Source organism: Bradyrhizobium genosp. P, from assembly GCF_049949265.1.
GTDB lineage: Bacteria > Pseudomonadota > Alphaproteobacteria > Rhizobiales > Xanthobacteraceae > Bradyrhizobium.
Genome location: NZ_CP188195.1, coordinates 8,723,168 through 8,780,428 on the forward strand (window position 1 = coordinate 8,723,168; position 57,261 = coordinate 8,780,428).

The 57,261-nt window shown below is 60.7% G+C and carries 53 protein-coding genes and 4 pseudogenes (2 of these 57 only partly in view); 9 read left to right on the forward strand and 48 right to left on the reverse strand.

Going from position 1 to position 57,261, the window contains the following annotated elements:
- From ACP2YO_RS41845 to ACP2YO_RS41880, 8 genes and pseudogenes are all read right to left on the reverse strand, one after another.
- On the reverse strand, positions 1-627 hold the 5' portion of the coding sequence (locus ACP2YO_RS41845) for a LysR family transcriptional regulator (protein ID WP_309182274.1). The gene continues 333 nt to the left of window position 1, outside the view; the window shows 627 of its 960 coding nt (coding positions 1-627); it begins with the start codon at positions 625-627; the stop codon falls past the left edge of the window.
- 87 nt (positions 628-714) lie between these two features.
- Positions 715-918, reverse strand: coding sequence for a hypothetical protein (locus tag ACP2YO_RS41850; protein ID WP_309182273.1), 204 nt, complete (start codon positions 916-918; stop codon positions 715-717).
- A gap of 88 nt (positions 919-1,006) precedes the next feature.
- On the reverse strand, positions 1,007-1,891 hold the full coding sequence (locus tag ACP2YO_RS41855; RefSeq protein WP_426437031.1) for a pirin family protein: 885 nt from the start codon (positions 1,889-1,891) through the stop codon (positions 1,007-1,009).
- 28 nt (positions 1,892-1,919) lie between these two features.
- Positions 1,920-2,333, reverse strand: a complete 414-nt coding sequence (locus ACP2YO_RS41860) for a DoxX family protein (protein ID WP_426437032.1) — start codon at positions 2,331-2,333, stop codon at positions 1,920-1,922.
- A gap of 765 nt (positions 2,334-3,098) precedes the next feature.
- Complete coding sequence (locus ACP2YO_RS41865) at positions 3,099-4,103, reverse strand: glutathione S-transferase family protein (RefSeq protein WP_426437033.1); 1,005 nt, start codon at positions 4,101-4,103, stop codon at positions 3,099-3,101.
- Positions 4,096-5,145, reverse strand: coding sequence for an LLM class flavin-dependent oxidoreductase (locus ACP2YO_RS41870; protein ID WP_426437034.1), 1,050 nt, complete (start codon positions 5,143-5,145; stop codon positions 4,096-4,098). Before ACP2YO_RS41870 ends, ACP2YO_RS41865 begins: the two co-directional genes overlap by 8 nt.
- Positions 5,146-5,154: 9 nt before the next feature.
- Positions 5,155-5,546: pseudogene (locus ACP2YO_RS41875) on the reverse strand (DoxX family protein).
- 41 nt (positions 5,547-5,587) lie between these two features.
- Positions 5,588-6,199 (reverse strand): FMN-dependent NADH-azoreductase, encoded by a 612-nt coding sequence (locus ACP2YO_RS41880; protein WP_309182265.1) that lies wholly within the window; start codon positions 6,197-6,199, stop codon positions 5,588-5,590.
- Between the two features lie 141 nt (positions 6,200-6,340).
- On the opposite strand from ACP2YO_RS41880, the pseudogene ACP2YO_RS41885 reads away from it, so the two are divergent.
- Together ACP2YO_RS41885 and ACP2YO_RS41890 are read left to right on the forward strand one after the other, a co-directional pair.
- Positions 6,341-6,506 (forward strand): annotated as a pseudogene (locus ACP2YO_RS41885) (helix-turn-helix domain-containing protein); the annotation flags it as partial.
- Between the two features lie 86 nt (positions 6,507-6,592).
- The gene (locus ACP2YO_RS41890) at positions 6,593-7,009 is read left to right on the forward strand and encodes a hypothetical protein (protein ID WP_426437035.1); all 417 of its coding nucleotides are present in this window, start codon (positions 6,593-6,595) and stop codon (positions 7,007-7,009) included.
- Between the two features lie 15 nt (positions 7,010-7,024).
- Here the strand turns inward: ACP2YO_RS41890 and tnpB are convergent, their stop codons facing one another.
- The 20 genes and pseudogenes from tnpB to ACP2YO_RS41990 all read right to left on the reverse strand — a co-directional run bounded on the left by tnpB (position 7,025) and on the right by ACP2YO_RS41990 (position 27,489).
- The gene (gene tnpB, locus ACP2YO_RS41895; protein WP_426437036.1) at positions 7,025-7,216 is read right to left on the reverse strand and encodes an IS66 family insertion sequence element accessory protein TnpB; all 192 of its coding nucleotides are present in this window, start codon (positions 7,214-7,216) and stop codon (positions 7,025-7,027) included.
- Positions 7,213-7,512 (reverse strand): transposase, encoded by a 300-nt coding sequence (locus ACP2YO_RS41900; protein WP_426437037.1) that lies wholly within the window; start codon positions 7,510-7,512, stop codon positions 7,213-7,215. Before ACP2YO_RS41900 ends, tnpB begins: the two co-directional genes overlap by 4 nt.
- Before the next feature lie 1,538 nt (positions 7,513-9,050).
- Positions 9,051-10,073, reverse strand: a complete 1,023-nt coding sequence (locus tag ACP2YO_RS41905; protein ID WP_426437038.1) for an HlyD family secretion protein — start codon at positions 10,071-10,073, stop codon at positions 9,051-9,053.
- Between the two features lie 140 nt (positions 10,074-10,213).
- The gene (locus ACP2YO_RS41910) at positions 10,214-11,821 is read right to left on the reverse strand and encodes an MFS transporter (protein ID WP_426437039.1); all 1,608 of its coding nucleotides are present in this window, start codon (positions 11,819-11,821) and stop codon (positions 10,214-10,216) included.
- Positions 11,822-11,830: 9 nt separating this feature from the next.
- Positions 11,831-12,259, reverse strand: a complete 429-nt coding sequence (locus tag ACP2YO_RS41915; protein ID WP_426437040.1) for a DoxX family protein — start codon at positions 12,257-12,259, stop codon at positions 11,831-11,833.
- 280 nt (positions 12,260-12,539) lie between these two features.
- On the reverse strand, positions 12,540-13,532 hold the full coding sequence (cydB, locus tag ACP2YO_RS41920; protein ID WP_426437041.1) for a cytochrome d ubiquinol oxidase subunit II: 993 nt from the start codon (positions 13,530-13,532) through the stop codon (positions 12,540-12,542).
- A 5-nt stretch (positions 13,533-13,537) separates the two neighbouring features.
- Complete coding sequence (locus ACP2YO_RS41925) at positions 13,538-14,932, reverse strand: cytochrome ubiquinol oxidase subunit I (protein ID WP_426437042.1); 1,395 nt, start codon at positions 14,930-14,932, stop codon at positions 13,538-13,540.
- Positions 14,929-15,150, reverse strand: a complete 222-nt coding sequence (locus ACP2YO_RS41930) for a hypothetical protein (RefSeq protein WP_426437043.1) — start codon at positions 15,148-15,150, stop codon at positions 14,929-14,931. Before ACP2YO_RS41930 ends, ACP2YO_RS41925 begins: the two co-directional genes overlap by 4 nt.
- 16 nt (positions 15,151-15,166) lie before the next feature.
- Complete coding sequence (locus ACP2YO_RS41935) at positions 15,167-17,053, reverse strand: amidohydrolase (RefSeq protein WP_426437044.1); 1,887 nt, start codon at positions 17,051-17,053, stop codon at positions 15,167-15,169.
- Between the two features lie 118 nt (positions 17,054-17,171).
- Positions 17,172-17,321, reverse strand: a pseudogene (locus ACP2YO_RS41940) (DUF1427 family protein); the annotation flags it as partial.
- Between the two features lie 74 nt (positions 17,322-17,395).
- Positions 17,396-18,085, reverse strand: coding sequence for a hydrolase (locus ACP2YO_RS41945; protein ID WP_426443448.1), 690 nt, complete (start codon positions 18,083-18,085; stop codon positions 17,396-17,398).
- Positions 18,086-18,138: 53 nt separating this feature from the next.
- Entirely contained in the window at positions 18,139-18,924 is a 786-nt protein-coding gene (locus tag ACP2YO_RS41950; protein WP_426437045.1) for an enoyl-CoA hydratase/isomerase family protein, read from the reverse strand.
- Between the two features lie 682 nt (positions 18,925-19,606).
- Positions 19,607-19,771, reverse strand: a complete 165-nt coding sequence (locus ACP2YO_RS41955; RefSeq protein WP_426437046.1) for a hypothetical protein — start codon at positions 19,769-19,771, stop codon at positions 19,607-19,609.
- Between the two features lie 357 nt (positions 19,772-20,128).
- On the reverse strand, positions 20,129-20,878 hold the full coding sequence (locus ACP2YO_RS41960; RefSeq protein WP_426437047.1) for an SDR family NAD(P)-dependent oxidoreductase: 750 nt from the start codon (positions 20,876-20,878) through the stop codon (positions 20,129-20,131).
- Positions 20,875-21,744 carry a fumarylacetoacetate hydrolase family protein gene (locus ACP2YO_RS41965; RefSeq protein WP_426437048.1) on the reverse strand — a complete coding sequence of 290 codons (870 nt, stop codon included), beginning with the start codon at positions 21,742-21,744 and terminating at the stop codon, positions 20,875-20,877. Before ACP2YO_RS41965 ends, ACP2YO_RS41960 begins: the two co-directional genes overlap by 4 nt.
- Positions 21,745-21,768: 24 nt before the next feature.
- Entirely contained in the window at positions 21,769-22,551 is a 783-nt protein-coding gene (locus tag ACP2YO_RS41970) for a 2-keto-4-pentenoate hydratase (protein ID WP_426437049.1), read from the reverse strand.
- Positions 22,552-22,562: 11 nt separating this feature from the next.
- Positions 22,563-23,444, reverse strand: a complete 882-nt coding sequence (locus ACP2YO_RS41975) for an alpha/beta fold hydrolase (RefSeq protein WP_426437050.1) — start codon at positions 23,442-23,444, stop codon at positions 22,563-22,565.
- Between the two features lie 24 nt (positions 23,445-23,468).
- Positions 23,469-25,277 (reverse strand): FAD-dependent monooxygenase, encoded by a 1,809-nt coding sequence (locus ACP2YO_RS41980; RefSeq protein WP_426437051.1) that lies wholly within the window; start codon positions 25,275-25,277, stop codon positions 23,469-23,471.
- A gap of 45 nt (positions 25,278-25,322) precedes the next feature.
- On the reverse strand, positions 25,323-26,273 hold the full coding sequence (locus ACP2YO_RS41985) for a 3-carboxyethylcatechol 2,3-dioxygenase (RefSeq protein WP_426437052.1): 951 nt from the start codon (positions 26,271-26,273) through the stop codon (positions 25,323-25,325).
- Between the two features lie 49 nt (positions 26,274-26,322).
- The gene (locus tag ACP2YO_RS41990; RefSeq protein ID WP_426437053.1) at positions 26,323-27,489 is read right to left on the reverse strand and encodes an ABC transporter substrate-binding protein; all 1,167 of its coding nucleotides are present in this window, start codon (positions 27,487-27,489) and stop codon (positions 26,323-26,325) included.
- Positions 27,490-27,657: 168 nt separating this feature from the next.
- On the opposite strand from ACP2YO_RS41990, the gene ACP2YO_RS41995 reads away from it, so the two are divergent.
- The 4 genes from ACP2YO_RS41995 to ACP2YO_RS42010 all read left to right on the forward strand — a co-directional run bounded on the left by ACP2YO_RS41995 (position 27,658) and on the right by ACP2YO_RS42010 (position 29,763).
- Complete coding sequence (locus ACP2YO_RS41995; RefSeq protein WP_426437054.1) at positions 27,658-28,443, forward strand: IclR family transcriptional regulator domain-containing protein; 786 nt, start codon at positions 27,658-27,660, stop codon at positions 28,441-28,443.
- A 62-nt stretch (positions 28,444-28,505) separates the two neighbouring features.
- On the forward strand, positions 28,506-29,252 hold the full coding sequence (locus ACP2YO_RS42000; protein WP_426437055.1) for a hypothetical protein: 747 nt from the start codon (positions 28,506-28,508) through the stop codon (positions 29,250-29,252).
- Positions 29,253-29,290: 38 nt separating this feature from the next.
- The gene (locus ACP2YO_RS42005) at positions 29,291-29,446 is read left to right on the forward strand and encodes a hypothetical protein (RefSeq protein ID WP_426437056.1); all 156 of its coding nucleotides are present in this window, start codon (positions 29,291-29,293) and stop codon (positions 29,444-29,446) included.
- A 71-nt stretch (positions 29,447-29,517) separates the two neighbouring features.
- The gene (locus tag ACP2YO_RS42010; RefSeq protein WP_426437057.1) at positions 29,518-29,763 is read left to right on the forward strand and encodes a hypothetical protein; all 246 of its coding nucleotides are present in this window, start codon (positions 29,518-29,520) and stop codon (positions 29,761-29,763) included.
- Here the strand turns inward: ACP2YO_RS42010 and ACP2YO_RS42015 are convergent.
- From ACP2YO_RS42015 to ACP2YO_RS42065, 11 genes and pseudogenes are all read right to left on the reverse strand, one after another.
- On the reverse strand, positions 29,718-30,251 hold the full coding sequence (locus ACP2YO_RS42015) for an abortive infection family protein (RefSeq protein WP_426437058.1): 534 nt from the start codon (positions 30,249-30,251) through the stop codon (positions 29,718-29,720). The genes ACP2YO_RS42010 and ACP2YO_RS42015 overlap by 46 nt on opposite strands.
- A 309-nt stretch (positions 30,252-30,560) precedes the next feature.
- A complete protein-coding gene (locus tag ACP2YO_RS42020) occupies positions 30,561-31,511 on the reverse strand; it encodes a D-2-hydroxyacid dehydrogenase family protein (RefSeq protein WP_309182254.1) in 951 nt (316 codons plus the stop codon).
- Between the two features lie 12 nt (positions 31,512-31,523).
- On the reverse strand, positions 31,524-32,351 hold the full coding sequence (locus ACP2YO_RS42025) for an alpha/beta fold hydrolase (RefSeq protein WP_426437059.1): 828 nt from the start codon (positions 32,349-32,351) through the stop codon (positions 31,524-31,526).
- Positions 32,348-32,905 (reverse strand): 2,4'-dihydroxyacetophenone dioxygenase family protein, encoded by a 558-nt coding sequence (locus ACP2YO_RS42030; RefSeq protein WP_426443449.1) that lies wholly within the window; start codon positions 32,903-32,905, stop codon positions 32,348-32,350. The genes ACP2YO_RS42025 and ACP2YO_RS42030 overlap by 4 nt, the downstream gene beginning before the upstream one ends.
- Before the next feature lie 47 nt (positions 32,906-32,952).
- Positions 32,953-33,650, reverse strand: a pseudogene (locus ACP2YO_RS42035) (glutathione binding-like protein).
- Between the two features lie 69 nt (positions 33,651-33,719).
- A complete protein-coding gene (locus ACP2YO_RS42040; protein ID WP_309182251.1) occupies positions 33,720-34,295 on the reverse strand; it encodes a carboxymuconolactone decarboxylase family protein in 576 nt (191 codons plus the stop codon).
- Positions 34,296-34,452: 157 nt separating this feature from the next.
- Positions 34,453-36,666 (reverse strand): xanthine dehydrogenase family protein molybdopterin-binding subunit, encoded by a 2,214-nt coding sequence (locus ACP2YO_RS42045; protein WP_426437060.1) that lies wholly within the window; start codon positions 36,664-36,666, stop codon positions 34,453-34,455.
- Positions 36,663-37,658, reverse strand: a complete 996-nt coding sequence (locus ACP2YO_RS42050; protein ID WP_426437061.1) for an FAD binding domain-containing protein — start codon at positions 37,656-37,658, stop codon at positions 36,663-36,665. Before ACP2YO_RS42050 ends, ACP2YO_RS42045 begins: the two co-directional genes overlap by 4 nt.
- Before the next feature lie 3 nt (positions 37,659-37,661).
- Positions 37,662-38,255 (reverse strand): (2Fe-2S)-binding protein, encoded by a 594-nt coding sequence (locus ACP2YO_RS42055; protein ID WP_426437062.1) that lies wholly within the window; start codon positions 38,253-38,255, stop codon positions 37,662-37,664.
- 438 nt (positions 38,256-38,693) lie between these two features.
- Positions 38,694-39,095, reverse strand: a complete 402-nt coding sequence (locus ACP2YO_RS42060) for a nuclear transport factor 2 family protein (RefSeq protein ID WP_426437063.1) — start codon at positions 39,093-39,095, stop codon at positions 38,694-38,696.
- A 72-nt stretch (positions 39,096-39,167) separates the two neighbouring features.
- Positions 39,168-40,277: an alkene reductase gene (locus ACP2YO_RS42065; protein WP_426437064.1), complete on the reverse strand. Its 1,110-nt coding sequence runs from the start codon at positions 40,275-40,277 to the stop codon at positions 39,168-39,170.
- A 307-nt stretch (positions 40,278-40,584) separates the two neighbouring features.
- On the opposite strand from ACP2YO_RS42065, the gene ACP2YO_RS42070 reads away from it, so the two are divergent.
- Positions 40,585-40,917, forward strand: a complete 333-nt coding sequence (locus ACP2YO_RS42070) for a hypothetical protein (protein WP_426437065.1) — start codon at positions 40,585-40,587, stop codon at positions 40,915-40,917.
- Between the two features lie 90 nt (positions 40,918-41,007).
- Here the strand turns inward: ACP2YO_RS42070 and ACP2YO_RS42075 are convergent, their stop codons facing one another.
- Positions 41,008-43,866 carry an ATP-binding protein gene (locus ACP2YO_RS42075; protein WP_426437066.1) on the reverse strand — a complete coding sequence of 953 codons (2,859 nt, stop codon included), beginning with the start codon at positions 43,864-43,866 and terminating at the stop codon, positions 41,008-41,010.
- A gap of 342 nt (positions 43,867-44,208) precedes the next feature.
- Between ACP2YO_RS42075 and ACP2YO_RS42080 the strand changes: the two genes are divergently transcribed.
- Complete coding sequence (locus tag ACP2YO_RS42080) at positions 44,209-45,399, forward strand: thiolase family protein (RefSeq protein WP_426437067.1); 1,191 nt, start codon at positions 44,209-44,211, stop codon at positions 45,397-45,399.
- A 302-nt stretch (positions 45,400-45,701) separates the two neighbouring features.
- On the opposite strand, the gene istB is transcribed toward ACP2YO_RS42080, so the two are convergent.
- Together istB and istA are read right to left on the reverse strand one after the other, a co-directional pair.
- Positions 45,702-46,565, reverse strand: coding sequence for an IS21-like element helper ATPase IstB (istB, locus tag ACP2YO_RS42085; RefSeq protein WP_426435624.1), 864 nt, complete (start codon positions 46,563-46,565; stop codon positions 45,702-45,704).
- Positions 46,565-48,064 carry an IS21 family transposase gene (gene istA, locus ACP2YO_RS42090; RefSeq protein ID WP_426443088.1) on the reverse strand — a complete coding sequence of 500 codons (1,500 nt, stop codon included), beginning with the start codon at positions 48,062-48,064 and terminating at the stop codon, positions 46,565-46,567. The genes istB and istA overlap by 1 nt, the downstream gene beginning before the upstream one ends.
- Before the next feature lie 61 nt (positions 48,065-48,125).
- Between istA and ACP2YO_RS42095 the strand changes: the two genes are divergently transcribed.
- Positions 48,126-48,686, forward strand: a complete 561-nt coding sequence (locus tag ACP2YO_RS42095; RefSeq protein ID WP_426437068.1) for a hypothetical protein — start codon at positions 48,126-48,128, stop codon at positions 48,684-48,686.
- A gap of 182 nt (positions 48,687-48,868) precedes the next feature.
- On the opposite strand, the gene ACP2YO_RS42100 is transcribed toward ACP2YO_RS42095, so the two are convergent.
- The 6 genes in view from ACP2YO_RS42100 to ACP2YO_RS42125 are tightly spaced (at most 55 nt apart) and all read right to left on the reverse strand, a layout consistent with a single transcriptional unit that may run on beyond the window.
- Complete coding sequence (locus ACP2YO_RS42100) at positions 48,869-49,912, reverse strand: Gfo/Idh/MocA family protein (protein ID WP_426437069.1); 1,044 nt, start codon at positions 49,910-49,912, stop codon at positions 48,869-48,871.
- Entirely contained in the window at positions 49,909-51,168 is a 1,260-nt protein-coding gene (locus ACP2YO_RS42105) for an LVIVD repeat-containing protein (RefSeq protein WP_426437070.1), read from the reverse strand. Before ACP2YO_RS42105 ends, ACP2YO_RS42100 begins: the two co-directional genes overlap by 4 nt.
- A 16-nt stretch (positions 51,169-51,184) precedes the next feature.
- Positions 51,185-52,384 carry an FAD binding domain-containing protein gene (locus ACP2YO_RS42110; protein ID WP_426437071.1) on the reverse strand — a complete coding sequence of 400 codons (1,200 nt, stop codon included), beginning with the start codon at positions 52,382-52,384 and terminating at the stop codon, positions 51,185-51,187.
- A 55-nt stretch (positions 52,385-52,439) separates the two neighbouring features.
- Positions 52,440-53,678 (reverse strand): MFS transporter, encoded by a 1,239-nt coding sequence (locus ACP2YO_RS42115; RefSeq protein ID WP_426437072.1) that lies wholly within the window; start codon positions 53,676-53,678, stop codon positions 52,440-52,442.
- 36 nt (positions 53,679-53,714) lie between these two features.
- Positions 53,715-54,677 carry a dihydrodipicolinate synthase family protein gene (locus ACP2YO_RS42120; protein ID WP_426437073.1) on the reverse strand — a complete coding sequence of 321 codons (963 nt, stop codon included), beginning with the start codon at positions 54,675-54,677 and terminating at the stop codon, positions 53,715-53,717.
- Positions 54,674-57,261, reverse strand: partial view of an FAD-binding and (Fe-S)-binding domain-containing protein gene (locus ACP2YO_RS42125; RefSeq protein WP_426437074.1) — the 3' portion only. Its footprint extends 373 nt past the window's final position; only the last 2,588 of its 2,961 coding nucleotides appear in the window; its start codon lies beyond the right edge, outside the window — the gene reads right to left on this strand; it ends in the stop codon at positions 54,674-54,676. The genes ACP2YO_RS42120 and ACP2YO_RS42125 overlap by 4 nt, the downstream gene beginning before the upstream one ends.

Consider the following 57,261-nt stretch of genomic DNA (forward strand, 5'->3'; position numbering starts at 1 on the left):
CCCCAGAGACAGTTCCGACCTATCGGTGAGCACGATCTGAGTATGTTTTCCGAGAGCTTCCTTGGAAATTTTGCCGCGATGGGAAGCCAGTGCATGATCGCGGGCCGCCACCATCAGAAACGCGATGCCCGGCAGCCGCTCATAGGTCAGCGTATCCGGGATCGCCGGGAGTGATCCGATCACGCCGATGCTGCAACGGCCATCAAGCACGGGCGTGATGGCACCGCCGAGGGCCTCGACATAGATGCGCAGCGGCACCGCCGGGTATTTCTGCCGAAACTCCTTGGCCACCTGGGTAATCGCGTCGATCGGATAGAAGACGTCGATCACCACGGACAATTCCGGCTCAAGACCCGCGGACATGCCCTTGGCCCGGGCCTTCAGCAGATCGACCCCTGTGATGATGCTGCGCGCATCGCCCAGCATGGCCAGTCCGGCCGGGGTGAGTTTGGGATAACGGCCGGAGCGGTCGAACAACTGCACGCCGATCTGTTCCTCGAGCTTGCCGATCGTCTCGCTCACAACAGACTGTGCGCGCAACAACTTGCGGGAGGCAGCAGAAAAGCTTCCTTCGTCGACCGCGGCGATGAACGTTCGCAATTGGTCGAGAGAGACAGCGTCGAGCATGGGACCACCCTATCGGCCAAACCGATACTTGGCCGCATGATATACCGCCTGACGGCAGTCATATCAATCATGGAGGTCCTGCTCTGCTCAAAGCGCCCACTGATCTTCCTGGTCGCTTAGATCGCCGCCATTCAGGCGCCGGGCGATCTCTTCGCTCATCACGGCATCGGTTGCGGTCGCGATCACGATGCCGTGCGCGGTGACGATCTCGCGGCCCCTTGCCTCAAGCGGGAAGTGTTCCGGTCGGAGCGGCGAGCTTTTGTCGGACCCGACCCGAGACTGCGGCGCCACGGCGATATGTCGAAATAACCGAACTTCACATAATCCGAACATTGGCTTTCTCCATCTTAAGTGATCAACCAGATTATCTCTCCACCGCTCAACGCCTGGCGCGTACCGGAGCATCCTGCAAGACACCCTGGTTATGCAGCCGGCGGCCGATAGCGGCGATATTGCTCTCGCCGACGCGCAAGGCTTCTGCGTTGGTATGCACGGAGTAGTATCCGGCCACGAGATCGTAGGGGTGCTTGACCGCGGCGCCGAGGATGAAGCCGGCATCGGAGCGCGCTTCAAACGTGATCGCTTGATCGCTTTCCTCAAACACGGCGACTTCGCCCGCCGATACCTGCTCCGGCGTCGCCACGATCCCCTGATGCGATGCGATCCAGGCGACGTCGTGCCCCTTGGGCGGCTGGAAGGTCCAGCGTTCTCCGGCCTTGAGGCGTACGTCGAGATACGTGATGCCTTGAGGCGAGGCGACAACGCTTTTCACACCGTCATATTCGCCTGCGATAACCCTGGCGGGACCGACAAAATGGAAGTCGAAAACGCCAAGGTATTGGCTTTGCGGTTCGGCAAGTTCGAGCTCGGGCGGCATCGCGACCCAGAGCTGAAAGCCCTTGATCCGCTCGGTGCCGAACATTTCGCCGCTATGCCAAACGCCACTGCTGGCGCGCATCCATTCAACACCGCCGGTCTCGATGACGCCTTCGCGGCCGGTGGTCTCCTTGTAGGAGGCCTGTCCGGCCAGAATGACGGTCAGCGTCGCAATTCCCGAATGGGGATGAAAGCCGAATTTAGGTGCGGTCGCCGGATCGGCGTCGAAGTAGTCAAGAAACACGAACGGCTTGATCAGCTCACCAACGTCGCCCGGACTGACCAGCCGGGTAACGCGCCCATGCGAGTGTCCACGCGTACGCAGAGCAATCTGCCGGGACGTCTTCTCAGCGCGATTCTGACGCGTGAACACTGCATCGGTCTTCATTTTCATTCTCCAGAAGCTTTGGTTGTCTCTAGGCTTCAAAGCTCAACCCTTGAACCCGGTGAAGCAAGGCAACGAGTTCGTCGCGGCGCAGATAGACAACCAGCGCGTTGAGGACTCCCAGGACGATCGCCGGGACCGGACTGGTGTGCAGGATGAGCACGTGGGTTGCCACGGCGCCGATCATGGTGCCGCCGAGCCATAGGGCGCCGAGCGAAGCCAGGCCGGGAACGAGCAGCGCGACGGCGCCGACCACTTCCACGACGCCGGTCACGACACGAAACCACTGACCGAGTCCGATTTGCGCGAACAAGTCGACCATGAAGGGAACGCCGGCCAGTTTGGCAACGCCGGCCGCAAGGAAAGCCACCGCGATGATGCCCTGCAACGTCCAGGTGCCGATACGACGGGAAGGACGGGCTGATTGGATAGAAACTGCGCTCATATTGGTCTCCATTGGGTGTGAGGTTGAAAGGTGAGGAGAACCTAAGAGGCGGACTGTCCTGGCAACACTCGATTTATTTAGATAATATCCATCGGTTTATCCGATATGTCACCGGGTCACGCGCGATCGATGTCCGGCGTCGGTAAATTCCTGCGGGATGGCGATGGCGGCAATCCCCGGAATCTCCTCCAGTGCGAGCGCGCGCGGCATCGAGAACGGGACTTCACCTTGGCTCGTATACGCATATCTGGTGATCAACTAAGAGCACCGCTGTGCGTACCGAGAACTCAAACACGGGTGTAGTGGTGATGAAGTCCGCCGAGGACGGGGCGTGAACTGATGATGCCGGTTCGCTGAACCGGTCGAGAAATCGGCGGATCCTTGTTCAAGGATCGATGCGTTCGGACGCTATTGTAATAGTTGGCGTAGGATTTTACGATCCGGCGCAACTGTCTCTCGCCCAGGACAATGATGTGGTCCGCACATTCAGATGTCGGATGTGTTCGCGGCTTTATCCGACGACTTAGCCCGCTAACGAGCGCTGAAAGGCAATACGTGCCACGTAGAAAGGTTTCCGTTGTCTCCTGATCCGGAGCCGAGACTGATCGCCGAATCCGGCATTTGCAACGAACTCAGTGCACCCCGCATCGCCTTCAGTTAACCATCGGGTAAAATGCATCCGTCCCGCTCTCCACTATCTAGCTGCAGCGATCCCTGACCAATGGGCATGACGGTCTCCCGACCTCAAGATCGACAGTCGACCTTTTAGGTCGAGATGATATCCACGCCATCGCTCCGATCAGAGCCAGCTTGAAAGGTGTCCCGTCCCGACGGAGCGTCGAAATCCCGAAGAGGCCCGGACGGCACAATCCCACTTGGGTTCAGGGTCGGGTGGCTGCCATAATAATGACCCTTGATATGCGCGAAGTTCACGGTCGGGCCGATCGCTTGATGCTGGTAGAGATAGCGGGTGTAATCCCACAGCGCCGGATATTCGATCAGCGTTCCGCGGTTACATTTGAAGTGACCGTGATAGACCGCGTCGAACCGCACCAGCGTCGTGAATAGCCTCACGTCCGCTTCGGTCAGCTTGTCCCCGACCAGATAACGCTGACGCCGCAATCGCTGTTCGAGCCAAGACAGCGTTTCGAAGACTTCGTGGAACGCTGCCTCGTAAGCCCTCTGACTCGTGGCGACGCCCGCACGATACACGCCGTTGTTGAGTGTCGCGTAAATGCGGGCGTTGACTTCGTCGATCTCGTTTCGGTGCGAGGCGGGATAATAATCTCCCTCTGCTGCGCCTAGGCCGTCGAAGGCGCTGTTGAACATCCTGATGATCTCGGCCGATTCATTCGACACAATGGTGCGCGTGACCTTGTCCCAGAGGACGGGCACGGTGACCCGAGAGGTGCAGTGCGGGTCCGCGAGCGTGTAGATCTCGTGCATTTGCCTGACGCCATTGATGCCGTCCGGTATGACACCTGGACCCGGATCGAAGGTCCACCCCTGTTCGAGCATGAGCCAATGCACGACCGACACGCCGATCATGTGCTCGAGGCCCTTCAGCGCGCGCATGATCAGCGTGCGGTGGGCCCAAGGACAGGCCAGCGAGACATAGAGATGATAGCGGCCGATTTCCGGTTTGAAACGCGCATCCGCGTCGTCCTCGATCCAGTGGCGAAAGACAGAGGGCGGGCGCTGCAGGGCGCCATCCCGGATCATCACTTCGATACCGCTGCGATGCCAGACGCCGTCGATGAGTTCACCCATGGGATTCACTCCTGCGCTCGGTATTGACCAGCGGAGCCACCCCGGTCCCGATCAGTTCGATGGAACGCTGCATCGCGTCGGTCTCCAGCATTGCCGAACTCATTTGGAACGTGACGCGGGAAACACCGCCTAGCGCCTTGCTTGCCGCGAGAATCTTTTCGGCGACGGTCTCCGGGTCGCCGATCAGGAACGCGCCTTCAGGCGAGCACATGGCTTCGAACTGATCACGGGTCGCGGGTGGCCAACCGCGCTCCCGCCCAAGCTCGGTGAACCAATGCGCCCAACCTGGAAAGAAGGCGTCCTTCGCCGCTCGCACGGTGCCTCCGACAAACCCGACGGCATGTACGCCAACTTTGAGCGCATCGGACGAGTGGCCGGCTTTGTGGCCGGCTTGTCTGTAGAGGTCGACGAGGGGACGGAAACGCTCGAAGCTTCCCCCGATGATAGCGATCATCAGGGGCAGACCGAGCGCGCCCGCCCGCATGAACGATTGCGGCGTACCGCCGACACCAAGCCAGATCGGCAATTTCTCTTGCTGCGGTCGAGGAAAAACGCCCTGGCCGCTGAGCGGTGCGCGGAAACGGCCGCGCCACGTCACGTGAGTCTCTTCGCGCAACCTAACCAGCAGGTCGAGCTTCTCCGCAAACAGCGCGTCATAATCGTTCATCGAGAAACCAAAGAGCGGATAAGCTTCGACGGACGATCCTCGCCCAACGACGATTTCGGCACGCCCTTTGGAGATAAGGTCGAGGGTCGCAAAGTCCTGGAACACGCGTACCGGATCGTCCGCGCTTAATACTGTAACGGCACTCGTCAAGCGGATGCGCTTTGTGCGAGCGGCCGCGGCAGCTAGGATTACCGCTGGCGCCGAATCGAGGAATTCCTTTCGGTGATGTTCGCCGATACCGAATACATCGAGTCCGACCTGATCCGCCGTCTCGATCTCGGCCAGCAGATCTTCCATCCGCCGCTCGGGCGGCGTTGTTCTGCCGGTCAGCGGGTCAGCTATGGTCGCGACAAAGCTGTCGATGCCGATTTCCATCGCGCTGCGTCAGCCTTTCGCGTGTCGGGCGTCGATGCTGAAAGATCCCCCGCCGAACGCCGTGATCTGCAACAAGCCGCCGATCATCGCGATGTTCTTGAGGAAATGGATCATTTGGTTCTGATCCGCGAAGTTGTTGTGGAAGAACAATGCCGTGGCCAGGTAAACGCCGCGACTACCAAGCTGACGATGCGGGCTTGATAGCCGACGAGCAGCAGGACACCGCCGCCCACTTCGACAACAATCGCGATCACGTAGCCGAGCAATGGTGCGGGAAGACCCACGGACGCGATATAGCCCTGTGTCACGGTAGGGGCCGCGATCTTGCTTAGCCCACTGAGAATAAATACGGCTGCGATCAGCAACCGGCCGATGGCGGAAAAGGCTGTCGTTTGGGTCACGTCTGTAGGTCCCGTTGCTCCAGCGATATTTCATTGATGTCTTATGCAGCGAGCGTTTCGATCTGCGCTTTTGCCTGCGCGACCGAGGCGGCTTTTGCTTCTTCGCCTAGATTGAGGCCCTCAGCGCGAATGATCGTGACGTCCGTAAGGCCGATAAAGCCCAGAACGCCGAGCAAGTAGCTCTCCTGATGCTCGAGAACGGCGGCCGGGCTTTCGCCGGTATAGATGCCGCCCCGCGTGGACGCGACGAAGACCTTCTTTCCCTTTAGCAGGCCCTCGGGCCCGTTTGCGCCGTACTGAAACGTGCGGCCGGCGACGCACACTCGGTCGATCCAGCCTTTCAGTTGGGAGGGGACGGAAAAGTTGTACATGGGAGAGCCGATCACGATGATATCGGCGGCGAAGAGATCGTCGACGTACGCGCCTCCAACTGCCAAGTCCTGGCCGAGGGCCGGATTGCTGACCTCACCACCTTGAAACACTGCCAGATGCGCATCCGAGAGGTGCAGGCTCGCGTCGACTACCAGGTCGCGACGGATAATGCGTGCGTCAGGGTGAAGCGCCTGTTGCTTCGCCACGATGGCGGCAGTGAGAGCGCGGCTGACCGAATAACCGCCGAGAATGCTGGAATCTATGTGAAGGATTGTCGACATGAGAAAATTCTCCAAGTTGTGCGGCGTGTGAAAGCCCTTTGAGCCGCTGGCATGCCTGGCTAACTGACACGATTGCCTAATCGGCAAAACTGGGTATATTCCGATGCAATCCATCGCCACGACCGATGGAAGGTGACTTCTATGCTCGATGGGGTATCGCTCGATCAACTACGAATCTTCATTGCGGCCACCGATGAACGCAGCTTTTCGGCGGCGGCTGCGGCGGGCTCAATCTGTCATTAGCAAAACGGTGAGCGGACTGGAGACGCAGCTCGGAGTCACCCTGTTCGATCGCTCAGGTCCTCGGCTTGACGACAAACATCTCCGCAACAGCGCGAAGCAGTCGAAAAACTCGGCAAACTCGTTGTCCTGATGGGGGACCAATGCGAGCAATTGGTCGGCAAGACCAACGACGCCATCGACGATTCGGTGGAGGAGCGAGAACAATTCGTCCATCTCGCCGGTATCGGCCTTACGACCGAGTTCATTTTCCACGAACTCGATCGCGCGGTCGGACATACGATCGAACTGCTTGCAGATCTCGATGGCCGATCTCAGAAGTCCGCTCTTGAGGCTCTTGAGGTCCAACTACACACCCTTCAGAAGCGAGTGGCGGCCTTCGACGAACTTGCCGGCGAGAAGCGGCAGACGAAATCGACCTTCGATCTGGGCGACGCGGTTCGCCTCGTCCTGGAGAACCACGAAAATCAATTCAGGCGCCACTCGATCAAGGTGCACTTCGATTTCGACGGTAGCCGCCCTTCTCCATCGCGCGAACGGCGGCGCGATTGCAATCGAAGGCCCCGTTGACGTTAACATCGAAGACTATCCAATTCCATCGTGCCACAGGGCCTTGATCAGCGAACCGCTGCGGCCACGGAACACGAAGACATCTCCAGCGAACGGATCACGACCAAGGCTTTCCTGCACCAATAATGACAAGCCCTGCATGCCCTTGCGCATGTCGGTGCGGCCGGTCGCAATCCAGATCCGTGCGCTCGAAGAGATCGGGATCATCGACGCTCCAGAACCTGCAGCACCCGCGCCAGGGCCGCCGCATCGACGCCGGCATCGACAATCACCCGACGATCCCTGCCAACAATGATCACCATCTGCCCGATCGGCGGGCTGGCAGCAACCGACGCCTCGACCTCAGCCGCAAGAACGACCCGCGCAAAGCTGGATTGCTCGCTTTGAGCGCTGATCGGCTCGCGACTGAACGCGCGCCGCCATGTCATCAGCAACGAACGGGATATGCCATGGCGTCGTGCTGTCGACGATATCGCGCGCGGAGCTTCAAAGCTCTCGGCCACAATCCGCAGCTTCTCCTCATCCGACCAGCGCCGTCGCCGACCAGTCTCGACCACCTCAAGCCGTTCAAGCCGAGTACTGCGCTTATGGCTGTCCATAAGGACTGTTACGCAACAATTGCGCTAATCCAACAAGGCGGTCCTCGCCGGAGGCAGACGATACAAAACGCGACATTTGCCACCAATATGACCACGGCTCGGTCCTGATTGCGGTGACCAGCACGTTGCCGTCCTTTTATTGCGGCGAGCGCGATCATCACAAACCGCGACGATTAACATTCTCGTCTTCGATACGATTTACCTTCGTTATCTGGACTTTGAAGTGTCACGTACACGGTTTCAGCGATCACCTTTCTCCGCGCAACGGACTGCCGAAGCCCGCAGAGGACTCCATATACGAAGTTCACGGTGGCGTCGTCGGCGTAGAGCGCTCGCCACGCCGAGAAGTCCGCCAGCAGGACTTCCGTGCGTCATTGCCTGTTCTTTCGATATGGGCGTCGTTCAGGCCGCGCCAAACCACGACAAATGCGTGCGATATGGGAACCCAATTCTTCCTATGCGATGGAATGTCCGACAATCCCTCGCACCTATCTTTCCCAAAGAGTATCCGACCGATTGGTGTAGATTGCAGAACGCTTGCAGGCCTATCAATGGGAACTGACTCATCAGTATCCTTACGTTAGCTAGGATAAAAGCTCACCGTTCAGGCCCGAACTTCAAAGCGGGACTTTGGATTGATTGTGCGAAATCAAACGACCATCGAGTCGTAGTTGACCAGAATCGAGAAGGTCAGCGCGAGCTGTTTCCACGACCTCGCGCAATTGCGCGCTAGTCGCAACAAAGCTGAATAGCCTAGCCACGGCTTTGGTTAGTGACGTCTGCCCTGCACTATAGTTCTCTGCTGCCACCGGACTGATAGCCACCTTAATTTCATCTAGCGGTAGATATTCTGGCCCGCAAGGAGATCGAGCGTCGGTGGTCTGCTGCCGAAATCATCCCTCGCACACCAAGCACGTTGGTCGGCAGCGAGCGTCTGTTTGCAAGTCTCTTCGCCTGCGCGCACATTGCCGCCGTGAGGCCTTAATCTCCAACGGCTCATTTGCGTTGTCGAAAAACTCGACCGGCTTGCACCATTGGTACAGACGGCCGTGATGTTCGCGGCATCACCAGCGCCGATCGGGATATTCTTGACCAACGCGCCCGCCGTGGGGCCAGGACAGCGTAGTCGGCGATTTGGTCCAAAATGCTGTGGCTAGGTAGTCAATTCACCTGGGCGGAACGCCGCGTGGCCGTGTGGTCTCAACTGGTCTGTGGGTTCGTGGAGCCGCACTTGTCGTGATGATCGATGGAGTTTGTCGATTTGCGCGATATGCCGAGCGCCTTCACGCTGTTGATGAACTCCGCCGGGCTCTGGGTCTGCACACCATTCGCGACTCCGGCCTGGTGATCAACGAAGAGCACCATCGCTTCGCTTGCAGTGAGTCGGCCGTATGTTCATGTAGTCCTGTCTACTCATGGTAGCACTGCGAAATAGCATTCTGTTAGTCAAGGACTCTCGCCCAGCGGGGCGGCTCAGCCGTGTAAATCTTCGCCTCCACCGACATGCCGGGAGATATCCAGCGGAGCGCTTCCCCCGGATCGTCAAAGGTGATTTTAACCGGTACGCGCTGAACGACCTTAACGAAATTCCCGGTCGCGTTCTCGGGTGGGAGCAGTGCAAACTGCGATCCCGTGCCGCGCTGAAGGCTGTCGACGCGTCCCTCGAGTCGAAGGCCGGGGAAGGCGTCAACCCGGATCGTTGCGCGCTGGCCCGGACGAACGTCGGCCAGCTGCGTTTCCTTGAAATTCGCGGTGATATAGAGCGTATCCGGAACGATTGAGAACAACGTCTGCCCAGGCTGCACGTAGTTGCCCGCTTCCACCGTCTTGTTCGCAACACTGCCACCCTCCGTGGCACGGATTTGGGTGTAGGACAGGCTGAGCCGCGCCTGCGCCAAAGCTGCATGCTGGCGTTCGATTGTGGCCTTTGCCTGAACCAGCTGGGTCTGAAGCACAGCCTGATGGGCGCGTGCGGCATCGAGCGCCGCGAGGTCGTGTTGCCAGGTGGCCCGGCGTTGGCCTACGTCCGATTCCGCCTGCTGCAGGCGTTCGACCGTTCCGGAGCCCGTCGTCGCGAGCGACTTGTAGCGATCCAGCTGCTGCTGCGCGAAATCGAGCACTGCCTGGTCACCGTCGACAGCCGATTGGCTTTCGGCGACGATGGCTTGCTGCTCCTTGATCTGCGCTTCGATATTCGACGCATTTGCCTCCGCGCTCTTCAAGTCCGCATTGGCCATATCTACGGCAACCGCGAAGTCCCTTTGATCTAGCTCGATAAGCAAATCATCACGAGCGACTTTCGAATTGTCGTTGACATGCAATCTGGAAACATAGGCGGCAACCTTGGGCACGATCGAAACCACATGCGCGTTCACGTACGCGTCGTCGGTGCTGACCTGCCAGAAGCCTGGCACATAGAAGTAAAGTCCGACAGCCACGACTAGGAAGAGAATGGCGCTCGTCACAAGGGGTCTCCGGCTCGGCCGGACGTCATGCGATGACGGCGCTCTGCCGGCTGCTGCGGGCGGTACTGGTGGGCTGGATGTTTCCCTGAGGACGGTCTGATCGCTCATAGCGGTTTATTTCTACTCTTGAATTGGGAGTCTCATTTCTTCGTCGCCCCAGGCGTCGGCGGTATGATCGGCACCAAACAGAGCGTGATGAAGCCGATCAGGGCCATGAACAGAAAGGCGTCCGCATAGGCCAATGTCGCGGCCTCGCGGCCACCGACCTCGGCAAGCAATTTGGTCGCGACATCATGGCTCTTCAGAGCCGAATAGCCGCCGCGCGCGGCGACCATGTTCGACGCCGTCGTCATCCAGTGCTGCACGACCTGGCTCGATGCTCGCAAATGATCGAACAGGCGCGCGGAATGCAGCGTTTCGCGCCGTTCGACCAGAATCGTAATCACGGCGACGCCAAGGGCCGCGCCGAATTGGCGGAACGTCATATAGAGCGAAACACCGTCGAGAAGCTTTTGCTGTTCAATCCGGGCAACGGTCCCGCTGCCGACGGACGGCAGCAGCGATGAAAGGCACAAGGCATAGAGAACCAGCGGCAGATAGAAATAATAGGCCGGCGTGTCCGTGGTCAGGAATCGATTGATCAGCAGCATCGACGCGATCAGGCAAACCAGCGCGCCGCAAATCGTCTTGCGCTGACCGTAGCGCGCCACGACGCCGACGACCAAAGGACGGACCGCTGCTGCCGTCAAAGCATAGACTGCCATGACCCGGCCGGTTTCCGTCGCGCTCAGCGGGTGCGAGGCGACGTTGCGCAGAAACTCGGGAAGCATATAGAGGCTGCCGGAAAGGATCATGCCGGTGAAAATGCCGATCAGGGCGGACGACAGCACATAGCGATCGAACAGGAGCTCAAGGCCAAGCAGTGGCGCGGGGTTGCGCGGGCTGGTCTGCCAGATCGCAAACAGGATCAAGGCGGTCGCGCCTAGCCAGGCGAGCATGCGGATCCGCGGCGATCCAAACCAGTCGTCGATCTGGCCGCGGCTGAGGATGATTTGCAGCGAGACCAGCGTCACGACGATCAGGATGATGCCCAGCCAGTCGGTCGGCCGTTCCGAGCTTGTCACGGGCAGATCTGGAAAATAGCGCAGCAGCAGCCAAATGGCGATGGCCGCGTAGGCAAGGTTTGGAACACAGATCAGCCGCCAGCTCACATGATCGGTGATATAGCCGCTGAACAGCATCCCGAAGGCACTGGACAGATAAAGCATGGTGGAGACACGCATCAGCGATTCGCTGCGCATCGGCTTTGGCAAAAGCATGTAGACGGTGCCACGCCACCAGACGACCAGGCCCGCCCCCGCCAACCCCTGGAAGGCACGCGCAACCAGCATGGTCTCGAAGCTGTCTGCCGTCGCACTGACGACCGAAGACGCGGCAAACAGCACGACCGAGCCGATCAAATAGCTCTTGTGGCCAATGTAGCCTGCGAGCCAGACACAGACCGGCACGCCCAGGAACAGCGCCGAGCTGTAGACGGTGAGACTCCAGCTCGCTTCGTCGCCCGAGACGCCGAAGCTGCCGGTGATATCGGTCAGACAAAGGTTGATGCTGTCGGCAGTGTAGAATTCCATGCCGGTCGTAAAGCCCAGCCCCAGCAACAGCATGTTGAGGTGCCGCGGGGAAAAGGCCGACATTGCCGGGGTGTGGGGCGAGGTGTCAACTGCTGTTGATGGGGTCAGCTCGGTCATCGCACAACGTCATCCCTGCAAATCGTACCAGGCCACTAGAATGAATGCGCCAACAAGGCCAAGATGCTCGAAGAATGAATTCTCGGTCGCATATCGTTTCGCAAGTGGCGCATCCCAGAAGCGGTTCGCCACAAACGTCGCGGCCAAGGTGAAGGCTCCCAGCATCAGCGCGCCTGCCCAACGGAAGAGGCCGCTCAGCACCAGCAGCGATGCTCCAATCTCCATCGCGATCACCATGATGGCAAGCGGGGTCAGCGGCCTCAAGCCGAATTGCTTCATTTCGTCGAGCGCAGCGCGGAAGTCGAGGCCCTTGGTGAAACCACCTTGCAGATAGGCGCTACACAGGCAGAGCAAGGCTATCCAGTGCAGCGCAGGCGTGCAGAACAAGGGCGCCAGCTTGGCGACGATCGCTGCGTTGAGCGTATAGAGCCAGCTCATCGCAACCTCGCTAAAGGCTATTCGCGAGTAAAAATGATCTCCTATTGCAGCAGCAGATCGACTTTCGAGTCATGCCCTTCGTCAACCGGCCGATCAGAACGATGAGCGTCATTTCGTGCCTTCCGTTTGACGCCGCGCCCCAATTGGTCAGGCGGGGCGGCGGTGTTTCACCGTGAAGCGATTTGAAGAATTGATCGAATTGACACGGATACACCCGAAAAGATCGCGATCGATGCCAGATAGAGGCCCACGAACCAAAGCAAATCTTTTCGCCACCCGCTCATGATTCCCAGCCCTCCTCGGGAGTCTTCCCGCGGAACACGTGATATGCGAATGCCGAATACGCCAGTACGATTGGCGTGACGACGACCGCTCCCGCCAGCATGAATACGTGACTCAGCGTCGCCGAAGCGGCCTCCCACAGCGATAGCTGGAAGGGTACGATGTATGGGAAAATCACAATTGCGAGTCCCGCGACGCCGCAAGCGAACAGGATCAAGCCCTGCAGGAACGGGCGAATTGCGGGCTCTCGTCCGACCGAGCGAAGGAGGACCGCCACCACCACGAAAAACACACTGGTGATCATCCCAAGAACAACTGGATACGCGGCCCAAGCTGCTTGAACCCGGGGCTGCACCAGGATCCCGGCGATACAGGTGACGACGGCAAGCCCCGCAAATATCGGCGTACCGACCGACAGGCTGGTTTCAGCAAAGTGCTGCAATTTGGCGCTTGCTTTTAAATGAAGCCAACCCGCTCCCAGCACCACGTAACCTGAAAGCACCGCGACGGCGGTGAGCGCACAAAACGGGCGGAACACATCGAAGACGCTTCCCGAGAAATGTTCGCCGGTGACGGCGACACCTTGTATCAACGCGCCGACGATCAAGCCCTGGAAGAGCGCGGCCAATATAGAGCCGATGCCGAACGCGACATCCCAGATCCGGCGCCCACGGTCGACCTGATAGCGGAACTCGAATGACACGCCGCGAAGTCCCAAACTCAACAACATCGCGATGAGGGGAATATAGAAGGCGGGCAGCAAGATGCCGTAAGCGATCGGGAAACCCGCCAGAAGGCCGACACCCGCCATAATCAACCAGGTTTCGTTGCCGTCCCAGGTCGGCGTGATCGAATCGACCATGCGATCACGCAGTGTCTCGTCGGGTTGGAAGAGTAGCAACGCACCGACACCGAGATCGAATCCGTCTAGTAACACGTACAGCGTCATGGCGAAGGCAATGAAAAGCGCTGAAAGGAGAGGTAAGTCCATAGCAGCTACTCCGCGGGCACGATGTTAATAACCGCGGGACTCAGTGCCGGCTTCAGCGAGCCGGTCGGTTCTGCATATTCAGATGCATGCTTCGGACCGCGTCGGATGAACCGCACCGTGAAAACGAGAAATGCAGCCATGAACAGCGTGTAGATGCAGACAAATGCAATCAATGTCGAAAGCAGGACGTTCGCAGGCACCGGCGAGACGGCGTCGGCCGTTCTCAGCATACCCCAGATGACCCAGGGTTGCCGACCGGTTTCGGCAACGTACCAGCCGCCCAAGGTTGCGAAGATGCCTGATGGCGTCATCGCTACCAGCGCCCTCAGGAACCATCGGGTGGTGCAGAGCCTTCCCAAATAGCGCAGCCACAGAGAGGCAACGGCGATCCCGAACATGAGAATGGCCGTCCCATACATGACTCGGAAGCCATAGAAAACCAGCCCCATGGAGGGCTGCCGCTCGACCGGCGTGTTGGAGAGACCGTCGACCTCCCCGTTCAGGCTGTGAGTAAGCCAGATACTTCCCAGGTACGGTATGCCCAGCGCAAATCGGTTGCGCTGCTTCTCCTGGTCTGGAACGATAATCCAATAATACGGAGCGGGAGAGTCCGACTTTTTCTCCCAAAATCCTTCAGCTGCCTGCATCTTCGAAGGCTGCAGCTCCAGCATTTTTCCGTAAAGAATGTCGCCGAGAAAGACCTGACAGGCGATCAAAACAGTCGCGAAGGCGGTTCCCAAGGAAACAGTGCGTCGCCCAAAATCAAGATGTTCGCCGCGGAGCAGATACCAGGCGCCTATACCCGCAACCAGGAACGATCCGGTGATATAGGCCGCCGCCAGCATATGCGGCAGACGGTACAGCCAGGAAGGGTTGACGATAACGCGGAGCCAATCGGTAACCACCACCCTTCCGTTCTCGACGCTGACCCCATCGGGTGACTGCATCCAGCTATTCGCCGACAAGATCCATGATGCCGACAGCAAGGTGCCCAGGGCGACCATGCATGTCGCAAAGAAGTGCAGCCTCGGGCCGACGCGGTTGAGGCCGAATAGCATGATGCCCAAAAACCCGGCCTCGAGAAAAAACGAAGTTAGAACTTCCAAGGCTATCATGGGGCCGATGGCTGGACCCGCCATCTGGCCGAATTTGGCAAAGCCCAGACCGAATTCGAACGACAACACGATCCCCGTCACGACGCCGACGCCGAAGCCCATGGCGAAAATGCCGAGCCAGAACCGGTAGATCTGGAGATAGAGTGGATCTTTGGTCTTGAGCCATAACCCCTCGACAATAGCCAGGAATGCCGCAAGCCCGATCGACATCGTCGGAAAAATGATGTGGAAGCTCACGGTGAACGCGAATTGAACACGCGCCAAAAGTTCGGAATCGATCGTCATCGTCCTGCATCCGGAAGTTGCTTCGAGTTGAAAATCCAAATAGCCACGGCGATGAATGCCGCCAACGAGGCTAGGGACACGGACAGGCCGAATACGCCGATGATCCCGAAGAAGAACCCGACGCCCGCGAGAGCGACGACACAATTCTTGATCAAACCCGTGTAACCCATCGCTTCCTTCCGTTGCTCCTCAGCGAAGTGCTCGTCGGCAAGCTCCAAGGTCTACCAACGTCTGTCATACGGCCCAGCAGGCGCAGCCCAGTGCGCCCCAGAAGCTCTTCAGGTCGGAGATCGGCAGACGTTTAGACCATGCTCGCGCGTGATCGTGACCGTGAATATCGCAGAGGTTTCCGCACCCGCATGCCTGCATGGTACGTGCGCTTACGGCTTGCGCCTTACCATCATCGGCTCCGACCCAGTTTCCGTAGCCGCCAAAGTTGCGCACGGGCGACCAATCTGGCATGGCTGGCGGCGGCGCAGATGTATCGAGCGATTTGAAGAGTCCGGCTCCATAGACTATCCGCCCGCCGACGATCGTCAGTTCGCTCGTCGTGTCGGCGATCGCGCTCTCCGCGCACGAGAAGAAATCCCGATCCGGAACGATCAGATCGGCGAACTGTCCAACTTCGATACGTCCCTTCTTTCCTTCTTCTTTGGAAAACCAAGTGACGTTCTCCGTCCACATCCGCAAGGCCGTGTCGCGGTCTAGACAATTGCGCCGCGGATAGATCCCGAGGCCGCCCACGGTTCTACCGGTGACAAGCCAAGCCAGACCGACCCAAGGATTGTAAGAAGCCACGCGCGTAGCGTCGGTGCCGGCCGAGATCTTCACGCCCCTGTCGATGATCTTCTTGATCGGTGGAGTCGCCTCCGCGGCTCCGACGCCGTAACGCTCGACGAAATATTCGCCCTGATACGCCATGCGGTGTTGAACGGCGATACCACCGCCAAGCGCTGCGATCCGATCTATGGATTGGTCCGAGATCGTCTCCGCGTGGTCGAAAAACCAGTGTAGCCCGCTCAGCGGCGTATCCTGATTGACCTTCTCGAAGACGTCCAGCGCTCGCGAGATCGTCTCGTCGTACGTCGCGTGCAGCCGCCAAGGCCACTGATTTTGGACGAGGATACGGACGACTTCCTCGAGTTCACGCTCCATCTCCGCAGGCATGTCGGGGCGCGGCACACGAAAATCCTCGAAGTCGGCCGCCGAGAACACCAGCATCTCGCCGGCTCCGTTATGACGAAAGTAGTCGGTGCCCTGCTTATAGCGCGATGTGCTGGTCCAATTCAGGAAGTCGGTCTTCTCGCCCTTCGGCTTTTGGGTGAATAAATTGTAGGCGAGGCGGATCGTCAACTGACCTTCGTCGCTGAGCTTCTGGATGACCGCGTAGTCCTCAGGATAGATTTGGGAGCCACCACCAGCGTCGATCGCCCCCGTTACGCCGAGCCGGTTCAATTCGCGCATGAAATGTCGGGTCGAATTGATCTGATACTCGAAGGGGAGCTTCGGTCCCTTGGCGAGCGCGGTATAGAGGATATTTGCGTTGGGCTTGGCCAGCAAAAGACCGGTCGGATTGCCGTTCGCGTCGCGCGCTATCTCCCCGCCTGGCGGCTCCGGCGTATCCTTTGTGTACCCGACTGCGCGAAGAGCGGCGCCGTTCAACATGGCACGATCGTAAAGATGCAAGATGAAGACCGGAGTGTCGGGCGCCGCCACGTTCAATTCTTCGATTGTGGGCAGGCGTTTCTCGACGAACTGATGTTCAGTGAACCCACCTACCACTCGGACCCACTGCGGAGGTGGCGTGATCGCTACCTGCTTCTTGAGCATAGCCATCGCGTCGGCCAACGACCACACTCCGTCCCACCGCAGCTCCATATTGAAATTCAGGCCGCCGCGGATGATGTGCAGATGGTTGTCGATCAGGCCCGGCAGCACACGGCGACCCTTGAGGTCGATGACCCTGGCGCCGGTGCCGGCAAGAGCGAAGACTTCGTGGTCGGAGCCGACCGCGACGAACTTTCCGTCCTTGATCGCCACCGCGCTGGCCGCCGGCTTGGAACGATTCAGCGTTGCGATAAGTCCGTTATGCAATACCAGGTCTGACAGCTCGGCAGTCATGACAGCTTCCTTTCGTTCACGTCGGCGACGGTAACGAGCCTTGCACCGTACCGCCCCGAAAGTACGCCAGGTGATTGATGATCTGGGTTACCGCGCAAGCGCTCCCAAACGATGTTCCCGAAAGCAGATGCCTTCCGAAAAGCAGCTGTCTTCCGATCGGACTCACCGGCTCGCCCGCCAAGATGCCCAACAATCCGATTAGAGCGACCAGCGGCGGAGCCGGTGAGCGGACCGACAAAAGACTGCAGATGATTCCGACGAGAACCACTTTTCATGACATGCGCCTCGGCGCCCGCCTTGGAACAAGAACGTTGCTGCGGACCACCAAATGAAGCGAAACTTTCACTTCGCCGGGTTTGGCCCAATACGCTGGCCATGCTTGACGCGCTCCGGCGCCTTGTGCACGTGCGTATAGGCATAGTCCACGCCCATGCCGTATGCTCCTGAATGCTCCTTCACGATGCCCATCACTGCATCGTAGGTCTCTCGGCGCGCCCAATCGCGCTGCCACTCGAGCAGTACCTGCTGCCACGTCATCGGTACCATGCCGGCTTGAACCATCCGATCCATCGCGAACTTTTGCGCGTCTGCCGACGTGGCGCCTGACGCGTCCGCGACTATGTACATTTCGTAATCAGTGTCGTGCAGGCAACTGAGGGCGAAGGTGTTAACGCAAACCTCCGTCCAGAGGCCCGCGGCGACGATCTTCTTACGGCCGCCCGCTGCATGCTTGGCCAACGCGTCGCGGACGTTCTGATCGTCCCACGAATTCATGGAACTTCGTTCGAGGATTTGATTCTCGGGAAACACCGCAAGCAATTCGGGATAGGTATTGCCGGAGAAGGCGTCGGATTCGACCGTCGTGATGGTCGTGGGGATCCCAAAGACTTTCGCAGCCTTAGCCAGGCCGACGACATTGTTCTTCAATGTCTGTCGATCGATGGATTGCACGCCAAATGCCATCTGAGGCTGTTGGTCGATGAATATGACCTGACAGTTTTTCGGGGTCAGAACTTCCAGATATTTCGACATCGTGTTCTCCTTCAGGATCTTGAAGCCAATGAAATGAACTTTCGGCGAGAATCTCATCCACCTGCGCCGGAGCGCTTTGCAGCCTGCCTGCGCGCTACTTCGGCGGCGGTTATCCCTTCAAGCGCCAGTCCGTAGCCGGTTCCTTCGTCGATAAGCCGTCGGAGCCTCTGTGTGAGGGCGATCCGAGTATAGCTGCTTGTCAGCGGCGGCATCTTCGCGATACCTTCGGCTATCTCGTGCGCGCGAGCAAGCAAGCCGGTTGCCGGTACGATCTCGTTGACCACGCCCCACTCTTTCGCGGTCTTGGCGTCGAGCTTCTGTCCAGTCAGAAGGAAGTAGCGGCCTCGGATCGAGCCAATCACTTCCGGCCAGAGAAGGTGCATGCCGTCACCTGGGGTGATGCCGAACTCCGGATGAGGAAAATCCTGAAATACGGTTTCAGGTGTCGCAATTATGATGTCGGTGAGCAGGGCATATTCACTGTGAAGCAGGACCGGCCCGTTGATGGCTGTGATCATTGGGACCTCGATGTCCAGTATATTCATAAGAACCTTTTTGCCCTCGCGATAGATCTTGTCGTAGCCCATCGGCGTGAAGAAATCGAAGCCGTCTTGGGTAATTGAATCCATGAACGCGTCGCCAGCTCCTGTCAGGATCACGACCCGGTTTTCTCTGTCCTCTCCGATCGTATGAAACAGGTCGACAAACTGTTCGTGCGTGAAACCATTGAAGACGAGCTTGTCCCCGTTCGTATGCAGTACGACCTCCAGTACGCCGCTATCTGAACGCGTGAGGCGTGCGTTCGGGAAAGAGTTGCGGTAATCTTCGAAGGGTGACATTTGAGTTCTCCAGTATGGTTCGAACCAACTCCGATGTTCGGTGCTCTATCGGTCGGAACCGCTCGCCAAATGCAGCGAACTCGAAAGAACTATCGACCGGTGTAACGCGACTTGATATGCGCTTTTTTGCTCTGGTCTTCAGAGCGACGCGCTGTCAAGGTAGATCGAAATTTCGTCCACCGCGCGCGTCGGCTGTCTTCCTCGAGGCAGTTCGATGAGCCTTCGCGACGGGGACGTCATGGGGTCCGGATTGAATTTCCTTGTGGCTTCGAAGGCCCAATTCGAGTTCTGCAAGTGTTGCAACTCGGAACTCATTCGGATGCCAAGTCCAGCATGTTCGTGCGCGCCGTGAATGACTTGGAGTGGCTGGTGAAGGTCGTGACCTGCTATGGCTGGCAGAACCGCCTTAATATTCGCGCCACTCTGGTGCCTGACTAGTGGCCGTCAGACTCCACGATAAAGGCACACCAGCGGACGTCCGAAAACTCGCGTTACGTTCTTCCGTCTCGATATGGTCGCTCGCGTTGTGCATGCGCGTTTCTCCTGAGATAGGTAATCTCGAAAGATTGCAAGGCGCAAGGTGGAGCGGTCGGCGCGAGAAAGCGAGTTAAACGTTCTAAAACGTTGTTAATCGTGTTGGGCAGTGCACGCACGACCGTGCGTAGCTTCAGAGAGAGGGAACCTAACGAGCCAAGCCAGCCGAAACGAGCGTCAGGACGAGGCCGCGCTGATGGAGGTTGCCCAGCGCCGCAGCAATGCTGATCGCAAGCTGCAAAAAGCGTCTGGCCTCCATCGGTCTGGTTAAGTGCAGCTTGAGCGGCTCACCGCCGGGATCCTCGATCACCAACCGCGATCTCGTCGATCGAAAGGGTGGTGCCGACTTGATGCAGCCGGGCGGCTTTCATAGTGGCCATGTGGTTTCCTTCCCTGATGGTCTGTGACGGTGACTGGCGCGCAATACGGCGTCGCGCTCCGACCGGTAGGGTCGTCGCTTGGATCGTCGGTCCGCGTTGCGAAGTTCGAGCGCGCTGTCGGCTGGGCCGATAGCTTCGCTCGTCAACCCGTTTCAGTTCTGCTGCAGTCATCGTTTCCTCCACGCGCTCGGCGGCGCTTTTTCTTCTTGCTCTGACTATCGAACGAGCCGGCCTAGGCCACAACGCATTCCCGCAAACTGTTCGCGATGCGAACATGGCGAAGCGCCCGGCTAGTAGGTCGCTCGCCCGCCCGAGAGGTCGAATACGGCGCCAGTGCTGAACGAGCACTCCTCGCTCGCGAGCCAGCAGACCAGCGATGTCGCCTCTTCGATCGTCCCGAACCGTCCGAGCGGAATCTTCGAAAGCATGAACTCGATGTGCTGGGCCGTCATTTGGTCGAACAAGGACGTCTTTATCGCCGCCGGCGTGATGCAGTTGACGCGGATCCCGGTCGCGGCTGTTTCCTTGCCGAGAGATTTAGTGAGCGCGATCACGGCCGCCTTAGACGCGCTGTAGGCCGAAGCGTTCGGGTTGCCTTCCTTTCCCGCTACGGAGGCGACGTTGACGATACGACCGTAGCCGCCGTCCATCGCACGGACGGCAGCGCGGTTGCAGTAGAAGGCGCCGTTGACATTGACATCGAAGACTTTGCGCCAATCGCTGCTCGGATAGTCCTTCACGGCAGTGTTCGGCCCCGTGATGCCGGCGCTGGCGACCAGAATGTCGAGCCGGCCGCCAAGGCCGTCGATGCTCCGCCGCATGGCGGCATCGACGGCGTCTTCGGCCGCGATGTCGACCTGCTGCGTATCCGCGGCGCCGGCTTCCGCCGCTGCGGAGACAAGAGCGGAGGCATTCAAGTCCCACATGGAGACGCGGGCGCCTTCGGCCGCCAGGCGACGCGCCACGTCGCGACCGATACCGGACGCCGCGCCGGTGACGACCGCCGTTCGACCTTCGAACCTCTTGCCGTAGACGCTCACGTCCGCGTCTCCGGACCGGGCGACCATTCGCGGGTTTGCTGACGCTGTGTGCCGACCCCCTCAATCCAGAGCGTCATCACGTCGCCCGGCTTGAGGTAGATCGCCTCGGGCTTCTTGCCCATGCCGACGCCGGGCGGCGTCCCCGTCGCGATGATGTCGCCGGGCATCAGGGTCATAAAGCGGCTGACGTAGCTGACGATCTCGGCGCAGTCGAAGATCATGGTACGGGTGTTACCCGACTGCATGCGTTGCCCGTTGACGTCGAGCCAGACCTCGAGCGCCTGTGGGTCGGGGACCTCATCCGTCGTCACCAGCCACGGCGCCACAGGCTCGAAGCTGTCGCAGCCTTTTCCTTTGTCCCACGTGCCGCCACGTTCCATCTGGTACTCGTGCTCGCTGACGTCGTTCACGACGCAGTAGCCGGCGACGTGGGCGAGTGCATCAGCGCGCTCTACGTAGGAAGCTCGCGTGCCGATCACGATCCCGAGCTCCACTTCCCAGTCCGACTTCTTCGAACCTTTCGGCAGAACGACATCGTCGTTTGGTCCGCTGAGCGAGGTGATCGCCTTCTGAAACACGATGGGCTCGGAGGGCTGCGGAAGGTTCGCCTCGGCAGCATGATCGGCATAGTTCAGACCGATCGCGATGAATTTTCCGACACCGGCGACCGGCACGCCCAACCGCGGCTCCCCGGTGACGAGCGGCAATTCGGATGGTGCGATGGCTGCGATCTTCTGCAGCGTTGAACGAGACAGATTGGCGGGCGTGATGTCCGCGACGACACCGGACAGGTCGCGCAGCCTTCCCTGATCGTCGAAGAGCCCCGGCTTTTCGGCGCCGGGATTGCCAAAGCGGACGAGCTTCATCTGGTGTTCCTTTGGTGCGTAGCGTTAGGCGAATCGCGCCGAAACGGTCCCGAGCCCGGCGATATTGGCCTCGAATGCGTCGCCCGGATTCACGGGCACCATCGGCCCCAGCGCTCCGGAGAGAACGACGTCGCCGGCGCGCAGCGGCCGCTTGCGACGCGCCAGTTCGCCGGCGAGCCAGGCCATCGCGTTGAGCGGATTGCCGAGACAGGCTGCGCCGGTCCCCTTCGAGACGACTTCGTCCTTCCTCGTCATCTGCATCTGGAGCGCGCGGAGGTCCAAGCCGTCGAGCTGCCGGACGGGTCCTCCCAGAACGAAGAGGCCAGACGAAGCGTTGTCGGCGACCGTATCGACGATGCCGATATCCCATTTGGTGATGCGGCTGCCGACGATCTCGAGCGCAGGCATCGCGTAGGCCACGGCCCGGAGCACGTCGGCCACGGTCGGCGTTTCGACCTCGACGTCGCGGTCGAGAAGGAAGGCTACTTCCGCCTCGATCTTCGGCTGCAGGACACGGCCCGCAGCGACAGGCTCGTCCTCACCTACGATCATATCGGCGAAGAGAACGCCGAAGTCCGGGCGATCGACGCCGAGTTGCTTCTGGACCGCGCGCGAGGTCAGCCCAATCTTGCTTCCGACCACGCGCCGGCCCTCCTTCTCCCAGTGGGCGGTGTTCTCCTGCTGGATGGCGTAGGCCGCATCGACATCGAGTTCGGCGAGTTGCGTCCGGATGGGCGCGATCGGGGTGCCGGCGTACGCTGCGCGGATCTGGGCGGCGAGCTCGCCGTGCTTGGTTTGCTGGCTCATCTGAACGATCCTTACTTGCCTGTCTGGAGGAATTCGATGTGGAGCCGGTTGAACTGCTCCGCGTCTTCGAACTGAGGCCAGTGGCCGCAGCGGTTCATGACGACGAATTTCGAGCCCGGAATCATGTCCGCGATCTGCTTTCCCTCTTCCGGGGTCGCGGTCGGATCGTGCGAGGTCCACACGACCATGGTCGGGGCCTTGATAGAGCGATATTGGTCGGCGGTGATCATGTTGGGCCGGCGGATTTCCATCTCCTGCAGACACATGATCCGCTTCATCGTGTCGGCGAATCCCGGCTGCGCGTAAATCGCCCGGCGGGTCTCGATCAGGTCGTCGGAGACCATGCTCTTGTCGCACATCAGGAATTCGAGGCGCGTCTTGATCCGCTCCCATGAGGGATCGGACGCGGCCTCGTTTGACAGCTTCTTCAACCGCTCCATGACCTGTGGGTGCGCGGTCCAGCCACCGGCGGTGTTGAGGACGAGCTTCTCGACCGCAGCGGGACGATGCACGGCGAGATAGGTCGCGACCCAGCCGCCCAGCGATTCCCCGCTGATCAAAGCCTTGTCGCGACCGAGCGCCTTCAGGACGGCGAGGACATGGTCGGCGTAGTCCTTGACCTGGTAGTCGATCGTCGGCTTGTCGGTCCATCCGTGTCCCAGCATGTCGACGGCTACGAACCAGAAGTGATCGGCGTGCGGGCCGAAGTTTCTGGAGTACGCTTCCGCATGGCCGCCGACGCCGTGCAGCGCCAGGACGAGCGGCTTGGACGGGTCGCCAGACTCGATGCAGCGGGTCCGTATGCCGCCGGCGTCGATGTAGTGCTGCTTGAAGGACACGCCCCGCAGGTCGGCCCAGACGCTGGAAAAGTTCTCTGATCTTGTGTCGCTCATGATTCAATCCTGTTGGCTTGTGTGTCAGGCGAAGAGCTGCGTGCCGCTTGGCTTCGATGGTTGCGTTGGCTTTTCGCGCGGGATCGCCGAAAGGTCCGAAATATCGAGGATCGTCCGGATTGCAACGCTCAGCCGATTCAAGGCCTCGCCAATGTCCGATGTCCCTTCCATGTCACGCCAGGCGACCACACCATCGGGGCGGACAAGAAGAACGCCGGCTTCCTCGATCTCGCGAATGCGCTGCCACTCGCAATAGAGGTCTTGCGCTTCCGAGCCGGTCACGACGACACGAAGAAACGGCAGGTCGAGGCGCAGCGCCGCCTCCTGCCACGCCGCGCCAGCGAGGCCGGTCACGACGCTGAAGAGGCACTTCCCAGTCACGTCGAGTGTCGACACCCGCACGCCGTCGCGATCGACGAGCCATGCGTGCGGGATCTTGGCGCCGGGGCGCGAGGTCGGCTGATTGTAGAGGCCGCGATCTCGCCGCCACTGCTCGGGCTCGCTACCGACGTCGGGAATCACGGCCGAGGATTCGTACCGCTGATTCATCTCGGTGCCTTGGGCGTTGTATTCCGTCTGCTTGAGATCGAGCGCGGCCTGCGCAGCCTTTCGGGCGGCGACGCCATCCGGGCCCGGATCACGGAAACGCGCGATGCCTGCGGCGACCGGATTTTCGGCGCCGGGCACGCGGAAGCACGCGTTCAGCAGGGTATAGTCGAGCCGGGACTGGTTCGCGCGCAGCACGATCTGCTTTCCGACCGGCGCCCGCTCCTGGGAATAGCTTTCCAGGAGTTTCGGGCCGGCCCAGCCCTTGACGGCGTAGGCGAGCTTCCAACCGAGGTTGTGACCGTCCTGCACGCAGGTGTTGTTGCCCAGCCCGCTCGACGGCGGATGCCGGTGGACGGCGTCGCCGCCGCAGAGCACCCGGCCCCGCGAATACTGGGTCACGTAGGCCTGGTTGACGTACCAGATCGACGTGCGCACGATGTCGATGTCGACGGTCGGATCGCCGATGAGCACCTTGATCTTCGGAACGATCGCTTCCGGCGACAGGTCCGGTTCGCCCTTGCTGATGTCGAAGCCCCAACCGGCGATCCATTGCGTCCACGGGCGCACGGCCCGCAGCAGCCCCATGCCGATCTCGCCGAAGCTCGCATCCGGCGTCACGATCCAGTTCAGGATGCTCGGCCGATGCTTGCTGTATCTGGAGAGATCAGCGTTGAAGTCGGTGTAGACGGTCCCGGCGCGTGCCATCTGGCCTTCAATCGGCAGACCCAGATGGTCCACCACCATCGAACGCGCACCGTCCGCGCCTACCATGTAGCGGGCGCGGACAGTGTACTCTCTCCCGTCAAGGCGATCACGCAGCGTGGCTGTCACGCCATCCGCATCCTGCTCATGACGGACGTACTCGGTGTTGAACGCGAAGGTCGCGCCCTTTTCGGCCGCCTTCTGGAACAGAATGGGCTCGAGCAGCGGCTGGATGATGTCGACCATGCCGCAAGGGCTCGCACGTAGATAGTCGCCGCGGCGATCGTCGCCGGTCCCCCAGGTCCGCATCCGGATCAGCTCGGAGCCGGCCAGGCTGGTCGTGAATGTCGTGTCACCCATGAGCTCCCAGGGGCTCGAGTACCGAGCTATATCCTCCGCGATCCCGAGGTCGCGGAAGACCTCGTTGGCGCGCTGGTTCGTGATGTGAGCTCGCGGGCTATCGGCCATCCAGTTGCCGCGCGATACGATGTGACTGCGAACGCCGCAATTGGCGAGCGCTAGAGCGGTCGTCGACCCTGTCGGACCGGCTCCGATGATGAGCACGTCTGTTTCGTATGCCATTTGCCTGCTCCGCGATGCTTCCGCATTCGCGCGGGGTTTCGTCGATCAATGAGCGCCGTCGGCCTGTTTCGCCGCCATCATCGCCATGCCGGCGATCCAGCCGGGAATTGCTTCGTAGAATTCCTGGTCCATCTCGAAGTGGCCGCCCGTCGAGAAAGCGCCGAAGGCGGCGACCCATGCCAGCACCTCGTTGGCACCGCGCCCCGCTACCTTTCGAACCTCGTTGGTATCGAGCTTGTCGGCGCGCGAGATCTGGCCGCTGCGCAGAATCTCCATGAACTGCTTGTCCCATTCCGGATTGAGCGGTTGGCACGGTCCCTTCCCCGCCTCAGCAAGAACACCCGCCTCAAGCACGCGCTTCTCGCGAGCTTCCTTAGCTTCCGCGGTCGGATTTCGCCCGTTGATGAGGCGCTCCCGAATCTCGGGCGGCGCATCTGTGATCGACGGCAGCGGCGGATCGTGCGATAGGCCACCGGATGCGGCAAACAGAACCCGCTTGCCGGACCGCATGGCGAAGCGACCCACGGATTCGCCGAGTTGCCGCGCCCGGCGATAGGTTGGGACGGGCGGTGCGGCGGCGTTCACGAAGATCGGCAGGATCGGGATCGATTTGAAGTCCCCGAGCATCGCTTCCCATAGCTGGACGAAGCCGTGATCGACCGGCATGCGATAGGACACCGCGACGTCGAAGTCCTCCGCACGAACATGGTCGATGAGTTCCAGAGCCGTTCTCTCCGGAACGTCCAGCGGGCCCGTCCCCCCTCCCCAGTCGCCCAAGGAGACTGCTCCGGCCCCGACGCAGAACGAGGGCATCAAGTCGTAGAAGAAGCCGTTGAAGTGATCGGGTGCGAACTGGATGATGTAGTCCGGTGCGAACTCCTTCACGAAAGTCCCGAGCCGTCCGAACGCGGTTCGGACGCGTTGCTCGGTTTCGTTGCTGGCCGGCCCCTTGTACATGAGGGGCGTGTGAGAAGCGCAGACGATGGCGACTGACATGATCGGATTCCTTCGAACGCAGAGTTGGGTTTCGATCGATTAGCGCCGATTACTTCTTAACCAGCGGACACGGGCTCTCGGAAAGAGGCCGGTTCACGGACTCGCCGGGCAGCGTCTGAATGACGTTGTAGAGGTCCCAGGCGCCCTTGTTCTCGCCGGGCTTCTTGACCTGGAGGAGATACATGTCGTGGATCATCTTGCGGTCGGCACGGATGTAGCCGTCGGCCGCGAAGAAGTCGTGCACGTGCTCCTTCTCCATCTGCTTCATCACGGTCGGGGCGTCGTCGGTACCCGTCGCCTTCACTGCCTTCAGGTAGTGCGCGACCGAAGAATAGACGCCCGCGTGGAAGCCGGTCGGCATAATCTTGGCTTTGGCGAAGAAGCGTTCGGCCCAGGCGCGCGTTTCGGGCGTCCGGTCCCAATAGAACGGCGATACCTCGTAGGCGTCATGCGCGATCTTCTGACCTACCGCGTAGACGTCCGTCAGCACCGACTGAAGCGGAACGATCTTCGCCGTGGAGCTCAGGCCGAATTCGTCCGCCTGCTTCATCGCGGTGACCGTATCGCCGCTCGACGCCGCGATTGCGATCACGTTGGCCCCGGCATTGGATGCGGTGAGAAGGAACGACGCGAAGTCCGACGTGTTCGGCGGAAACACGGAGTTGCCGACCACCTGTCCGCCGTTGAGCTTCACTTGCTCGGACGTATCGCGCGTCAGGGCGTTGCCGTACGCCTGATCCACCGTGAGGAAATACCACTTCGTTCCTCCGGCCCCGACCACGGATTTGGCAGCGCCTTTCGCGAGATTGTAGGTATCGACCGTCCACTGAACCGTAAGCGGCGAGCAGGCCTTGCCGTTGAAGTCCGAGGACGTCGAACCGGACAGCAGCATGATCTTGCTCTTCTGCACCGCCATGTTCTGCACGGCGAAGCCGATCGGGGATCCCTGCATGTCGGCGATCGCGTCCACGCCTTCGGCGTCGAACCAGCGTGCGGCGATCTGCGATCCGACGTCGGGCTTGCCCTGATGATCGGCCGAGATCACCTCGACGTTGAGACCGGCGCCGAAGTCCTCGGCGGCCATCTCAGCCGCGATCACAGAACCCTTGCCGTTCGCCATCGCCGTGGGGCCGGCGATGTCCGTCAGGACACCGACCTTGACCTTACCACCGCTCAGATTGGGGCTGCCGCCGGCGGTCTGGGCCTCAGCGGGCATCGCGAGCGCCAAACACATGGCCGCGAACAAATAAAAGCTTGAATGAACCATCGTTTCCTCCCGATACCGCCTGTCTCAGCGGGTTGGGCGATGGATTGCCGCCGATCGAACTATGATTCCATCAGACTCTGTGAAATGTTCGCAGTGCGAACACGGCCGGAGAGGATCATGCACCGCAACGTCAGGGCACTATCCCGAGGATTGGCGTTGATCAACGAACTCAATTCGAGCGGACCGTCGAACGCAGTGCAGCTCGCGAAGAGGACCGGTCTCAACCGGACGACCTGCTATCGCTTGCTCGATACGCTGCGCGAAGACGGCTACGTAACTTTCAACGAAACGAACGCCTTGTTCGGCCTGACGCCTCAGGTGCGCACCCTCAGCGAGGGCGTTTCTTCACGCGACCTATCGAGCCAGGCAGCACTGCCGGCGATGTTTGGCCTGCTCGATCAGGTTTCGTGGCCCAGCGACTTCGGGGTCTTCGAGCTCGGCTCGGTGGTTATCCGCGAGAGCACACATCCCTTCAGTCCGTTCTCCGTTCATCGCTCCATGGTCGGACGGAGGAGATCCTTGGTGCGCAGCGCGCTCGGGAAGGCCATCCTGGCCGCCTCCGCGCCGGCGCTGCGGCGAGAAATGCTGGATCTGACCGCATCGCTGGTCGAGGAAGACGCGGCGTTGGCGAAGGACCGCCGTTTCATCGACGATATTCTCTCGCAAACAAGGAAGGACGGCTACGCGTCGTCCGTCGGTGGCTCGGAGGCGGGCATCAGTGCCATCGCGCTGGCCATTCCGGGCGGTGGCCCCGTTCTCGGCAGCCTGAATCTCATCTTCTTCTCCTCGTCGATGCCCCCAGAGGTTGCCGCGAAGAAGTATCTGCCCAGCATGCGGGCGGCAGTGAAGGAGATCGAGAGACGGTGGTCCGCAGCCAACAAAGCTCGGGGTAAGCTCGCCTAGCGGTGCGCGCAGCGGGTGAACACCGTCGAAATCTCGACAGGACAGACGACGGAAGGTACGCAATGACGAATTGGACAGTCTATCTCGCCCTGAGCGCCGCCGACGTCGTTCTGCTGGCAGGTCTCGTCGTCGCCACGCTGTATCTGCGACGCAAGCATCCCGCACACGTCTTCACCATATGGTACGCGTTCTGGCTGATGCTCACCTTGTTTTCGGGCCTGTTCTATTACGTGTGGGCGAACGAGCGGAGCATTTCAGGCTCCATCCTGAGCGGCGCTTCGCTCGTCGGAGGCTTCGTCGTCTGGTTTCAGAAAACTTCAATGGATTTTCGCGACGAGAGCTATCTGATCGCCTCGATCTACGCCGCGGTCGTGCTGCCCCAATTCATGAGCTATCTCGTCAGCGGTATCTTCGGCTGTGCGAACCGCCTCGTCCTGGTCGAGTGGATAACGGCGGCCATGACCTGGCTCGTCATCAAGTTTCTCGCCGTCCTGTCGGGCATCCTGATGGCCCAGGCCATCGCCGCGCTCTACGCCGCGCCCCTCCTGCAGCCTGCGGACCTTCCGCGAAAGATGCTCCAATCCATCATGATGATATCGCTCTCGTTCGTCATCGCGGGCGCCTTCTATTTCACCTACGAATACCGCTTCAAGCGGATGCTCGTCGGGATGCGCAAGCCGTTCAAGCCCTTACTGGACTACATGGTGAGCTACGCGTCGTCCGCGGAAGCCAAGGAGGCCAAGAAGAAGCGATATGCGTGGCTGCGCACGCGCGCGCGCAAACTGGCGAGCGGCGTCCTGTGGAACTAGGATGGGTCGAAGTCGGTCGAACGGAGCAGGAGACGGCGATGGAAGAAAAGGATCACATCAACGGGGTCGGCAATATCGTCCTGAATCTACAGGCGCTCGAAACTCTGTTGCGCGGCTTCCTCGTCGAAAAAAGTACGAGCAGTGTTCCGCCTTTCCAAATATGGGCGACAAAGTCGCGTGTCGGAACTATCTGACGAACTTCATCTCCTTGGGCGAGCTCATCAAGGATTATCATCGGTGCCTCGAGGACCACGAAAAGAAGCACATGATCGACGAATCCGTCGTGCACGTCAGGGACGCGTTGGCTCATGGGCACCTCTTCGTGCGCGGAAGCGACCCGAAGCCCCCGTTCGAACTCTGGAAGTTCGGCAAGGCCAACGCCAAGGGAAAAATGCCTGTCGAGTTCTCCGAGACGCTGACTCAGGACTGGTTGAAATCGAAGTGGCAACTGATCGATGCCGAGTGTCAGAAGGTCATCGCGTGCTCGAAGGCACAGGCTACAAGAAGCTGAGATAGGAGCGCAGAGAGATGGTGGGGACCGCCGATGGTTTCCTGTCGTTCAGCGCGATTTGAGTGCCTCGCCGGTTGCTTCTTCTGCCACGTCTCGACCAGGAACAGCGAGACGGTGCTGGCGGAGTGGATCGCGAGCCGGGCGATGCAAGGATCGATCCGACGGTACCCGCGTTCGCGGCCGTGAGCATCGCCACCGTGCGTACGGAGCGCGCCGATCCCGTTCACCACCGAGTTCAGACCGCCCAGGATGGTGCGTACGTCATTCGCGATGTCATCTGAAAGGCCGGTCTTGTCCGGCGTCAGGCCGAGCGGCTCGCGGACGGCCTGATACAGTCCCTGCACGTCCTTCTTGGCGGCAGGGGCAGGCCAAGCTCGATCAAGACCGACCTGCAGACGCTCTCCACGGCCGAGCATGCCGACGTCACCGCGTCTTCGGGATCGTTCTCCGCGCTTGCCAGGGCCCTCTCGAGCGGTCGTGCTGCCCATTCCCCGTCCGCATTCGCGAGCGAGGCGATTGAGAGTGTCAGGCCTCGGGTGCCCGGCGGCAGACAACTCCGCCAGCGCGGCACTGCGGTTTCCGTCCGTACCTAGGCCCCATCTTCGGCAGAAAACGCGGTCCCCGCTCTCCCATACGACCTGGAAATTGTCGTCCCCGCCCCCGTTGAGTTAACTAAATTGGGGTGGATTCAACTGCCGACTTCACTACTGCGGCGATCGACGCTGTGCGGGATTGGAGGATTCTGCGATCCTACCCGCCGGTTGGCTACACCCAGCTTAACATGGCAAGTGTGCCACCTACGGTGCGGTTTGTTGAGCGCGATTGGCCTCGAGCCATTTTACGATGCTGGCCGCAGCATCGCCGTAGAAGGTCCGATAGAGATCTTCGCTGACGTAGCCGATGTGTGGCGTTGCGAGGATGTTCTCCAGCTTCCGGAAGGGATGATCGGGAGGCAGCGGCTCTACGTCGAATACGTCGATGGCCGCGCCGGCGATCCTTCGCGCCTGCAGCGCTTCGACCAGGGCCGCCTCATCGACGATCGGACCGCGTGACGTGTTCACGAATCTCGCCGTAGGCTTCATCAGAGCGAACTCGGGTGCACCGATCAGGCCCCTGGTGCGGCCGCTCAGGACAAGATGCACCGTGACGAGATCAGCTTCGCGGAACAAGGTCTGCTTGTCGACGAGGATTGCACCCATGGCGCTGGCCTTCTCCTCGGTCAGGTTCTGGCTCCAGGCGATCACCTTCATGCCGAAGGCGAGACCGATGCGCGCGATTTCCTGTCCGATGTTGCCTAGCCCGACGACCGCGAGGCTCTTTCCCCGCAGGTTCGAGCCGAGGCCGGTCTGCCACCCACCGGCCCTGAGCGAAGCAGCCTCCCGGTCGATGCGTCGCATGCAAGACAGGATCAGCGACCAGGTGAACTCGATGGTCGGGGTGGCATCGTAGCCCGTTGCGGTAACGGCGATGCCGAGATCGGCGGCGGCCTTCGTGTCGATGGAAGCGTTTCGCGGTCCGGTCGACGCTATCAGCTTGAGCTTCGGCAGCTGCCGCAGGGTCTCCTTCGCAAGCGGCGTGCGTTCGCGCATGACGCACACCACCTCGAACGGCCGCAGGCGTGCGACGACGGCGGCCGGATCAGCCAGATGATCGTTGAAGACCGTGATCTCCGCGCGCTGCCGCACAGCGGACCAGTCGGCGAGTTGCAGCGCGACGTTCTGATAGTCGTCGAGGATTGCCACTTTCATGGAAGTCCTCCGTCAACTTCGATCGGCGGTAAAGAACTCAGTCAACGCTCGGGCCACTGTCCTGGGGTCGTTCTCCATCGGAATGTGTCCGGCCGACTTGATCCGAACGAGCTTCGTGTCCGGAATCTCGCGGGCATAACGTTCGGCATAGTCGATCGTCTGGAATGGGTCATCCTCGCCCCACACCAGAAGCTTCGGCGTCTTGGACTGCAGAAGGGCCGGCAGCATCTCCATGGTGTGGCGGTGGTCGGCGGCGCCCGCGAGCGCCAGCCACGAGCGGGCAACCCGCGGATCCCGCCAGGGATCAAGATATTCGTTGAGCTCGGCTTCGCTTGCGGGACGACCAAGCGCTTTCACAACGGACACACGGCGCGCGGCGAGAACGTCGTCCCGCGTTGTTGCGGCAGCCACTGCCGGATCCCGGAAGCGGGCAACGCCAGGCACCGGCCACGAGTCGTACATAATGCCGTTCACCACGGCTACCCGCGGCACCTCCACGGTTCCTGCGAGCGCGAGATGCTGTGCGACGCCTCCTCCGATGTCATGGCCAGCGACCATCACCGCGCCTTTATGCCCGAGCGCTGCGAGGAATCGCACCAGCCAGGCGGAGAGGTGCGGAACTGAAGCCTTGCTTACGGTGAGTTCGCCTCCGGAACAGCCGAAGCCGGGAAAATCGACCGCCACCGGCCGGAGACCAGCAGCGGCGATGCCTTCGAGGACGGGCTGCCAGACACGACTCCAATAGGTGCCATGAAGCAGCAGCACCAAGGGGCCGCCCTCGCCAGCGGTGAGATAGCTGATCGGAACGCCGCTGACATCGACGGTCTCGCGCTTCGTCATCGGATGATCCTCTTCGCATGGTCCTTGCCGAGCCCGACGGCTTCGTAGTGCTGCATGGCGTGTTCGAGCTTGGTGAAGACATCCTCGTATCCGAGCGCCTCGCCGTAAGGATCGACGTAAGTGTACCCGCCCGTCACGTGGAAGAGCGTGGCCATCTCCTTGACGTCGTCCGGAACGACGAGCGTGTGCGTCTCGCCGGGCGGCTCGAACGCATAGTCCCCAGGGGACGCTACCCAGTCGTGCTCGAGGTACCGCCAGCTTCCGCGCAACGTGAAGGCATGCACGGGTCCGGAATGTCTGTGGCGCGACAACACACCCGAGGACCGGACCCGAAGGATGTTGATGTAGTAGCCTTGGCTCACATTGAGCACGAGCGGCCTGAAGGCGACGGTCGGCGATTGCGGGACCCATTCCCGTTCATCCCCGTCAAGCTCCAGCGCAGAGCCAATGAATACATCCCGCACCATGCCGATGGGCTGCGGTTTCTGGTAAGCGATCTTGCTTTGATCGATGGGCCTGCTTCCAGACGCCTGCATGTTTTCCGACGAGGACATCATCGCTGTTCTCCTTCCATCGCGTGAAACGACGTTCTATCCCTCCGTCAGGCCACCGACGCCGTGCTCGCTGTTTGCCTGAAAAGGATCTTCTTTCCCTCTTCCGTAACCGCAGGGCGGCTCGAGTATGGTTCGCCTTTCGCGTAGGCTCGTTGCGTGCCGGGGCGCTGGCGCACCGCATCGAACCAGCGCCGCAGGTTCGGGAAGTCGTCCAGATTCTGCTGCTGGCGCTTCCACGGAACGACCCATGGATAGGATGCCATGTCGGCGATGCTGTAGGTTTCGCCGACGATGAATGCGCGGTTTTCGAGGTGGCGATCGAGGATTCCGTAGAGACGGTTCGTCTCCTTGACGTAACGGTCGATCGCGTACGGGATCTTGGTCGGCGCGTAGACCCCGAAATGGTGGTTCTGTCCGGCCATCGGCCCTAAGCCACCGACCTGCCAGAACAGCCACTCCATCGCGGTCTTGCGGCCACCTTTGGAAGGAAGCGGCCGATCTTCTCGGCCAGATACAGCAGGATGGCGCCCGACTCGAACACGCTGATCGCATTGCCTCCGTCGGCCGGCGCAGTGTCGATGATCGCCGGCATGCGATTATTCGGCGAGATGGCGAGAAAGTCGGGTCTGAACTGATCTCCGGCGCTGATGTCGACAGGATGGATCGCGTACTCCAGCCCAGCTTCTTCCAGGAACATCGTGATCTTGTGGCCGTTCGGCGTAGGCCAGTAGTAGAGCTCGATCATCTTCCGTCTCCTTGTATGCCAAGTTCGAAGGCCGCCCCGCGCAGCAGCGAGGGCGGCCTCGGTCGCGCATCAGGCGGCAGGCTTCAACTTACCTGGGGCAGTCCACTCAGCGCCCTTCATGAACGAGTCGTTCGGAGTCTCGGCGAGGTGGTTGGTATAGTTCGAGATCAGCTTGGTTGCGGCGAGAACGAGCACGTCGAGCACTGCACGATTGTCATAACCCGCGGCCTTGAAGGCAGCGACGTCGGTCTGGCTCACCACGCCACGCTGGCGAGTGACTTTTGCGGCGAACTGGCGCAGCGCCTCAAGTTTTGCGTCGGCGATGGGACGGCCTTCGCGGACAGCCGCGATGGCCGCGTTGTCGACCTTCGCCATACGCGAGAGATTTGTGTGACCCGCCATGCAATAGGTGCATTCGTTCTCGTAGATGATCGCAAGGTAAACAATGTTGCGCTCCTGCGGCGTGAAACTCGTCTTCTCAGCGATGCCCCAAAGTGTGCTGTAGGCCTCAAGCGCCGCCGGGCTCTGGGCGAGAACGCGGTGCAGATTGGGCACGAAGCCCCAGGCCTTCTGGACGTTGTTGAGAATCTCGGCAGATGGTGCCGGCGCCGTGTTCGCGTCGTAAAGTGTAAAGCCGTTTATCATTTCTCTTCTCCTTTTTTGAACATGGAACGACGTGGCCTCACAGTGAGCCTTTGCCCGACGCAACGGCAGACATGATGCGGAGATATGCTTCATTCCGGTTGGGAATAGACTTCCCCGCTTCGAGCAACGCCCGATTCCGTTGAACGAGAAAACTCTGCTATAGGAGCTTTTCTATCGTGATTGGCAGATCCCGTATGCGTTTGCCGATGGCGTGGTAAACAGCATTCGCTATCGCCGGTGCAACTGATACGGCTGTAAGCTCGCCGAGGCCTTTTGCGCCCAACGGACTTGCCTCCTCATCGAATTCGCCGACAAATAGGGTTTCTAGCTCTGGGATGTCGGCGTTCGTCGGCACGAGATAACCGGAATAGTTGCGATTGAGGAAACGCCCAAGCACCTGATCCATCTCAGACTGTTCCATAAGAGCCTGGCCTACTCCCCAGATGATTCCGCCGATCGCTTGGCTGCGGGCTGTCTTTGGGTTGACAATGCGGCCGGCGTCGTATGCTCCGACAAGCCGATTCAGGCGCACCACGCCGAGCTCTGGATCGACCCGAACCTCTGCAAAAACTGCGGCAAAGCTGAAGATCGCCTTCGGCCCATTTGCCTCCTCGACCGGATCGTACTTGCCCTCCCCGGCCAGTTCGGAGAGACCGCTGCGCGCTAGGAGTTCGGCGTAGCTTACTTTTACGTTTCTTGCCGCGGCTGAAATGAACCCATCTGCCAGCGTGACCTCCTTGGCGACTGCGCCCGCCAACGGAGCATCGCGACCACTCAGCGCCAGTTCGATCGCTTTACTGCGCGCAGCCTGCGCCGCCAGCATGACGGATGCCCCTGCATTCGCCATCGTGGCGGAGCCGATGGACGCGTGTGAGGCGGGCAATCTGGTATCCCCGAGTCGCACGGATACTTTGTCAAGCGATATGCCTAATCCATCGGCCGCGATCTGTCTCATTACCGTGTAAGTCCCCGTTCCCAGATCGTGGGATCCAGTTTCGACCAAAGCCGTGCCGTCGGCGAGGATGATCACTCGCGCCTCTGCCGGCCAGCGCCAGTGCGTGTAGATGGCACCGGCCATCCCCTGGCCGATCAGATGACGACCATCTCGCATCGAACGCGGCTCGGGCGAGCGCTTGTCCCAACCGAACCGCGCAGCACCCTCCATCAAGCACTCCCGCATCGCGCGACTGGAGTACGGACGGCCGCTATGAGGGTCAAGCTCCGCATCGTTGACTAATCTCAACGCGACAGGATCCACACCGCTCGCGTAGGCAAGCTCGTCCATGGCGCTTTCCAGCGCAAAATGGCCCAATGCCTCGTGCGGAGAGCGCATCGCAGTCGGCGTGTTGCGGTTTGCGTGGACAATCTTGTGGTTGGTTGAAATGCCACCACTCACTGCCCATAGCGACCTTGTCGACAGGGCCGCGTATTCTATGTAGTCATCGAAGACGGAAGTAGCGGAGACGCTCTCGTGGCGAATGCCAGTAAGTTTTCCGTTCTCGCGAGCGCCGACTACTATGGTCTGCACCGTCGCCGACTGATAGCCGACCATCGAATACATTTGCGCCCGGGTCAACTGTAGGCGCACTGGTCGGTCAACCGCTTTCGCGGCAAGTGCAGTCAGCAGCGTGTGGGGCCAGACGTATGCCTTGCCGCCGAAACCGCCTCCGATAAACTGGCTTACGACAATGATCTTCTCGAGCGGCATCCCGAGCACGATCGATATGAGCTCGCGAGCCCCGAAAATATGTTGGGTCGTTTCATACAATGTGAGTGTACCGTCGCTTGCCCACACCGCAGTCGTGGCGTGCGGCTCCATCTGGTTGTGATGTCGGTCGGACGTGGTGTAGGTCTGCTCGATTCGAATAGAGCCGTCGGCGATTCCTTTCTCAGCGTTTCCGACGGACGATGAGACCGGCCAAAGGAATTGTGGCGGGTCCACGGCCTCCTTGACCATCTTGGGGCCGAAGAGAACCGGGTCGCGTGTCTCGTAGCTCACCTCGATGAGTGTTCCAGCGTGCGCGGCTTGGTCAAGCGTTTCGGCAATGATCAATGCGATTGGCTGGCCGGCGTAGTGGATATTGTCATCCTGGAGGGGAAGATAGGACTGGCCATGGGGATGGAGGTGGTTCCACGGTCGCGGCGTCGATTTCATGCGCGGCATGTTGCGGTAAGTGAAGACTGCTACCACACCCGGAGCCCTTTCGGCTGCTGCGGTATCGATGGACACGGCGCGCCCGTTTGCGATCGTGCTCTGGACGATAGCGCCATGCGTGGCGCCGGGGAGGAAGATATCGGCGGTGTAGGCGGCCGCTCCGGTGACCTTGAGGCGTCCGTCATAACGCGAGACTGGCTGTCCGATGGTGGTCATGCGCGCGCTCCTGCGGTTTGCAGCGCGCGCAGAGCGACGCGCTGCGCAAGTTCGATCTTGAAAGCGTTGTGGGCATGGGGACGGACGTCGGCAAAGGACGTGGCGATGGCAGCTCTCAGCTTATCGGTTTCATCCAACGCAATCCCGCCCAACGCTTCTTCCGCTGCGGCGAGCCGCCACGGCCTGGGAGCAACTCCACCCATCGCCAACCGGGCAGAGCGAATGCGTTTGCCATCCATGGCTACCGCAGCCGCCGCAGATACGAGCGCGAACTCATACGACTGACGGTCGCGAAGTTTCAGGTAATGCGAGGCTCGACCCTCGGGCCTGCCTGGCACCTCGATCGCAACAATCAAATCGCCGCGCTCGAGCACGTTATCCCGCTCGGGCGTGTTGCCCGGCAGGCAATGGAAGTCTGTAAACGGAATTGATCGCTCCCCTGACAGCCCACGAATCAGGACGATCGCGTCCATGGCAGCGAATGCGACGGCCACGTCAGAGGGATGGGTGGCGATGCAGGCATCGGACCATCCGAAAATCGCATGATTGCGATTGACACCGTTGAGAGCCGAACAACCTGAGTTCGGCTGCCTCTTGTTGCAGGGGGGACGATCCTCATCGCGAAAGTAAGCGCAACGAGTCCGCTGCATGATGTTGCCGCCAATCGACGCCATGTTCCGGAGCTGACCCGAGGCGGCGAACAGGAGCCCTTCGGCAACCACCGGAAATCGCCTCCGTACCTCCATGTTCGCCGCGACGTCGCTCATGCGAGCCAATGCGCCGATACGGATGCCCCCTCCGGGCAGCGGCTCGATCAGCGAGAAGTCCGACAAGCCATTGATGTCCATCACGCAGTCGGGGAGCGTCAAGCGATCTTTCATCAGGCCAATCAGGTCCGTACCTCCGGCAATGAACGCCAGCCCAGGATGGCCAGCATGCGCGGCAATTGCGCTCGCCGCATCGGGTGCGTACGAAAGGCTGAAGGGGTGCATGGCTCAGTTCCTTGCCACAGCTTCCACGGCAACCACAATGTGCGGGTAGCACGCACAACGACACAGATTGCCGCTCATTCGCTCTCGGATCTCCTGGAGCGAAAAATTGCTCATAGTAAACGGCTTGGCGACATCTTGTGTAGCGGCACTTGGCCATCCCGCTTTTGCTTCTTCAATCATGGCCACGGCCGACATGATCTGCCCCGCGGTACAGAAGCCGCATTGGAAAGCATCATGTTCTATGAAGGCCGCTTGCGCCGGGTGAAGCTCTCCGTTTAGCTCCAATCCCTCGACCGTGGTGATACGTTTGCCTTCTTGCATTGCGGCCAAACACATACAAGAGAGCACGCGGCGGCCATCCACGTGCACCGTACATGCTCCACATTCTCCGCGGTCACAGCCCTTCTTCGTCCCGGTCAGCGACAACGCTCCGCGCAGGGCGTCGAGAAGTGTCGTCCTCGGCTCGACAAGTGCGGTGCAGTCCCGGCCGTTGACCGTTAAACGCACCGGTCTCACGGCAAACGCTTCGTTTCCTGCCGGCGACGAATCTTTGGCGACGTGTTGACCGGCAGGAGTGATCGTGTCGGACTTGCTCATGCTACATTCCTCTCAATTGCACGCCCGTTCCTATCATCGCGCGCCGCCCGAGCTCGTTCGAACTCCATATCCGAGGCGTTCGCGAGCGTTCTGAATGACCTGCAGTGGCTGACGAAGATCGTGACTGGTTACGGCAAGCAGCACCGCTTCGAAATTCGTGACCTTCTGCGGCCTCGGGGCCGCCGCCGTCATGCTACGAGTTGCGGCCCGCGTTCCGATGCGGAATCCTTGTTTACCTTCTGCAGCCCCGACCTGGCTTGTCGTGTTTCACATGTGCGTTCTCCTCTAGGACAGGTCCGAAGAACACGCCGCAGGGACTAACGTCGCGCGACTTCACCTCCGTGGCGAGTTAAACGTTCTAAGATTTTGTAAATCCTGACGCGTACGCTGAAGCCATGTACTTGGAACCCGGCCGGCGGAGGTCGGGTCAATCAAACGTCAAATGTCGCGACGATTGCGCAAGATGATCAGCTGGACGATGAGATCATCGTGAGGCATAAAATAAAAGGCCAGGACAAGCGGCTCCGGCAAACCACGCTTATCAAAATTTCCATCAATTTCGCCAGTAACAACGAAGCTATCGTAATGCTCCACCACTCTTGTGACCGCGATCGTCAGTCTTTCGCCGATAATGTCCCGCTCTGCCCAGCGTCTGATGGCCGCTTTGCCCCAGTAATCAAGTAGTTGATCGTTGACAAGCGCATCGTCAGCAAACGTGACCATAAGTCGATCCAAGTCGAAGTTGTTTGTCGCCTCGACGAAGGCAGCAACCAATGGAGGGAGCTCGATTGGCGGCTCGCTAGACGATGAAGGATTGCTCGGCATGTTTTTCACAATCATCAGGATAGGGCGCTTTCAGGCCGCACGATGCCACGGGCCGGCCGTGCGGCGCCCCACCGCTTCGGTGCAGAACTAGAGCTCTGACGGCAATATCTCGGCGTGCCTCGGATAGTCGATATAGCCTCGCCTGTCGCCGCCGTAGAACGTCGACCGGTCATAGTGGTTTAAAGGCAACTTATGCCGCAGCCGTTCGGGAAGATCCGGATTTGCGATAAAGTGGCGGCCGAACGCGACGAGGTCCGCGTCGCCGGCCGCGATAATGGCCGCGGCGCTCTCACCGTTAAATCCGCCGGCAGCGATCAAGGTGCGGCTGAATTTCCGCCGCAGTTGCTGCGCGGCAACCGGAGCCTGCCCCTTGGAAATCTCCTCGATGCCCTTGATGCGCGGCTCGATCACGTGAAGATAGGCGACGCCCAAGTGATCAAGCTGGCCTGCCACATAGCCGAAAGTCGCGGCCGGATCGCTGTCCGACATCGAGCCATAGGTGCTGCTCGGCGAGAGCCGCACACCCACGCGATCGGCTCCCCAGACCGAAATCGCGACCCGGCTGATCTCAAGAAGGAAGCGCGCGCGGTTTTCGATGCAACCACCGTATTCATCCGTGCGCTTGTTGGTGCCGTCCTCGAGGAACTGATCGGGCAGATAGCCGTTCGCGCCGTGAATCTCGACACCATCGAAACCTGCGCTCAATGCGCGCTCGGCACCAGCACGAAACTCCTCGACAATCCCCGGAATCTCCTCCAAAGTAAGCGCGCGCGGCATCGAAAACGGCACTTCTCCTTTTTTGGTGTAGGCATAACCTTCCGCCGCGATCGCGGACGGCGCAACCGGCGCCTCGCCATTGGGCTGCAGGTCGGTATGCGATTGGCGGCCGACATGCCATAGCTGCAGGAACATCCGGCCGCCCTTGGCATGAACCGCATCGGTGACGCAGCGCCATCCCTTGATCTGACTGTCCGAGTAAATACCTGGCGCGCCAGCATAGCCGTAGCCGCGGATCGAGATCGGCGTCGCCTCGGAAATGATGAGCCCACCTTCTGATACGCGCTGGGAATAATATTCGACCATCAGGTCGCTCGGAATGTCGCCTGGATCGGAGCGCATCCGCGTCAGCGGCGCCATCACGACGCGATGGGAAAGTTGATAGGGGCCAATCCTGGCCGCCGAGAACAGCATGCTCATAGTTTGCTCCTGTCGGTTTGAGTGACACGGCGGATGGTCGCTATTTCACGGCATCAGCCGCGTCCGGGAGTAGCGCGACGGGATCGAGCCGTGCTTTTTCGTGAATACGGTCCACGTCGTGCTGGCGATGGCTTGGCAGTCCTCGTTACGTCTCTCCGTCCCGACTCGGCCGCTGGCGTCCCGCATGGGTATTCTTCTCGCAGATGAGGAGCCGGTAACAACCCGATTGCTCGCTTAAACGTTGCGCAATCCTCCTGCGAAGGCGAGTTAAACGTTCTAAGAAACTGTTAAACGTGGAGACGCCGAGATGACCTTGGACGGGAAACGTCGCCCGCAGGATATCGCGGCGGCTACGCAGAATGATCAATTGGACGATGAGTTCATCGTCCAGCGCGAAATAAAAGGTCAAGGCAAGGGAGTTCGACAGACCATGCTACTCATCGTTGGCGGTAACGATGAAACCGCTGTGGCGCCTCACGACGTGCGCGACAGCGATCGTCGGTTGCTCACCAATGAGGGGGTCCGTTCTGGTCAGTCCCTGATAACCGATCTTGCCTCGGTAATCACGAAGCTCATTGCTGACGAGCACGGCACAGGCGAAGTGGCCATCGTCCAGTCGAAGGCGTTCGTGGTGTCTTGAAATTCGGCAAAAAGCCGAAGATCCAGCAGATCCCTAAGCGGCTCCGCTGTATGGACAAGGACGTTATCGGGACTCTCCGCCCGTCTAAAATTATGGGCGCGGCTCTTCAAGGAGCCCACGCGCCGCCCTGAGATCCGCGGTCTCGAAACCTTCCGTGAAACGTTCGAATACACTCGCCAGGCATCGACGAGCTTCGGCCGGCTTGCCTTCACGCTGCAGCAGGCCGGCAAGTGTCATCGCCGACCTGAGTTCAAGGCTGAGCGCTTGTTGTACCCGCGCCTTTGCAATCGAGTCCTTCAAACAACTCCTAGCGGCCTTATGGTCCTCGCGCGCTGCGAGGATTTGCGCTTCGATTCGCAGCAGTTCTGGTACGTCAAATTCAGCACCCGTATCGGTCGATCGGGCAATCGCGTCATCAACCGTTGCGAGCGCTTCTGTTAACCTCCCGACCTTTCGGAGCCCGTCTGCGAGCGCACCCATGAGGCTGGTACGAGTCACATTGTACTGTTCAATCTGCATAAGCTCCAAAGCTTCCCTCAACGACTCTATTCCTGCCGGCACCTCATTTCTCGCGATCTGCAGTTGTCCCTTGAACCCGATGCCCGCGGCCCGATAGGGTGCCAGGGAGTGTCGTCCAGCGAAAGCTATCAACTGTTCAACCAACTCCCAAGCCGTCGTGAGATTCCCCGTCCAAAAAATAACCGAACTGCCATAGAGAAGGGACGTACAAACGGATACGGGATGGCTTCCGTCGCGGCTCATCTCATCGATTGCATCTTGCGCCATTGTCATGGCCCGATCAGGAAACCCGCGCAACCACAAGACTCGGGCGAGAGCCACCTTGGCCCCTATGCGATTGACGCTCCCGAAGTAGTTGGCATGGTGTGAACCGCTTTCGGAAGCAAAAGACATTCCATTTTCGAGGTGAAACTGAGCAGCGCCTTGATCTCCACTCAAGTAATAGGAGACACCCGTCATCCAATCGGCCCAGATAAGGCCAGCGGGGTCCGAGATTGCTTGTGCTACGCTCTTTCCTTTGTCGACAGCCGCTCTTGCGCCGCGAAGATCACCTTGTCGGACGAGGAGCAAATTCAAGCTCGCCAAGAGCTGCAATTGGCGCGACCTGTCCTCGAGCGCTTCGGCAAGCGCGAGCCCACGCGCGATTGCCGCGCGAACGTTGGGGTCATTTCCGCGCGTGTACATCGACGCGAGCGCCAGCGATTCCTGGAGGATCATCTCCGTTCTGGTAGAGTTGCCGGCATCGTCGAGAGCCGCCAGAGCGCTTTCGCAAAAGCGCCTGCACTCTTCCAGCAGAGACAGGCCCAGTAGCAGCGGCGCCGATTGCGCGACGAGAGCCACTCCAAAGGTGGGATCGTCACGATCGGACAATGCCCACTCCAGCGCCGCACGCACGTTTCCTATATGCGGAGCGTATTTTGAAAGATTGTTTTTGCCGATCCTTGAGCGCGTGATGTCGTCGCTTTGGAGAAAGGCGGAATAGAACTCTGCATGCCGCCGGGCGACGCAAGCTTCCTCCCCTCGATCGGCAAGCTTTGCTCTCGCGTAGGCGCGCGTCGTGTCGAGCAAGCGATAGTATGTCGAGCCGGATATCCAGCTTGTGGAGATCAGCGACTTCGCGAGCAGGCTGTCGAGAGCATCTGTAGTGCTCGCCTCTTCGCCGAGCGTATCGGACGCGACAGAGCGGGCCGCCTCGATCGTGAAATCGCCCACGAATACCGAGAGCCTGCTAAGAACGGCCCTCTCCAGCTCGGGCAGTAGATTGTAACTCCAATCGAGCATAGCGTTCAGGGTCTGGTGTCTGGGCAGCGCGGTCCTGCGTCCATGCCAGAGCAGGCTGAAGCGATTATCAAGCAGCTCCGCGATTCCGCGAATCCCAATAGAACCGGCACGACTGGCGGCGAGTTCGATCGCGAGCGCGATACCATCAAGTCGACGACAGATCGTAGCGACAATCGGCGCTTCAATGTCGCTCAGACCCGCTCCGTGGCCACCAGCTGCGGCCCGCTCCATGAAGATCTGAGCAGCCGGATAGCTCAGCACTTCCGTGGCGGTAAGATCGGCATGCCCGGGCGGACAAGCAAGGGAATACAAAAGGTAGACGTGTTCACCTTCGACACGCAGCGACTCGCGGCTGGTCGCGAGGATATGCGCTTGCGGTGCCTCGCTGACGAGCCGTTCGGCCAACTCGGCTGCCGAATCGATCACGTGCTCACAGTTGTCGAGGATCAGGAGGACCTTCTTGTCACCTATAAAGGCCACAAGGCTCCCGAATGGATCATGAGCTTGGATCATGAAGCCAAGCGCTGAAGCGACTGCCGTGGGAACGAGCCGGGGATTCGTCAATAAACTCAGATCGACGAAGGAGACGGCGCCGCCGAAGCCGTTCAGCAATGCATGCGCGACCGAAATCGCGACCGTGGTCTTGCCTATGCCGCCCGGACCGACGATGCTCACGAAGCGCTCTGCAGCGAGCTGCTCCGATACGGCTCGAACAGCTTCTTCTCGACCGACCATCCGCGCCAATCGCGGCGGCAGCTTTCTGAGCTGCTCGCCGTCCGAGTTTCCTTCCGCGACGGTCAGCCGCCCGGTCGAACGCGAAACGGCCGCGACGAAGCAATAGCCGCGACCTGTAACATTCGAAATGTAATGAGCGCCGTGCTCTCCGTCGCTCAGCGCTTTCCGGAGGGTGGCAATCTGAACACGGAGATTGGACTCGTCCACAGTAACATTCGGCCACGCCAAGGAAATTAGCTCGCTGTAGCTGACGACCTCGCCAGCCCGCTCCGTCAAGGCGATCAGGACGTCGAGCGCGCGCCCTCCCAGCGGTATCGTTTCAGCCGCTCTCTTGAGCATCCTGCCCGCCAGTAACAGACTGAACGGGCCAAAGGAATATACGTCTCCGGGCTGAACATTGCGAAGACTGTTCATACAAGCATTCCCGCCGATGGCTCGGCATCGGCGATCTACATGGGAAGCACGCTTCATTCTACTGCCAATACATTCTACTGCCAACGCCCACTCTGGGCCAGCCGGGTTGGCAGTATCTTCGTGGGGATCCGAGCACACTCCACGAAAGGCCGAAAGCACAATCAGAACAAAGACGTAACATGGCCGATGATCGGAAGGTCGACGGTTTATGGCCCCCTCCTTCCCCAACCGCATATTCCGCGCAGGAATAAGCTTTATTACGATGACCGCTCTGCCGGAATCCTTCCATGCACGACAGCTAGGTTCTCGCTTGCTGTGCGTCTTTTCGGCGGAGGTCTTTCCATGACATCGAAGCACTCGATAGTGATCGTAGAGCCGGTTCGGACGGCCATCGGAACATTCGGCGGTACCTTGAAGGATATTCCGGTCGTTGAACTGGGCGCGGCGGCCATCGATGCCGCTCTTCAGCGGTCCAACCTGCGGCCTGACGAGGTCGGCACGGTCGTCATGGGAAACACGGTGCAGGCCGGCAACAAGATGAATCCCGCGCGCCAAGCAGCGATCCACGGGGGACTCCCGGTCCAGGTACCGGCCATGACGGTGAATCGCGTCTGCGGCTCCGGCGCGCAGGCAATCGTTTCCGCAGCACACGAAATCCTGATGGGTTCGGTGGATGCAGCCATCGCGGGCGGCATGGAGAACATGGACGCAGCTCCCTACCTGGTCGCGCGCGGCCGATGGGGCCACCGCTTGGGGGACGGCATCCTCTACGACAGCGTGTTGCGCGACGGCCTCAACGATGCCTTCTCGGACGCGCACTCGGGCTGGCACACGGAAGACCTGGCCACGAAATTTCAGATCAGCCGAGCAAAGCAAGACGAATGGGCCCTGCGTTCGCATACGCGATTTTCTGCCGCGCAGAGCGCCGGCAAATTCGAGGACGAGATCGTGCCGGTCGACGTTCGCGCCCGAAAGGGACCGAGCACGTTCCGGGTCGATGAGCATAACCGCCCGGACGCGACGATCGAGGCGCTGGCCAAGCTGAAGCCGGCTTTCCGCGATGGCGGCACGATCACCGCTGGCAATGCCCCCGGCTTGAACACCGCCGCAGCGGCGATGGTGCTGGCGGGAGAGGATTGGGCCGCCAAACGCGGTCTGGCACCGATTGCCAAGCTCGTGTCCTACGGTATCGCGGCGGTCGAGCCGGGTATGTTCGGCCTCGGCCCGATCCCCGCTGTCAGACAGGCGCTGGCGCGCGCCGGCTGGAGCAATGTTGACGTCGATCGCATCGAGATCAACGAGGCGTTTGCCGCCATAGCCCTTGCGGTCATGCAGGAACTCAAGCTGCCGCCCGAGATCGTGAATGTCGAGGGCGGCGCCATCGCGCACGGCCATCCAATCGGCGCGACCGGCGCCGTCCTGACCACCCGCCTCCTCCATTCGATGCGCCGGGACGGTCTCGGGAAAGGTATCGTCACGATGTGCATCGGCGGCGGCCAGGGGATCGCCCTGACCCTCGAGATGATTGGTTGAGGATAACCATAGGAGCCTCCCATGGCCCTCCTCGTAACAAGTGCCTCGGGCGCGAATGGCTCGGGTTACGGCAAGTTGTTGGCGTTCGATGCGAACGGCGAGTTGCAAGGCCCTTTCAGTGAGGACGACCGTATCGTCGACCCGCGCGGACTCGGCGTCGCCGGTTCATTGCTCTTCGTCAACAGTGGCTCGGACCGCATTCTGGCGCTCGATGGCAAGGCGCGTGTGGTGCGCGAGACCGGCGTGATACCCGGGCTGAACCCAGGCGGCGGTAATTTCGGACTAGATGGCCGGTATTATTGTCAATCGGCGTTGGACTGGGACCCCCGATCGGCGTCCAAAGGGGACCCCTTTGATCGGCGAGTCTTGATGGTAGCGCTCGCGGCGTCGGAGCTGGCCGGGGTTGCGGAGACGGCGCGAGCGCGGGTTGTTTGATCGTCGTCGCGGCTTTTAAAGCGCCAGCTGTCGTTACCGGTCTCGACGATGTCGCAGTGATGAGTCAAACGATCGAGCAGCGCGGTTGTCATCTTGGCGTCGCCGAACACGCTCGGCCACTCGCCGAATGCCAGATTGGTGGTGACGAGGACGGAGGCGCGCTCATAAAGGCGGCTGACGAGGTGGAAGAGAAGCTGACCGCCGGACTGGGCAAAGGGCAAATATCCGAGCTCGTCCAGGACAATGAAGTCCATGCGGGTTAGGTGCTCGGCAAGCCGGCCCTGTCGCCCGTTGCGGGTCTCGGTCTCAAGGCGGTTGACGAGGTCGACCACGTTATAGAAGCGGCCACGGGCGCCGGATCGGATGCAGCTTCGCGCGATAGCAATGGCCAGATGGGTCTTGCCGGTGCCCGTTCCGCCGACCAGGACGACGTTGCGTTGCTGGGCGATGAAGCCGCCGCCGGCGAGATCATTGACAAGCGTCTGGTTGATCGGCGTGCCGTCGAACTGGAAGTCTGCGATGTCCTTGGCAAGCGGCAACTTGGCGATGGTGAGCTGGTATTTGATCGAGCGGGCCTGCTTCTCGTTGATCTCGGCGGAGAGCAGATCGCCGACGATGCGCTGGGGTTCGTGCTGGCGTTTGACGGCGGTCGCCATGATCTCGTCGAAGGCGGCCTTCATACCGTAGAGCTTAAGCTCGCCCATGAGATCGAAGATTTGGGTTCGTTCCATCAGTTTGTCCTCCGGAGGTTGTCGTAGCGGGCACAATCGGCGATCGGCGCATAGCGAAGCGTCAAGGCGGCCGGCGTCATGATGTTGGCCGGTGGGGCAGGTTCACGTTGACGAGCCAGGATGTTGAGCACGACATCAGCGGAATGAACGCCATGAGCGACCGCCTCGGCGCAGGCGGCTTCCACCGCGGGCAATCCGTCTGTCAGCACCGCATTGAGGATATCGACCATCTGTCGATTGCCATCATCGGCACCGGCGAGCTTGCGCCGTACACGCTCAATCGCTGCGGGCAGCACCCAGTCCTTGAAGGGAGCGCCATTACGCAAGGCACCGGGCTTGCGCACCAGCACGGGCACATAGTGCCAGGGGTCGTAGACCGTTTCGCCGCGACCGAATGATCGCGGATGTTCGGCAACGACCCGGCCGTCCTGGCGGATCACGATGCGGTCAGCATAGGCCTGGACCTCAATGGGCCGCCCGACCGCGCTTGCCGCAACCGAGTACTTGTTGTTGTCGAAGCGCACCAGACAGGTCTTGGAGACCGAGGCCGGGACGGCATGGAAGCCATCGAACCGACCTGCATACGGCACGAGATTGGGTCGCTCGGCCTCGAAGATCTCCCAGACAGTCCGGTCGGCGAACTCTGGATGCCGATGAGCCTTGGCGTAGGCGATACATTTATCGAGCAGCCAGGCGTTCAGCTCATCCAATGTCTTGAAGCGCAGCCGCGGGGTGAAGAAGCGTTCGCGGACCAACCCGACCTGGTTCTCGACCTGTCCCTTCTCCCAGCCCGACGCTGGCGTGCAGGCAACCGGATCGACCAGATAATGGCTGCACATCTGCAGGAAGCGCCGATTGTAGAGGCGGCCTTTGCCGACAAAGATCGTCTCCACCGCCGTCTTCATGTTGTCGTAGATGCCGCGCCGGCAAGTCCCCTTGAACAGTGCGAACGCCCGGTTGTGGGCGTCAAACACCATCTCCTGCGTCTCGCGCGGATAGGCCCGAACAAACAGCATCCGACTGTGGCAAAGCCGGACATGCGCCGCCTTCACCACCACCGTGGTCCCGCTCAACAGGACGACTTCGTGGCTCCAGTCAAACTGGTAGGCTTCGCCGGGCGCAAAGCTCAACGGCACATAAGCTGAGGTCGTCGAGGCGCCACGCTCTCGGCTCCACCGCCGCGCATAGCGACGAACCGCGTCGTAGCCGCCGGCATATCCGAGGCCGCGAAGCTCTTCGAACAAGCGGATCAGCGTCAGCCGTTCGCGCGTCGTCTTGCTCTCGTTCGCCGCCAGCAACCGGTCAAGCTCGGCACTCCACGGGCCCATCTTCGGAAGCGGCTGCGTCTCTCGCTCGTACCGGAACTCCGTCGCCTCCGAACGGATGACCTTGCGGACCACCTTGCGCGATACGCCAAGCTCCCGGCAGATCGCCTTGATGGGCTGACCATGAACAAAATAGGCGCGACGGATCTTCGCAATCGTCTCCACCACCAGCATCCCAACCTCGGCTTCCATGACTTGATGGAAGCCACTGTGGACCCTTGTCCCGGGGTCCCGATTGGATGCCGATTACCCCGAATACGGGGTCCTTATTCCATGCCGAAACACATACGGCGGCCCCATTGGAAACCGGGCGCGCTTCCTGCTGGAGGTGACACAGGCCACCATTTCGGTCTGGGGAGCCGACCGAGTGGGCTTGCGCATCTCTCCGAGCGGCACGTACGGGTCGATGTCGGACAGCGATCCACAGGCGACCTTCGGATACGTGGCAACCGCGCTCGATCGCTTGGGCATCGCGTACCTCCATGTCGTCGAGCCCCGCATCAAGGGTACCGAGGAGATCGCTTTCGGCCAGGCTCCCGTCGCGGTCCAGCATTTGCGGCCGAAGTTCTCGAGAACCTTGATCGCTGCCGGCGGCTTCGACCCGGCCTCGGCAGAAGCCATCGTCGCCTCCGGCGACGCCGACCTCGTCGCCTTCGGGCGCCACTTCATCTCGAACCCGGACCTGCCGGAGCGTCTGCGGCAGGGACTGCCGCTCAACGCTTACGACCGATCGACGTTCTACGGCGGCGACTCGCAAGGCTACACCGACTACCCGACGGCCAAAGCCGCCGCCTGACCAGCCGCTGACCTCTCTGCCCGTGAGGGTGGATGACGCCGGCCCCCAATCGAGCGATGGCCGTCTTTCGCCGGCGAGCCTTACCGCTCGCCGGCGATTGCTTGTCGCTGCACTTGCACGGACGACCGACGGCCCGCTCGACTACGACGGGCTGCGAGGTGGGACGATTGCGGTGCCAAACGCTAGATCGGCGAACGAGGCAGGATCTCGGCGATCGGCACGGTCCGCCCGTCCAAAATTGATCGCGATACGGCGACCATCACGGCAATGTTGCCCAAGATCTGCTCCTCGGTAAATGGATAGGACGCTTCGCCTCCGAGCGACAGCGCGAACCGCTCGAGATTGGCCCGCACGGCATCCTTGCCGGGCAGCGTCGTGACTATGGGCCCGAACGCGCGACGCTGCGCGGTCAGCGTGCTAGGACCGGATTGGTCCGGATGGGACGCGTCACGGACTTCAGCCCACCCTTCGCTGCCGAAGACCGTGAGCCGCGAATAGAATGGCGTGGCGAGCACGCTGGAGAAGTAACCAGTAGCCTTGGACGCAAAGCCGACGTGTACGGATAGAGTGTCTGCGTAGCCCGTGTTTTCAATGCGCGTCGCGGGAAAAGCCGTCACGGTCTCGACAGGGCCGAACAGATCCAAGAACATGTCCGTCAGGTGGATACCCGTCGCCGTCATCGCGAGCGGCACCTCACCCTGCGCGCTGACCCGCCAATTCCCTCCAGCGATGCCACGGAGTTTGTCGTGATGGAAACACGCCTCGACGTGCATGATCGTTCCGAAGAAGCCATCGGCCAGCAACTTACGCAGTTCGTCCATCGCCGGCTCGAACCGGCGTTCATGTCCGACGCCGAGGCGAACTCCTGTGGCGCGACACGCATCGAGCGCTCGTCTGACCTCCGTCACGTCGAGCCCGATCGGCTTCTCGCAGAAGACGTGTTTGCCCGCATGAGCCACCGTTTCGATCTGTCGCGCATGCAGCGAATGGGGCGTCGCCAGAATGACGAGATCGATGGAAGGATCGGCGAGAACCCGAGCGAGATCCGTCGTGAAGTCCGCGCCATATTTTCCTGCAAGTGCCCGTTGCTCATCACGGTTTCCGACCGCCTGCACTATATGAATGACGTCGGATCCGATCGTCTGCCGCAGGATGTGCTGACCCCACCATCCCAGGCCGACGATCGCTGCCTTTGTCGCACGAGTTCGGGCGGTCGACGAACTCACGCTTTGAACTCCATCACGTAGAGCCCGCCATTGTAGTCGGTGCTGTAAATGAGGCCCGACGCATCGACGAAAACGTCCGCAGATTGAATGACCCTCGGTCGACCAGGTCGGCTATCGACCAGACCGTTCGGAGCCGGTGGAACCAACGCGCCAACCTCACGAGGTGCGTAGCGGTCGCGAATGTCGAACACCCGCACCCCGGCGTTTTGGTACGTCGCGAAGATCAGTTCGGAGCTTATGAAGCTGCCCGGTCGGTTTTCATGCAGATTATGAGGGCCGAAATGCCCCGGCTTCGCCTTGTAATCGATATCCGAGGGCGACTTGAAGGTCGAAATGCTCACCGGGTTGGACGGCTCGCGGATGTCGAACAACCATACCAGCTTCTCGCCGTCCTCCTGATGATCCAGCACGGCCTCGTCAAGCACCGCCACCAAATCGCGATCGGGCAGCGGCAGGCAGTTATGGGTACCTCCGCCGAACGGCGGAGACCAATTCTTGTGAGCGATAAGCCTCGGTTCGGTTCGATCCTTGACATCTAGGATCACCATCCCGGCATCGCGCCAGGCGAGATAGGCCGTATCGCCGTGGACGATGGGGTGATGCAAGCCCTGCCTGCGCGAGGGATCCGCCACGGTGGCCTCGCCCGCGGCGGCATTCATTCCCGGCAACCAGTACCGTCCGACCTCCTTGGGACGGCCAGGATCGCTCATGTCGATCGTGATGAAGATGTAGTCGGTGAAGCCGTCGATCAGGGCCGACGCATAGGCCCAACGCCCGCCGGTATACCATAGGCGGTGGATGCCGCCGCCCTCGATCGGCATGAACCCTATCTCGCGCGGCGCTTCGCTTCGCGAGATGTCGTAGACGGCGAGACCTGCCCGCCAGTCGCGGGGCCGCCGGCCGATATCCGCCGTGCCGACCTTCCTCCCGAGCTCTCCCTTGTAGTAGGCCTTCTCGTCTTGAAACTCCGAGGCGGCAAACATGTCCTTGGCATTGATGACGAGGAGCAGATCGTCCTGCGTCTGGAGGTGAATGTTCCAAGTGTTCTGAGCAGCAGCGACGTAATCCACTGTCTTTGGCCGCGTGGGATCCCTGACATCCACGACGCTGAAACCCTTAGAGAACATGTGGCCGATATACGCGAATCCGCGGTGGACCATGAGTTGCACGCCGTCCGGACGGCCGCCTTGATCGCAATGCCCGATGAGCCGCATGTTGCGTGCCAGTTCGGGGACCGGAAGAACCTGACTTCCCATGTGACGTACCAAGCTCCTACGCTGAATGAAGAAATGCGGACGACGCAGTGTGCTTCAGAATACCCGGAATGCTGTGGAACTCACGCCAATGCGCGTCGTCGGCCCCATTTCCGGGCGACGCATGAGCGAGCATGTATTCTCCGAGGCTGCGCCCCTGGGCCACGGCCTTCCCGGCGATCGGCAGACGCTCACGCTCGAAGCGAGACAGACCTTCGAGCAAATTCGGATGGCTTGCGAGCGAGTCTGCCAGCACCTCCGCGTCCGTGCCGGCCTTGGCGATACCCATGCCGATGTGAGGCCGAGCTACCGCCGCGGCGTCGCCGATCAGCGCGACGCGGCCGTACACCATCCTCTCGACCAGCAGATCGTAGATCGGCGTAAAGAAGGGTTTGGCGACGCAAAACAGAATATCGCGCATCGGAGGAGGCAGGAACTCCCGCGCGTCTTCCTTGAGACGTGCGATGACATCGGCTCGGACCTTCGGCGGGGGGATCGAAACGGCGTGGTACACCCCGTCTTCGTCGACCAGTATATTGTCCAAAGCGGCTCGGTCGACCGCCCGATACCAGACCCAATTCCACCGACGATGGCCGGGCCGCAGATCGTTGTCCGGTCCGGCGATCGGATAGCCGATATTCTTGTTATGAGGCGGCAAGAAGAACGCGAACTTGTCGAAGACCGCAGCGTGCGCCTCTTTCGGAATGGCGTCCTCGTCAGCAAGACCACGCCATACCACATAACCCGCGTAGATCGGCTGAATCTCCGGGGCGAACATGTTGCGCACGACCGAGCGAAACCCGTCAGCGCCGACGAGCAGATCACCGGTCACACGTTCGCCGTTCTCGAAGATCGCCGTCACGGAGTCCGCGTCCTGCTCGATGGCCTTCAGATTGTAACCGAGATGATGCGTGCCTTGAGGAATCGTGGCTCGCATAATCTGGTGCAGTCGATCCCAGGACGTGACGATCTGTTCGTAGGGTAGTCGCTCGATCACATTGCCCTGAGAATCCAAAGCGACGCGTTCGTGGACGGTGACGCCCAAATCATTCAATCGTGCGCTGCTTCGCTCCAGCGACTGTATGAGATCGGGATGGGTGACGATTCCCGCTCCCCGCCCACGAAGTTCGACATCGCTACGCTCGTATACGTCGGTCTCCCAGCCGGCCTTCCGCAGAAGTGAAGCTGCGAAGAGACCCGACATCGAGCCGCCGATCACGATCGCGCGGCGTGAAGGTGAAGAACCATTCGTCTTTGTCATCGCGAAACTCCTCTCAATCTTTCCGCATTTTGGAGAAATCGTACAAGCTCATCAGCACCACCCCGAGCAGCGGTGGTCCCACGACCACCAGAAGCGAAGCGAAGGACCACCCGGCCATCTCCACCAGCTTGCCGAAAAGCCAGCCGGCAACCGGTCCCGGCAAGTAGAACGCGGCGAGAGCGACGGCCCCCGCATAGCCGATCTGGCTCGGATCAACGCTTCGCTGCACGACCGACATGAATCTCGTGAACAGGAAGCCGCTCATCGTCAGGCCAAAGATCAGCGATAGCAGCAAGTGAAGCCTGAATTCAGCGATGCCGTCGAACAGTACGTAGCCGGACGTCGCCATAAGAAGGAGGGCACCAACGATGCTCCTGTTGCTGATCTTGTCGCCAAGCCAACCGCCGAACACACCAAGCATGGCACCGATGCCGTACATGCCAAGCGCCGCACCGGCATCGACGACCGAGAAAGCAAGGACCGTATGGGCGTAACTCGCATAGAGCGCCGAGTACGAGAAGAACGAGAAGCCGACGAGCCCGAACGAGACCGAGCTCAGGACCAAATTGCGTGTCCAGATCGATCCAGCCGGTTCCTCGATATCCCGTACCAGCGACGACTTCGGGCCGGCATCGGTGAATTCCAGAGGGATGACGATCGCAGCGACGACGGCCACCGCGATGCCGGCTATCCCGTAGGCGTAGAACGACGACGACCAGGAACTTGTCCAGCCTTCGAGGCGAGTGCCGAGGACTGGCCCCAGGAACGCGCCCAAGCCGAAGAATGTCTGCATAGCGCCCATGGCGGCGCCGCGCCGCGCACCGAAGTACGCTCCCATGCACGCAAAGACGGCACCCACCTGTAGCGCCTCTCCGACGCCAGTGAGGGCCCGCAAGATCGTCAGGCTGACGAAGCCGGTGGCGAGCGGCGTCAGCAGAGTGAACAGCGAGTAGCAGACAAGGCCGCCCAACAGAACGTATCGCCGTCCGAACTTGGTCATGAACCAGCCGCTCAGAGCCGCGAAGATAGCCACGTTGACCGTGAATACGGTGCTTACGAAGCCCGCTTCAGGAAGAGTGAGACCGTAGTCGGAGCGAATGCTGCCCAAAAGGGCCGGAAAGACCTGCCGATCCATGGCGTTGAACATGTATGAGACGCCCAACAGCAACACCAGGCCGATCGCCTGTCGCGTGCTCGAAGGCTTCGCGTCGGTTTCCACCAAAGGCGAAGATACAGCTTCGTTCGTTATCATCGTTGCGTTCCTCCACACTTTTCGTTTTTGGATCTTTTATTGTCCGACAGGCATTTCGAATTGCAGCGTCGCTAATTTCGTCAGAAGGTCGGCTTGGATCGACTGGCTCAGGGGCGTGAGGGGTGGCCGCACGATCTGCCAGGCTGCACGACCGGTGAAGTGCGCCAGAGCTCCTTTCATTGCCGGAATCAGTTCGAACGACTGGAAAGTTCGCCGCACCGCATCGACTTTGACTTGCAAGGCGCGCGTTTCGTCGCTCTGACGGTTGTCCTCGAGCGCGCGGGCGAGGCCGCTGATCGCCGCTGGGTTGACGTTCACCGTCGCGCTGATACAGCCGACGCCACCGATCGAGATCGCGTCCGTCAGAAAGACTTCGCTCGCGGGAAATACGTCGAAGTTTTCCTTGGCGAAGTTCTCGATCATCGCCTTCGAATTGGCCCAATCTCCGGAGGAATCCTTCGCACCAGCTATTACCCGCGGATAGCGCTTGAGAAGCCGCTCGATCAGCGAGAGCGTGATCGGCACCTCGGTCAGTTGCGGAATATGATAAAGATAGATCGCGAGATTAGGATCGGCTACGGCATCGATGACGTCCGCATAGTATGAAAACACCCCCTCCTCGGAGACTCTCTTGAAATAGAACGGCGGCAGCATCAGAACGCCCGATGCGCCATTCTGCACTGCGTGTCTCGTCAGACGCACGGCTTCCTTGACCGAGCACGCCCCGGTCCCAGGCATGAGCTTGTGCGCCGGGATCCCGGCCTCGAGCAAACCTTCGGTGAGGGCAATCCGTTCATCGGCGCTGAGCGAGGCGGCCTCGGAGTTCGTTCCGAAGATCGCCAGGCCGGCATCGTTGGCCAGCAGCCATCGACAGTGAGCGAGAAACGCGGGAAAGTCGGGCTCTCGGTCCTGATCGAACGGCGTCAGTACGGGCGCGAGCGCTCCCCTCAACCGGCTTCTGGCGACAACGGACTCTCCCAATTTTTCCTCCTCTGTCACAAAGCATTCTCGACGGTGGTGGGAGTGGCGCGTTCGCTACGCGGCGCATGTACGGTACCCTCGCCTCTTCGCGGCAAGCCCATCGCCAGAACCTGCGCGAGATGCACGGCGGTGCGCCCCGTCATGTGCTTCACCTGCTCGCGGCAACTGAATCCGTTCGTGACGATCACGGTGTCGGCCGGTCGCTTGCGGACCTCCGGCACCAAAACCAATTCGGCCACGTTGCGCGACAGCCCGACATGATCCGGATCGAACCCGAACGAACCGGCCATTCCGCAGCAGCCGCTGTCGAGCCAGGTCGCGCGGACGCCTGCTCTCTCGAGCATTGCGGCGTCGCCGCGGCTACCAAACAACGACTTCTGATGACAATGTGTGTGGACGAGCACGTCTACGTCCAGTGATGGCGGCTGATAGTCATGCGCGAGCAGGAAGTCCCCCAGCAGGAACACGCTGCGCGAGATTCGCTGAGCCCGAGGGTCGTCGGGAAAGAACTTGGGCAACTCGTCTTTGAACACCGACAGGCACCCCGGCTCCAGGCCGACGATGCCCACGGGCTGCTCCAATTTCGTTTCCATCATGGGGGACAGGACGTCGATAATCTGCTGCAGCCGACGTTTCGCGAGATCCAAGTAGCCGAAGTCGTATAGAGGCCGTCCGCAGCACAGGCGCTGCGTCGGAAGGATCGGTTCGAAGCCGGCGTCCCGCAAAATCGTCACGGCGGCCTCGGCGACCTCCGGCTGGAAATTGTCGCAAAACGTATCTAGCCAGAGGATCACCGGCGCCTTTCCGCGGGAGACTGCGGCCTGACCCGTGGTGAATGAGCGGCGAAAGCCTGTCCCGGCGAATTTCGGGAGATCCCGATCGGATGCGACGCCGGCGACCCACTTCGATACGGACGAAAGCAGCGGCGCGCTCGTCACGAAATTCGTGAGACGCGGCACCGCCGCGGCCAGCGGCGCCCAATCGCCGATGCGGCCCATGGACCAGGCTTGGCGAGGGCGCGGTCTATGCTCGTAATAATGAGATAGGAATTCCGCCTTGTACGACGCCATGTCGGTGTGCGTCGGGCAGTCGCTCCGGCAGCCCTTGCAGCTCAAGCACGTATCCAGGGCCTCCTTGACGGCCTCGCTCTTCCACCCGTCGCGGACGACGTCGCCTTGCAACATTTCCCACAACAGCCTGGCCCTGCCGCGCGTCGAGTAGCGCTCTTCGCCGGTGGCCCGGTAGCTCGGGCACATCGTCCCGCCCTTTGCTGCGCGGCACTTCCCCATCCCGACACACCTCTCGACCGCGCGCTGGAAGCCGTCTCCTTCCTGGCTCCGGAACATCATGTGCGTGGATATCGGAACGACCCTGTAGTCGGGACCGGCGCGCAGATTTTCGTCGATCCGATAGGCGTCGACCACTTTTCCGGGATTGAGGAGACCGCCAGGATCCCAAATGCGTTTGAACGTGCGCATCGCATCCGTCAGTTCCTCGCCGAACATGACCGGCAAGAACTCGCCCTTGGCCTGTCCGTCGCCGTGCTCGCCGGACAGGGACCCACCGAACGCGACGACGAGTTCGGTGGCCTCCCGAACGAAGCTTCTATATTGCTCGACCCCTTGCTTCGTCCGAAGATCGAACGTGATACGCGCGTGCACGCAGCCGTCGCCGAAATGGCCGAAAAGAGAGGTCCGGTAACCGTACCGCGCCACGAGCGCGTTGAAGGCGCGGAGGTAGTACCCCAGCCGATGCGGATCCACAGCGGCGTCCTCCCAGCCAACCTGCGGATCGGGCACATTAGGATCGATCGACAACTGCGTGGCAGAAGCGCCGTTTTCGCGGATCGACCAAATCCGCTGTTGCATGGCGCGATCCGTCACGATCCGCGTGGTCGGCCTCGGACCGCCCGGTCTGGCCAGGAAATAGGCGGCCGCCCTCTCGGCCTGTTCGCTTGCCTGGATTTCTGTGTCCGCACCGAATTCGAGGACGACCCAGGCATCGCCGAGCGGCAAAAGTTCGATTTCCGCCTGGGCGAGATTGCGCGCCTGAAGGCCCCGTATGATCATCCGGTCGAGCCCTTCGACCGCGATCGGCCGAAAGCGCTCGTACTCTGGAACGGCATCGGCGGCGAGGTAGATGTCGTCGAAGCCGAGAACCAACAGAACCCTGTGGGGAGGACTGCTGACCAAATCCAGAGATGCCTTGAGGATGAGCGCACATGTACCTTCGGTCCCGACCAGCGCGCGAGCCAGGTTGAACCCGTTTTCCGGGAGAAGCTGATCGAGATTGAAGCCGGACACGCGCCGCTTGATCGACGGAAACCTCTTCCGGATTTGGTCGGCATAGCGATCTCTTAGATCCCTGAGATCGCGGTAGATCTGCCCTTTGCGTCCCCCAGCGTGGACGATTCGGTCGATTTCCTCCTCGGTCGTAGGTCCTACCCAGAACCGCTCTCCATCATAGGTCATGATCTCGAGGGCGCGGACATTCTCCAGCGTCTTACCGGCCATCACCGAATGAGCGCCGCACGAATTGTTGCCGATCATTCCTCCCAGCGTGCAACGGCTGTGGGTGGAAGGGTCCGGCGCGAACGTCAGGC

Bases quoted from the DNA above. Each gene is read 5' to 3' on its own strand.
- ACP2YO_RS42020 (WP_309182254.1), bottom strand. From the start codon at position 31,511: ATGAAAGTGGCAATCCTCGACGACTATCAGAACGTCGCGCTGCAACTC.
- ACP2YO_RS42065 (WP_426437064.1), bottom strand. From the start codon at position 40,277: ATGAGCATGCTGTTCTCGGCGGCCAGGATTGGCCCCTATCAACTTTCC.
- ACP2YO_RS41925 (WP_426437042.1), bottom strand. From the start codon at position 14,932: ATGACGATCGATTCCGAACTTTTGGCGCGTGTTCAATTCGCGTTCACC.
- ACP2YO_RS42025 (WP_426437059.1), bottom strand. From the start codon at position 32,351: ATGACGAAGCGCGAGACCGTCGATGTCAGCGGCGTTCCGATCAGCTAT.
- ACP2YO_RS42070 (WP_426437065.1), top strand. From the start codon at position 40,585: ATGACCTTGGACGGGAAACGTCGCCCGCAGGATATCGCGGCGGCTACG.
- ACP2YO_RS41980 (WP_426437051.1), bottom strand. From the start codon at position 25,277: ATGGCATACGAAACAGACGTGCTCATCATCGGAGCCGGTCCGACAGGG.
- ACP2YO_RS42055 (WP_426437062.1), bottom strand. From the start codon at position 38,255: ATGAGCAAGTCCGACACGATCACTCCTGCCGGTCAACACGTCGCCAAA.
- ACP2YO_RS41910 (WP_426437039.1), bottom strand. From the start codon at position 11,821: ATGACCGAGCTGACCCCATCAACAGCAGTTGACACCTCGCCCCACACC.
- ACP2YO_RS41870 (WP_426437034.1), bottom strand. From the start codon at position 5,145: ATGGAAATCGGCATCGACAGCTTTGTCGCGACCATAGCTGACCCGCTG.
- ACP2YO_RS42115 (WP_426437072.1), bottom strand. From the start codon at position 53,678: ATGATAACGAACGAAGCTGTATCTTCGCCTTTGGTGGAAACCGACGCG.
- ACP2YO_RS42015 (WP_426437058.1), bottom strand. From the start codon at position 30,251: ATGGGCAGCACGACCGCTCGAGAGGGCCCTGGCAAGCGCGGAGAACGA.
- ACP2YO_RS42010 (WP_426437057.1), top strand. From the start codon at position 29,518: ATGATCGACGAATCCGTCGTGCACGTCAGGGACGCGTTGGCTCATGGG.
- ACP2YO_RS41860 (WP_426437032.1), bottom strand. From the start codon at position 2,333: ATGAGCGCAGTTTCTATCCAATCAGCCCGTCCTTCCCGTCGTATCGGC.
- ACP2YO_RS41935 (WP_426437044.1), bottom strand. From the start codon at position 17,053: ATGACTGCCGAGCTGTCAGACCTGGTATTGCATAACGGACTTATCGCA.
- tnpB (WP_426437036.1), bottom strand. From the start codon at position 7,216: ATGATCCCGATCTCTTCGAGCGCACGGATCTGGATTGCGACCGGCCGC.
- ACP2YO_RS41990 (WP_426437053.1), bottom strand. From the start codon at position 27,489: ATGCCCGCTGAGGCCCAGACCGCCGGCGGCAGCCCCAATCTGAGCGGT.
- ACP2YO_RS42060 (WP_426437063.1), bottom strand. From the start codon at position 39,095: ATGATTGTGAAAAACATGCCGAGCAATCCTTCATCGTCTAGCGAGCCG.
- ACP2YO_RS42105 (WP_426437070.1), bottom strand. From the start codon at position 51,168: ATGGGAAGTCAGGTTCTTCCGGTCCCCGAACTGGCACGCAACATGCGG.
- ACP2YO_RS41865 (WP_426437033.1), bottom strand. From the start codon at position 4,103: ATGGGTGAACTCATCGACGGCGTCTGGCATCGCAGCGGTATCGAAGTG.
- ACP2YO_RS42040 (WP_309182251.1), bottom strand. From the start codon at position 34,295: ATGATAAACGGCTTTACACTTTACGACGCGAACACGGCGCCGGCACCA.
- ACP2YO_RS41970 (WP_426437049.1), bottom strand. From the start codon at position 22,551: ATGAGCCAGCAAACCAAGCACGGCGAGCTCGCCGCCCAGATCCGCGCA.
- ACP2YO_RS42050 (WP_426437061.1), bottom strand. From the start codon at position 37,658: ATGCACCCCTTCAGCCTTTCGTACGCACCCGATGCGGCGAGCGCAATT.
- ACP2YO_RS42030 (WP_426443449.1), bottom strand. From the start codon at position 32,905: ATGTCCTCGTCGGAAAACATGCAGGCGTCTGGAAGCAGGCCCATCGAT.
- ACP2YO_RS41855 (WP_426437031.1), bottom strand. From the start codon at position 1,891: ATGAAGACCGATGCAGTGTTCACGCGTCAGAATCGCGCTGAGAAGACG.
- ACP2YO_RS41915 (WP_426437040.1), bottom strand. From the start codon at position 12,259: ATGAGCTGGCTCTATACGCTCAACGCAGCGATCGTCGCCAAGCTGGCG.
- ACP2YO_RS41995 (WP_426437054.1), top strand. From the start codon at position 27,658: ATGCACCGCAACGTCAGGGCACTATCCCGAGGATTGGCGTTGATCAAC.
- ACP2YO_RS41945 (WP_426443448.1), bottom strand. From the start codon at position 18,085: ATGTCGAAATATCTGGAAGTTCTGACCCCGAAAAACTGTCAGGTCATA.
- ACP2YO_RS42075 (WP_426437066.1), bottom strand. From the start codon at position 43,866: ATGAACAGTCTTCGCAATGTTCAGCCCGGAGACGTATATTCCTTTGGC.
- istB (WP_426435624.1), bottom strand. From the start codon at position 46,565: ATGGAACGAACCCAAATCTTCGATCTCATGGGCGAGCTTAAGCTCTAC.
- ACP2YO_RS41880 (WP_309182265.1), bottom strand. From the start codon at position 6,199: ATGTCGACAATCCTTCACATAGATTCCAGCATTCTCGGCGGTTATTCG.
- ACP2YO_RS41985 (WP_426437052.1), bottom strand. From the start codon at position 26,273: ATGTCAGTCGCCATCGTCTGCGCTTCTCACACGCCCCTCATGTACAAG.
- istA (WP_426443088.1), bottom strand. From the start codon at position 48,064: ATGCTGGTGGTGGAGACGATTGCGAAGATCCGTCGCGCCTATTTTGTT.
- ACP2YO_RS41965 (WP_426437048.1), bottom strand. From the start codon at position 21,744: ATGAAGCTCGTCCGCTTTGGCAATCCCGGCGCCGAAAAGCCGGGGCTC.
- ACP2YO_RS42005 (WP_426437056.1), top strand. From the start codon at position 29,291: ATGGAAGAAAAGGATCACATCAACGGGGTCGGCAATATCGTCCTGAAT.
- ACP2YO_RS42000 (WP_426437055.1), top strand. From the start codon at position 28,506: ATGACGAATTGGACAGTCTATCTCGCCCTGAGCGCCGCCGACGTCGTT.
- ACP2YO_RS41975 (WP_426437050.1), bottom strand. From the start codon at position 23,444: ATGAGCGACACAAGATCAGAGAACTTTTCCAGCGTCTGGGCCGACCTG.
- ACP2YO_RS42045 (WP_426437060.1), bottom strand. From the start codon at position 36,666: ATGACCACCATCGGACAGCCAGTCTCGCGTTATGACGGACGCCTCAAG.
- cydB (WP_426437041.1), bottom strand. From the start codon at position 13,532: ATGGACTTACCTCTCCTTTCAGCGCTTTTCATTGCCTTCGCCATGACG.
- ACP2YO_RS41950 (WP_426437045.1), bottom strand. From the start codon at position 18,924: ATGTCACCCTTCGAAGATTACCGCAACTCTTTCCCGAACGCACGCCTC.
- ACP2YO_RS42080 (WP_426437067.1), top strand. From the start codon at position 44,209: ATGACATCGAAGCACTCGATAGTGATCGTAGAGCCGGTTCGGACGGCC.